This is a genomic window from Brevibacillus sp. DP1.3A, assembly GCF_013284245.2.
Lineage (GTDB): Bacteria > Bacillota > Bacilli > Brevibacillales > Brevibacillaceae > Brevibacillus.
In genome coordinates this window covers 6,547,843-6,601,295 of sequence record NZ_CP085876.1, presented here as the reverse complement: position 1 = coordinate 6,601,295, position 53,453 = coordinate 6,547,843, and the positions used below count along the sequence as shown (strand labels likewise).

Below are 53,453 nucleotides of genomic sequence, written 5' to 3'. Positions count from 1 at the left end.
CCAGAATCCCTCCCTCTGGACCATCCGAAAAATTGATGAAGCACCGATCCATAATGATCGAGAAAAAGTGCAAAAATCTGCTATGTTGTGACCTAATTGTCAACACAGCCGTTTGAAGCGACTGTGGATAAAAAAAGTCGAAATATAGGGATTCCGCTCGTAGAAGTGAAAAAAAGCAGACGGTTATCCTCAATCCTGTGAGTAACGACATACACATAGGAAAGAATCTGTCCACAAACTTATCCACACCCTGTGGAAAAACCGATTTACGTATCGGAGTTATTCACGCTTCAAAACAAAAACATAATAACAGATATAAAGCGTGGTATCAATGGTTTTTTCATACTTATCCACAAACACAACTTCTGGTACTCGCCACATATTCACATCCCTATATTTTGTGTACAAGCTGTAGATAAACTTGTCGAAACCTGTTTTTGTGGATAAAATGATATCCACAGGTCTGGGAAATAGTTTTATGGGGATATTTGCCTTGGTAATGAAATTCCACTGTCACTTGACTTTTTAGCCATATGTTCTTATAATGCAAAAGAATGTCTTTGCAAGACGGAGGTGTATACGTAATGAAACCATCTTTCAATCCTAACAACCGCAAGCGCAAAAAGGATCATGGATTCCGTAAGCGCATGAGCACGAAAAATGGCCGCAAAATTTTGGCTGCTCGTCGTCAAAGAGGTAGAAAAGTTCTTTCCGCTTAGGCCACACTTTCAGTGGCCTTTTTGTTTGTCTATATGTGTCTGAAAATTCTTTGTTCTTATAAAAAGAGGAAGGCTTTCTCCGATGTGGAAACCTTTTGAGGGATAATCGTTACCTAGCTACCGAAAATCCTACTATTTATTGAAGAGACAGGAGGAGGCCGATGGAACAAAGCAAGGACGTAACCGACTTTTTTGTATCGTTGGCACGCGAGTTTCTTGATGAATGGCCTCTAGCCAGCTTGGTATGTGCCTATGCTGGTGGATCTGTCGGGAGGGGAGAAGCGGACGCATATAGCGACCTCGATTTACACATCTTTGTGGAGGAAGAAGGTGATCCTTCCTGTGAAAATCGCCTGTTTAGAGGGCATGTGATACAACTGCAGGTCCAATCTGCTCCTACAGATGAAGAAGTATACGAGAATCCGTGGGTATGGCGTTACTTAAAGGAAGCAAAGGTTGTTCTGGACCCAGAGGATCGTTTCACTTCCTGGATGAATGACATGTGTGCCTATATGGATTCCCCGGCTGGAAAAGCGAAAATGTTTGCACAGGCAAAAGCGGAGGTAGATTCCTTCCACGAGGAGGCGCAGGCTGCCTTAATGGAGGGCTTTCCTTACTCCGCTTATTTGGCTGGATGGGCAGGATGGATCGGGGCGCTGCAAATGAGTGCTGTCTTCCAGGGGCATTCATTGAGTGATGCACAGTTGTATCAGTTGGTTCAAAAAGCAATTCGTTCGGATGGTATGGATGGCTTTTTTCAGGAGACATACCGGAGTAATCAAGATGTACAGGATGCGCTCATGCTATTGACGGACTATCGGGCTCATCTACGGTCAATAAATGAGGGGACCCGGTTTGCGCTGGCGGCTGAAAATGATTGGTTAGTAAAGAGGAAGGTTCAGAGATTGCAGGAGAGAAATCAGCTTGATATGGCCGGGTTTTTATTATTTTCAGAGGCGATCTGGTTATATCATAGCGTCGATTCTGATGAATGGCTGGAGAATCATTGGGCGGATCTGCCTGCCAAGCTGGCTTTGTCCCTTCCAAAATTGGGATTTTTCCAAGCGGATAATCAATTGCTCTCTGACTTGCGCCATGCCAGTGCAGAAATCATCGCAGAAATTGGCTGATAGCCTATATTTTTTCGCTGAATTTTTGATTTTGTTCTAAACCGAGTATACTTAGGGAAAAAAGTGGACGAAACAAGGATATACTGGTAGATGCTGTGTACGTTTTCTACTATAATTGTGATGTTAGGGGTTGTTTACCTTTGCATCGTTCACACCGGCTCAAAAAAAATGAGCAATTCCAAGCTGTGTTTCAACGAGGAAGTTCTGCTGCTAATAAGCAGTTTGTCTTGTATTCAGCAAAGCAAGAGGGACAAGCGGCTTTTCGCGCTGGAATTTCCGTCAGTAAAAAAATTGGCAATGCTGTTGTCCGCAATAGAGTCAAGCGGCTTATACGCGAAGCAGTAGCTCGAATGGAGTCTGATATTCCAGTCGGTCTCGATCTCGTCATCATCGCCCGTCCGGGTGTGGAAGCGATGACGCTTGAAGCCATTGAGCAATCTCTGTTACATGTGATGAAGCGAGCCAAAGTGATCAAACAGGCACCCGTACATAATGGAAAAAGAGATGGAAAAAGAGGGTGAAACGATGATGGTGAAGATCATGGTTTGGTTGATTCGGGGATACCAACTGATGATTTCTCCGTATAAGCCACCTTCATGCAGATTCGCGCCGACCTGTTCTCACTACGCCATCGAGTCGATTCGTCGATTTGGAGCGTGGAGGGGAGGCTGGTTGGCCCTTCGTCGCATCTTGAGATGCCATCCGTTCCACCCGGGCGGGTATGATCCAGTCCCGGATCAGCACAAATAAGATTACCTCAATTGAAGCGGGGAAAAGGAGGATCACCCTTGAGTAGACGTACACTCAGCATTCTTATGCTGACTATGCTGGTTCTAGTTTTGTCGGGCTGTAACCCCCAAGCTGCTGCACCAATTGGCCCTGACGCAACCGGCATTTGGGACAAGTATTTTGTCTATCCACTGTCCTGGCTAATTAAAGAGAGCGCATTGATACTCGGAAACAACTACGGTCTGGGTATCCTGGTTGCAACGATCATCATTCGAATCATTGTGCTTCCATTGATGGTCAAGCAAATCAAGAGCTCCAAGAAAATGCAAGAGATTCAACCGGAGATGCAAAAGATCCGTGAAAAGTACAAAAATGATCCACAAAAAGCGCAAGCGGAAACAATGGCTATGTTCCAGAAGAGCGGTGTCAATCCGTTGGCTGGATGCTTGCCAATGTTGGTACAAATGCCGATTTTGATCGCGTTCTACCATGCGATCATCCGTACGACCGAGATTAACTCGCAAACGTTCATGTGGCTGACATTGGGACAAAAGGACCCGTACTACATCTTGCCAATCATTGCTGCGATTACGACGTACCTGCAGTCCAAAATGATGGGTCAAGCAAATCAAGGAAATCCACAAATGCAAATGATGATCATCATGATGCCGCTGATGATTTTGGCGATTGCCGTCACATTGCCATCAGCGCTGTCTCTGTACTGGGTATACGGTAACCTGTTTACTATTGTACAAACTTACTTCCTGTATCGTGATAAAGGGAATATGCCTACTCCTAAGGGGGGAGCCTCCAAGTGAAAAAGGTGGTAGCTACGGCAAAAACGATCGACGATGCTGTGCAAAAAGCTTTGCTGGAATTGGGAGTGCCGCGTGAGCGGGCAACGATCCAAGTTCTAGAGGAACCAAGCAGAGGATTGTTTGGACTGATTGGGGCAAAGGACGCTAAAGTGCAAGTAGAATTTCACTTTGATCCGGTTGCACAGGGACGTGACTTTCTTCAAGACGTTTTGTCGAACATGAAGGTGAATGCCAAAGTGGAGACGCGTACAAATGAAGAGGGCATGCTGTTTGACATCCAGGGAACCAATCTGGGAATCATTATTGGCCGCAGGGGACAAACTCTTGATTCATTACAGTATCTCGTAAACGTCGTAGCGAACCGCCATGCGGACAAACATGTACGCATCACTCTGGATGCCGAAAATTACAGGCTGCGTCGCAAGGAAACGTTGGAGCAGCTCGCAGATCGTGTGGCGAAAAAAGCGTTATCGACCAAACGGGATGTACGTCTGGAACCAATGTCTGCTGCTGAACGGAAAGTAATCCACGCCTTCTTGCAAAAGAGAGCGGATGTGGTTACCTTCAGTGAAGGAGACGAGCCAAATCGTTATATCGTGATTGCACCGAAAGAAGCCTCTCGCTAGGCTTCTTTTTTTTTTGCCTGAATTCAGGTAAGCAAGCGACGACATTTTGAACAATCTCTTCAAAAAGTTGTCCACTGTGGATAATTGACCAAATGGTTGAGGATTTGCGAAAATGATTATACTGTGGATAACCAAAATGGACAGCAACCTTGGAGAAAGGGTTGCTTTTTCCTATTGGGTGTTTAGCCAGATGAATTGGCTGCACTTTCTTTTGGAATTTTTCTAGACGATCTGTTATGCTAGTAAGTTAGTGGCTGACTTGTAAGAGTGGAAAGCTTGAGGTGAACAGCATGAAATTCGATACAATAGCGGCGGTCGCAACACCGATGGGTGAAGGCGGTATTGCCGTGATCCGAGTAAGCGGTACGGAAGCGATCGAAGTTGTGGATAAGATATATAAAGGAAAGCAACGGTTGTCCACTGTGGACAGCCATACGATCCATTATGGGCACTTGTATGAGCCAAACACAGGTGAACGAGTGGAAGAGGTACTGGTATCCGTAATGAAGGCTCCCCGTACATTTACGAGGGAGGATGTAGTTGAGGTAAACTGTCACGGAGGAATCGTTTCCGTTGAAAAGGTTCTGGAGTTAATCTTGGATAATGGAGCAAGATTGGCGGAGCCGGGAGAGTTCACAAAGCGTGCGTTCTTAAACGGACGTGTCGATTTGTCTCAGGCTGAGGCCGTCATTGATTTGATCCGGGCGAAAACAGACAGAGCGATGAAGGTCGCATTGAATCAAGTAGAAGGGAAGCTGTCCAGGCTCATTCGGCAGCTGCGTCAAAACTTGATTGAAGCGATGGCCCATATAGAAGTAACACTGGACTATCCAGAGCATGACGTTGAGGAGTTTACGCAAAATTTCTTGCGAGGAAAGTGCCTGGAGGTTAAAAGTGAAATACAACGACTGTTGCAGACCGCACAGCAAGGGAAAATTTTGCGTGAAGGCTTGTCGACTGCGATCATTGGACGTCCGAATGTAGGGAAATCCTCTCTATTAAATAGTCTGGTCCAAGAGGAAAAGGCGATTGTGACTGACGTTGCGGGAACGACACGCGATGTCATCGAAGAGTATGTCAATGTGCGCGGGGTTCCTTTGCGACTTATCGATACCGCAGGAATTCGCGATACAGAGGACATCGTGGAGAAAATCGGGGTAGAGAAGTCCAGACAGCTGCTGCAAAAGGCTGATCTCGTGTTGCTCGTGATCAACTACAACGAGCCTCTCTCCGCTGATGATTACGCGATTTTTGAAGCGGCAAAAGGGTTCCATGTGATTGTGATTATTAATAAATTCGATTTGCCGCAAAAAGTGGATTTGGAAGAGATCAAGCGTCATTTCCCTCAGCAGCCGTTGATTATGACGTCTGCGCGTGAGGAGACGGGGATCGATCTTCTGGAGCAGGCTATTGGGGAGATTTTCTTCAGTGGCCGTGTGCAGCAGGATGACTTGACCTACGTGAGTAACGCTAGACATATTCAACTGCTTCGTCAGGCAGAACGAGCCATAGATGAAGCGCTGGGTGGAATCGATGATTTGATGCCAGTAGACATGATTCAGATCGACATTAAAAAGTCGTGGGAGTTGCTTGGGGAAGTCATCGGAGAAAGTGTCGGCGAAGATTTGATTGATCAGATTTTCTCCCAGTTCTGTCTGGGTAAGTGATAGAGGAGGACAAAAAATGAACGTTGTACCTGCATATGAAGCGGGCTCGTTTGACGTCATTGTCATTGGTGCGGGTCATGCCGGTGCGGAAGCGGCTTTGGCGGCTGCACGCATGGGCTGCAGTACATTGCTGTTGACGATCAACCTGGATGCTGTGGCGTACATGCCATGTAATCCTTCCGTAGGTGGTCCGGCAAAAGGCCACGTCGTACGCGAATTGGACGCGCTTGGTGGAGAAATGGGACGCAATACCGACAAAACCCATATCCAAATGCGGATGCTGAATACAGGTAAAGGACCTGCTGTGCATGCCTTGCGCGCGCAAGCAGACAAATTTGCGTATCAGCATGAAATGAAGAAAACGATTGAAAATACTCCGAATTTGATCCTGCGTCAAGCGATGGTGGAAGAGCTGATCGTGAACGATGGAGTCTGTGAAGGGGTTATTACGCAAACTGGAGCGCGATACATGGCCAAATCCGTTGTATTGACAACCGGAACCTATTTGCGCGGAAAGATCATCCTCGGAGATCTCCAATACGAAAGTGGACCGAACAACATGCGTCCGTCCATTCGTTTGGCACATCATTTGAAGGAACTCGGTTTTGAAATGACACGCTTCAAGACGGGGACGCCTCCACGTGTTCATAGCAGCAGCGTGGATTTCTCCAAAATGGAGATTCAGCCTGGTGATCCGGTACCACGTGCTTTTTCTTATGAAACAACGGAATTTATTATGGATCAGCTTCCTTGCTGGCTGACATATACAAATGAAGAAACGCATGGACTCATCAATAGCAATCTGCATCGTGCACCAATGTATTCGGGAATGATCGAAGGAACAGGCCCGCGTTATTGCCCTTCGATTGAAGATAAGGTAGTTCGTTTTAACGATAAACCGCGTCACCAAATTTTCTTGGAGCCAGAAGGACGCAATACCGAAGAAATGTATGTACAAGGCTTGTCGACCAGCTTGCCGGAGGATGTCCAGCTTTCCATGCTGCGCTCTATGTCTGGAATGGAAGAAGTCAAAATGATGCGCCCTGGCTATGCGATTGAGTATGATTCGATCGTGCCGACGCAGCTCTGGCCTTCTTTGGAAACCAAAACCTTGCCTGGCTTGTTCACAGCAGGACAAATCAATGGTACCTCTGGCTATGAAGAAGCAGCGGGTCAAGGTCTCATGGCAGGAATTAACGCAGCACGCCGCGTTCAAGAGAAACCACCAGTTATTTTGGGGCGAGAAGAGGCGTACATCGGTGTCTTGATTGACGACCTTGTTACTAAAGGAACGCATGAGCCTTATCGTTTGCTTACTTCTCGTGCAGAATATCGATTGCTGCTGCGCCATGACAATGCGGACTTGCGTCTGACGGATATCGGCCATGAAATTGGTCTGATTAGCGAAGAACGCTATAATCGATTTAATCAAAAACGCGAGCTGATCGAGCAAGAAAAAGAACGTGTGACAAACACGCGCGTACGTCCTGAAATGGCACATGTCCAAGAGGTTTTGCGCAACGCAGGCTCTCCTGAACTGACAGATGTCATCGAGCTGGCTCAATTGCTGCGTCGTCCGGAAATCAACTACAGCCACATTGCTCAAATGGTCCCTGCACCAGAAGCACTGCCAGAGGATGTGACCGAACAGGTTGAAATTCAGATTAAATACGATGGCTACATCAAAAAGTCATTGCAACAAGTAGAGCGGATGAAAAAAATGGAGGAGCGCCGCATCCCAACGGATATTGACTACCACCAAATCTCCGGTTTGTCCAAGGAATCCCGCGACAATATGACCAAAATTCGTCCGTTGAATATCGGGCAGGCGGCTCGTATCGCAGGAGTTACTCCAGCAGACATTTCCGTGTTGATGGTATATCTGGAGTACAAACGCGTGGGAGTAGCCGAGTAAGGAGAAAAGCTATGACGAAAGAACAGTTTGCCGAGGTACTTGCAGCCCAGGGGATTTCTTTGACGGATCGTCAGAAGGAGCAGTTTGATCATTTTTTCCGCCTGCTGGTTGAATGGAATGAGAAGATGAACCTGACCGGGATTACCGAAGAGGGGCAAGTGTACAACAAGCATTTTTATGATTCGATTACGCCGGCTTTTTACTTCCCATTTGATCAGGTGCAATCAGTTGTTGATATCGGTGGGGGCGCAGGGTTTCCGAGCATTCCTTTGAAAATTTGCTTCCCACATCTGAAAATGACGATCATTGATTCCTTGAACAAGCGTATGAGCTTTTTGCAGCATGTAGCACAGGAGCTGGGTCTGGAGAACGTGAATCCTGTACATGGGCGTGCTGAGGATCGTGGGCAAGAAGCGGTTTATCGGGAGAAATTTGATCTCGTAGTGGCACGTGCTGTTGCGAGACTCAATCTGTTATCGGAGTTCTGCCTTCCTTTTGCCAAAGTCGGAGGAAACTTCGTCGCTCTCAAGGGAGCGGAGATTACTCCAGAGCTTGCTGAAGCGAAAAAGGCAATCAAGACGCTTGGTGGAAAGACGAGAAAGGTCGAGACATTCCAGCTTCTAGAGGAAGCTGGAGAGCGTAACATCGTCATCATGGAAAAAATAGAAGCGACGCCGAAAAGCTATCCGCGCAAGGCAGGAGTTCCTGCGAAAAAGCCGTTAGTGTAGGAGTCAGTCAAAAGAGAGGGTCGTAGCCATGTGCTGCGGCCTTTTTTTCGTATTGAAAGTTTAAGTGAAACTGCGCGTTCCTGATGAAATGGAAAGTATGCCTCAAAAGTAGTCTCTCAGGTTTGCTTCTTGGATCATGGAGTCTACAACTCGGCATATACATAGTACTAGCTCCTTCGAAAGAATGACATCGTATGAGAGGGTGATTAGACTATGCAAGCAGCATTACTTTCCTCCTTTTTCCCGCCAGAACTCCCGACCATATTGCTTCGGCTCTTTCTTGCTTTTCTAGCAGGTGCCATCATGGGATGGGAGCGAGAGAGATTTATAAAGGATGTGAGTAGGCAAAGAGGTGCTGGTTTTCGAACGTATAGTCTTGTTTGCTTTGGTTCATGTCTTTTTGGACTAGCTTCCATTTACGGTTTTTCTTCGAGCGGTGTAAATCATGATCCAGGTAGGGTAGCTGCACAAGTCGTGACGGGCATGGGATTTTTGGGAGCTGGAGCTATTATTAAATTCAATGGTTCGGTGAAAGGCTTGACGACGGCAGCAGGGATGTGGGTTGCTTCAGCCATTGGTCTAATGTTCAGTGCAGGGATGTATGTCGCTGCGATCGTTGCCGCGATTTTTTCGTACCTGACGTTAGACTTTCATAGGCTTTTTCCTCGATTGTTTTCTGTCACCAAGATTTCACATTCTACAGATGAGAGCATTGGAAGTGATGAGAGGCCAAAGCACCGTGACGATCGCGATTTTTATGACGAAGATCACGATTGATGTTTCACGTGAAACGTTTTTCGTTAGCAGGAATTGGACGAATCTTGCAGAATTACATATATATAAATGAACCTGAAGAAAGCGTGTAGGGAAAGAAGATTAGGTCAAAGGCAATTTTACAAACCGACCGGATGGGCAAGAAGAGTCTGTTAAGCAGTATGTACTATAGGGCTTGTGAAGCTTTTTTAAGTAGATGCATGCTGTCTTTAACGATGTAAGAGGAGGACCTATGTAAAAAGAGTAGGACTGGACTCACTTACGACGCCAATATGCCATTTTTCCTTAGCAGCAACAATCAAAGAACATATTCAATCTGTCATATCCGGACAATGGATGGGCGAGGGATACAAAATGTTTCGAGGGAGATTCTGTCGTTGATTGGACAGGACCTTTTTCAGTTTCTAGGACGTATTCAAAAAGTTGTCTTTTCAGCACCAAGAAGGCGGCGAGGAGCTGAAGAAGGAGGTGCTGAATGTAGGGGAGCTACATGAGCACCGGGATTTCGAAGGTGAACGCTTGTTTCGTTGTTGCGCTATTCTTTCAGGATTACTTCGTGATCAAAAATGACTTTTTGAACACCTCTTCAAAGACTTTAAAATAGCACGGATGGAACGGGTAGAAGTGGGGGATTTTTCTATGGCAGTTAAAGATTCATTTTCTCGGATTTTTGGCTTGACGGACAAGACAGATAACGAAGAAATCAAACAAATACCAGTTGAGGACATTGTACCGAATCCATATCAACCTCGTACTGTATTTGATGACGAGAAAATTGATGAGTTGTGTCAAACGATACGAACTCATGGGCTCATTCAACCGATTGTCGTGCGGGTTCGCGATGGTCGTTATGAATTGATTGCTGGAGAACGACGTTTGCGTGCAACTAGAAAATTGGGCATGGAGAGGATTCCTGCGATTGTCAAAGAGTTTAATGACTCGCAAACAGCCTCTATCGCATTGATTGAGAATTTGCAACGAGAAGGTTTGACAGCCATTGAAGAGGCAGTCGCATATCAAAAGCTGATTGATTTGCACAATTTGACGCAAGAGAGTCTTGCTCAACGTTTAGGCAAAGGACAATCGACAATCGCAAACAAATTGCGCTTGCTCCATTTACCGCGAGAAATTCAAGATTCATTGTTGTCCAGACAAGTAACAGAGCGTCATGCAAGGGCTCTGATTCCGTTAAAAGATCCAGAATTACAAAATAAGGTCCTGCTGGAGATTTTGGAGCGGGAATGGAATGTGAAACAGACGGAAGTGCGCGTGAAGCAGCTTCTAGAATTGGCTGAGAACCCTAAATCGGAAAAAGATGCGAAGCCTCGCTGGAAAGCATTTTCAAGAGATACGCGGATTGCAATTAATACAGTTCGACAATCGATCGATATGGTGATTCAGACAGGCCTACCTGTAGAGACAGCGGAAGAAGATCATGATGAATTCTATCAATTCACCATTCGTATTCCGAAAAACAAGGAAACAGGGAAATAAATGTGATGGTAACTAAAATGGCGACAAGGTCGCCTTTCTTTTTGGGCAAATGCTGATTATTTATAGGAAAATGAGACTTTTGGTAGTGTTTAATTTCCAAAAATATGCATTTTTCATAAAAAAGCTAGGAAAATCGGCATTTTCGGGACAAAAATCAGGCTTTTTTGTCTCGCTCTCTAAAAAAAACAGCGTACGACTAAGTTGCAAATCTGATAACATGGAGAGTACCAACCTGTGCATACTTGCAGGTTTACTCGATAATAAATGAGGATAACTTTGCAGAGACTTTATTCGTCTTATCATGTACAGGTCCATGTAAAGGTCACTGTATGGCAACGAGCGAAGGAAATTGTATAAAAGATCATCGTTTTACAAGAATACGAGCAAATCGTAAATAGACTCGAATGACTAACTAGATGAGGATACAGAAGATGACTTTGAAAGACGTACTGGAGAGTGTACTGGTCAAGCCACAAGCTTTCCTACACGACAAAAAAGAGGTGGAGAAGTTGGGAAAAATCATTGCGGTGGCGAACCAGAAAGGCGGCGTCGGGAAAACGACTACGTCCGTCAATCTAAGTGCATGTTTGGCCGCATTGGGGAAAAAGGTTCTGCTGGTTGATATTGATCCGCAAGGAAATGCAACTAGTGGGATCGGGGTAAATAAGGCAGATGTTAAGTACTGCATTTATGATGTCCTGATCAATGATATCAACCCCGTCGATGCGACTTTGCCAACTGAAATTGAAGGATTAATGATCATTCCTGCCACCATTCAATTGGCAGGTGCAGAAATCGAGCTGGTTCCTACGATTTCTCGTGAGGTTCGTCTGAAAAAGGCGCTGGAAGTAGTCAAAGACAAGTACGATTACGTCATCATCGATTGCCCGCCATCCTTAGGGATTTTGACCGTTAATTCTTTAACAGCATCTGATTCCGTCTTAATTCCAATCCAGTGTGAATACTATGCGCTAGAGGGATTAAGCCAACTGTTGAACACCATTCGTTTGGTCCAAAAACATTTGAATTCACAGCTTGCTATCGAAGGTGTCGTGCTGACGATGCTCGATGCACGTACGAATCTCGGTTTACAAGTGATTGAAGAAGTGAAAAAGTATTTTCAGGACAAAGTATACAAGACAATTATTCCTCGAAATGTTCGCTTGAGTGAAGCACCGTCACACGGACAAGCCATCATTACGTACGATCCACGCTCACGAGGAGCGGAAGTCTATACTGATTTGGCGAAGGAAGTGGTCGGGGTATGAGTAGAGGATTGGGAAAAGGGCTGAATGCACTTATTACTTCCAATCTCATCGAAGAAGGGGAACAGGTAAAAGAGGTTTCCATCAATGAGATTCGTCCTAACCCTTATCAGCCCCGGAAAGAATTCGAACAATCAGCTATCGAGGAACTAGCACAGTCAATCAAAGAGCATGGGATCATCCAACCGCTAATTGTTCGGAAAAGCATCAAAGGTTATGAGCTGGTAGCTGGGGAAAGACGATTGCGTGCTGCAAAGGTAGCGGGGTTAAAAGAGGTTCCGGTAGTAGTAAAGGCGTACACAGATCAGCAATTAATGGAGATTGCCCTGATTGAGAACTTGCAGCGGGAAAATCTGAATCCACTCGAAGAGGCTGAGGCTTATGACAAGCTGATTTCTCACCATGATTATACGCAAGAACAGCTTGCACAAAAGATAGGGAAGAGTCGACCGCATGTAGCCAACATGCTGCGTTTGCTGCAACTGCCAGAGAAGATCCGAAAAATGGTCTCGGCAGCCGAACTATCCATGGGACATTCGCGTGCTTTGCTTGGGGTAACGGATAAGAAAGTACAACAACAGCTTGCAAATGACGTGGTGGAAAAGGGATTGAGTGTTCGTCAGCTGGAAGAGCTTGTGAAGCAGCTCAATGTTTCACGTGAAACAAAAAAGAAAAAGCTAGCGAAAAACGAGCCCGTTTTGATTGAGATGGAGGAACGGCTACGCAGTCGTTTTGGCACATCGGTCAAGATTAAAAAAGGATCGAAGCGCGGCAAGATCGAGATTGACTTCTATTCACAGGAAGACTTGGAACGAATCATCGAAATGTTGAATATAGAGAAGTAAGTCCAGGAGGTAGTCATGGCGATCATCTATTTGGATAACGCAGCTTCTACATGGCCGAAGCCACCAGCAGTCAAAGAAATGATGGCAGAGGTCATCGAGGATTTTGCTGCAAATCCTGGCCGAGGTGGACATGCACTGGCGATGAAAGCGAGTAAAGCTGTGTTTCGGACACGGGTGCAAGTGTCACGGTTGTTTGGGATTCAAAACCCGAATAACCTCTTTTTTTATCTCAATGCTACTCAAGCGCTTAATCAGGCCATAAAAGGATTCTTACAAGCAGGCGAGCATGTTATTTCTTCGACTGTTGAGCATAATTCGGTAAGACGTCCCATCGAGTACATGCGCAAAAACAATCAAGTAAAAGCTACTTTTGTCGAGCCGAGAGAAGACCATCAATTCTATGTAGAGGATTTTGCCAAGGCAATTACGCCCGCGACGCGGTTAATCGTTGTGAGTCATGCCTCCAATCTGACAGGTGTCATCCTGCCTGTAGCCGAACTGGGGAAACTGGCAAAAGAGCACGGAATTACGTTTTTGGTGGATGCTTCTCAGTCTGCTGGTGTTTTGCCTATCGATGTAGAGGCAATGAATATTGATATGCTTGCTTTTCCTGGGCACAAAGGGCTGTATGGTCCACAAGGTACAGGTGGTTTGTACGTGAGTAGTGATATTGACCTCGAGCCCTTGATTCATGGGGGGACAGGCAGTCAGTCTGAAGCGATCGATCAACCGACAACTCGTCCAGACCGATACGAAAGCGGGACACTCAATACGGTTGGTTTGGCAGGGCTGCAAGCAGGCGTTGATTTTGTCATGGAAAAAGGTGTGGATAACATTCGTCATCACGAATGGGAATTGGTGAAGCAAACGATCCTTGGATTGCAGCAGATCGAGGGTGTACATGTCTACGGACCAGGGATTGAGACCGAACGTGTAGGCGTGGTTGCTTTTAATATCGGAGAGGTGGATGCAGCAGAGGTATCGTTTATCCTGGATCAACAATACGGGATTGCGACCAGATCGGGTTTTCATTGCACGCCACTGGGTCACCAGACTGCCGGTACCGAACAACGTGGAGCGGTTCGAGCCAGCTTTGGAATTTTCAACTCAGAGAAAGATGTAGAAGCGCTTCATAACGCTGTTAGGGAAATAGCAGCAGCGTTTGTGTAAGGGTAAGGCATCTGTAGGGGGACAGCGCAAGTGATCTTGCTGGGAACATTGGTCAACGCCGGAGCAATCATCTTAGGGGCATTGTTAGGCAGAATGTTGAAGCGAATTCCGGAGTCGATGCGACAAACCGTCATGCAAGGAATTGCTCTGGCCGTATTCGTATTGGGCATTAAAATGTGCCTGGGTTCGGATAATTTTTTACTTGTGATTATCAGTATTGTGCTAGGAACAGTACTAGGTGAATGGATTGGGATTGAAAAAGGCTTAAACAATCTGGGACACTGGCTGGAGAGAAAAGTTGGGGGTAGCCAAGGCAGTATCGCCACTGGTTTTATCACGACGACGCTGGTGTACTGTATTGGAGCTATGGCTGTACTGGGTGCGTTGGACAGTGGTTTGCGTAACAACCATGAAGTACTGTTTATGAAAGCATTGCTAGACGGATTCTCTGCGATCATTTTCACATCGACGCTAGGAATCGGTGTCATCTTTTCGGCAGTGCCTGTGTTATTATATCAAGGCATGATTGCGTTATTATCTACGAGCATTTACAGTGTGGTGAGCGAAACGATGCTGGATGCGATCCTAGTAGAAGTAACGGCGGTAGGTGGCTTGATGATTATTGCTATTGGGTTAAACATTTTGGAAATCAAACAGATAAGGGTAGCCAACATGATGCCAGCATTAGTGATCGCAGCAGTCGGAGTTCCCTTTATAGATTGGATTTCAAAGCTGTTTTCATAGTTGACACAGAGGCTCTTCCTTCGGGAGGAGTCTTTTTTATGAAAAATCAACTATCATCGATAAAAATAGCATGCGATAATATGATACAAAAACTTGATTTGTGAGCAAGTATGGATAAGTGGGACGGGACAGTACAGTACGACAGCATGTTGGGGAGAGAATGATTATGTTGGGTGTAATCGTCAATCCTGTATCGGGCAATGGCACAGGGTTGAAAGTATGGAGGCAAATTGAGCCGACGCTACGACGTCTAGGAGAGCCTTTTTATGTCAGGTTGACATCAGGAGAGGGGGACGCCGAAAAATTATCAAAAGAGCTGATCCAAAAAGAGGGAGTAAATAAAATCATTGCTGTCGGAGGGGATGGAACGGTCCGAGGCGTGATAAACGGGATATACGAATCGAATGAAGAATGTCGATTTGGAATGGTACCGGCTGGTTCCGGGAATGATTTCGCTCGCGGACATGGAATTCCGATGAAACCGTTACAGGCATTAGAGAGAATTCTGTCGGAAAAAGGGGAAAAGCGAATCGATCTGATTTTATTGAATGGAAAGGTAGCTGTGAATTCAATCGGGGCCGGATTCGATGCACAGGTAGCAAAGATAACGGATCAAGCTGTGTACAAAGCTTGGCTGAATCGGTACAAGCTAGGAGCACTCGCCTACATTATATCGGTGATTCGCGTCGTATGTACGTATCAGCCACGTGACATCGTACTGAATGTTGATGGTCATGAGGTTCGTTTAGAGGCTGTCTGGCTAGTTGTCGCTGCCAATATTCCGAATTACGGAGGCGGAATGCTAATCTGTCCCGATGCTATACCGGACGATGGCATTGCGGACATTTGCGTAGTAAGTGGTATGAGTCGACTCGGCTTGTTAGCTGCTTTTCCGAAAATATTCACAGGAGCTCATCGTCATCATCCGGGTGTCCGTTTTTATAGGGGCAAGCAGGTAACGATACAAGCTGCAGGACAGCTGCCTGTCCATGCAGATGGAGAAAGCGTAGAGCCAACGCCGATCAGTGCTCAAGTGATCGAAAAGCGCCTGACGATTTTTGTGTAAAAAAAATAGACCTGTCATCCGTTGAGGGAGAGAACAGATCGAAAAGCAAGTTTTCCAAAGAGGGATGGAACCTTTTGCAGGGAAAAACGGTCAATCATATAGGACACTATCGAATCGACTAGGCGTAGAAGCCAGTGTTACGGCTTTTGCCAGTCCGGAAGCTATGATATCTGCCATGTTCATGACGATGGAGAGGCGGGTATTTTGAAGGACAAAATACTCCATGAATCCTCCTACGTTGACAATCCCGGTAATGTGGAAGGAACCAACAGGAGGCAGCTCTTTTTTTACACCAGCCCCTGGTTTTAGTGGACCATTAATCACATTGATGTTTCCGACGTGACTAAATTGACCTAAACAGGCATCGACTGCAATGAGTGTAGCTGTCGGATGATTCGCGTGGATGAGCTCTAATTTTTCCTTAAGATTCATGGCGTGTACAGGGTCCTCAAGCGTTCCGTACACTTGCAAAAAACGAGGTGACTGTGCGATGAGCTTGGTTCCTACTAATGGGCCTAGAGCATCACCAGTAGAACGGTCTGTCCCAATACATACAATGACAAGGTCGTCATCGAACCGATTTAAGCGAAAGCGCTGTGCAAGGTGACCAGCGAGATGCTCGTCTGCGTTTTCACTGCGGTATTCCACTTTAAAAGGTGGCAAAGAATAATCCTTGCGATTATCGGATGTACTCATGGAAACCCCCACTCTTGCCGACTTGGCTTAAACCAACCTGTAAAAGGTTATATAAAAGTATTCACAGTATCGTACCGATATGACATTTTTATACCTGCTAATGGGAAAGTTACGTAGGTTTTGAAAACTCAGCAAGGCTGGCATGCATGAAAACGAACAGGTAAAATAAGAGGAGCCTATGGTAGTTTGTGTGAAAAAGATGAGGGGGAGTGAAATGGGAGGAGAGACGGTGCTGATCGCGTTTGATTCCACGCAGCAAGCCTTGCGGGCAGAAATGCTGCTGGAGTACGAAGATATTGAGATCGATACAAGACCAACGCCGAAGGAAATAACGGCAGGCTGTGCCCTTTCCATTGAGTTCCCACTGTCGGATTACTCACGAGCAAAAACAATCATGATGGAACAACAAGTGGTAATACGAGGATACTTCCGTCAGTTTTTTGGCCAGTATAGCGAGGTCGACGAAAACGGGGAGCAGAAGGAGCGGGAGGAATGAATCAAGCTGGTTTTTTTGAGAGAATTTATGCCCAAGTATATGCGTATGTGACAGATGCCGATATGTGGGTAAATATAGGGATGGCTGTACTGAAAATCGCAGCGATTATCCTGTTATCGCGAATCGTCGTGTCGGTTGTGCAATCAGGCGTAAATAAAGTGTTCCAGCACCGTCATGGAAGCAAGATTCAAATGGATCAACGTCGAGTAGACACGATGCGGGTTCTTGTCAACAATGTCGTGCAGTACGGCATTTACTTTTTGGCGATTCTCATGATTTTGCAGCTGTTGGGTATTGATTTGCGCCCTGTTTTGGTAAGCGCAGGGGTACTGGGGCTGGCAGTTGGTTTTGGGGCGCAGAGTCTCGTTCGTGATATCATTACGGGATTCTTCATTATTTTTGAGGACCAATTTGCTGTCGGGGACGTAGTAACGATCAACAATTTGACGGGCACGGTGCAGGAGATAGGTCTGCGTATTACAAAGGTGCGAAGCTGGACGGGTGAGGTACACATCTTTCCAAACGGCACGATTAATCAAGTAACGAACTTTTCTTTGCAAAATACGTTAGCTGTTGTCGACGTATCTGTAGCGTATGAAGAAGATCTGAACCAAGTTGAGTCTGTGCTCAAAGAAGTGTTGGCATCGGCTCAAACGGAATTGACGGATATCGTAGCTGAGCCACAGATTTTAGGAGTGCATGCACTGGGACCTTCCGAAGTCATCATCCGGGTTACGGCTGAGTGTAAGCCGAACACGCATCACGGGGTCAATCGAAATTTGCGTGCGAAGATCAGAACGGAATTAACCAACCGAGGCATTCAAATTCCGTATCCAAAAATCGTCGCGGTGTCTGGAAAGGGAACAGTGTAGAGAGGAGAAAGAGAAATGGAACGCAAGCAATTTGGGCTGGGGGATGTCGTACAGATGAAAAAGCCACATCCATGTGGCACGAATGCGTGGAAGGTCATACGCATGGGCATGGATGTGCGAATCAAATGTACGGGTTGCGATCATAGTGTGATGATTGGACGACTAGAATTTGAACGCAAGCTGAAAAAGATACTGATTCGCGCGGAGGAAGAACCGCAAGCATAGACCATATTTCTTTGATCAACCCATCTGTCTTTTTCTACAATGCCTGTAAACGATGAAGAGACGCGCTTATCTGCTTCATTCAGGGAGCGGCTTTGTCGTTTTAGACGGGAGGGGTTCGATGAAAAAGATGAGTGTTCGGTGGTTGCAATGGGTAGTAGTGCTTGCGATTTTCCTACTTCCATCACAGGGAGTGTGGGCAAAGTCGGCAAACGAATGGGGAGTGAGAATATCCCCGGCTGACAAATCGGCGGAAATAGACCCGGATCAAATCATTACACTGACGTTTTCGGGGCCGGTTTCGTTAAAAAATGGGCAAGAGCTCTCTGACAAGTCTGGTCTCTCGATCATTTCGCTCACGGATGCGAAAAAAAAGAAGGTTCGTTTTACGGCAAAATGGAACAAAACAGATCGAAGCATGACGATTGATCCGGTAGGAAATCTGGAAGCAGGAGCGTCCTATCGAGTAAGCTTGCTGGCCAAAAAAGTGAAGGATCAGCGAGGCAATTTAAATCCAGAGCTGACCAGCACCTTTCAAACGAAAAAGCCTGTGGATAATATCGCTCCACAAGCAGTCATATTGCCGGGTCACGGAGCTAAAAATGTAAAGCTCCAGGATAAAGTGACACTCCAGTTTGCAGAAGAGATTGCTTTGGTTGGTGGTGGAGTCCTCTCCAGCAAAACCGCCGGGCCATTAGTTCGTGTGACAGATGAAAAAGGGGCTATCGTTCCGCATACGATTACGTGGAACAAAAGCAAGCGGATGTTGTCTGTGAAGCCAAAAGGAAAATGGCAACCACATACGAGATATCAGGTAAGTCTCATTGCGGGTTTGGTAAAAGACACAGCAGGTAATGTAAATCAAGTGCAGTGGATAACTTTTCAGACCGGGTCGAAATAGTCCAAGCATGTGGGTAAAAAAAAGGATGCAGCCATTAGAGGCGCATCCTTTTTCCTTTTGTACGATCAAATGTATCTCCCGGTGATGGTACTTAGGTTATGACTGATCATTATCCCTAGGCTGCATTGCCTTGGCTATGATCTATGTGGAATTGGAGAAGGTAAGGCTGCTGAGGATGCAAGCTTACCTTCAGATAGGCTAGATGGCAGCGGAGTAGGTTAGTCGCAGTCGCAACCTACGATAACGAGAAGGATGAACAGAACCAAGATCAGCGCAAAATCGTCGAAGCCGTTAAAGATACCCACTTGCTAACACCTCCTACCGTAGTTTCAATACTCATGCTATGTAGGAACCCACTACGAGGTATAGGCGGATGCCCCAGTTCCAAAGAAAATAAGTTATTCACAGCATATCCACAGAAAATGTGGACAACTTTTTGCAGGAAAAAGGAGTGTCTGCAAACGCTGTGGGGAATAAAAAGTTGTTAGCTAATACTTATCCACAGACTTATCCACAAAAGGGGATTTTCTCTGGATAAATTGACGGTTGTTATTGAATATTTGAAAAATTTTTATTAGTAAGAAGGAATTTGGCAGGTGAAAATATAATTACACACTTATAATTTGGCAAAAATAGATAGAAGAAAAGGGGCGATTGAGATTTGAAGAAGCAAGTATTTGCATCAGTTACGGCTTTGGCCATTGCATTGTCGACAGTATCCGTACCATTCATTCCTTACAGCACGCAGGCGGTAGCACTTGCTGCTGAGAAACCTTCTTATCAAACTCGCGCTGAGATCCCAGATGCGTACAAGTGGAAGCTGGATCATATTTATCCGACTGTTAAGGAATGGGAAAAGGATGTTGCTAAGGTTGAATCTTTGGCAAACGCTTTCACAAAGCACCAAGGCAAGCTAGGTACATCTTCTGCTGCGATGCAGGCGGCATTCGATGACTATGTTGAATTGATGCGCTTAAATGACAAAGCATACGTGTACGCAAACATGTCTCTCGATGTAAACTCCGCGAATCCTGATCTGCAAAAGCTGGGAGACCGCGCTGAGAAAATGTACACGCTTGTCACAGAAAAAACCTCGTGGGTACAGCCTGAAATCGTTGCGATTTCCGATGACAAAATAAAGAGCTTGCTGTCTGAAAAGGAGCTTGAGCCTTACAAGTTGTTTATCGAAGACATGCTGAGAACGAAGCCGTACTCACTCTCTGCGGATATGGAGCAGCTCTTGGCAAAATCGTCTCCGTTGGGTGGTGCACCGACTAACATTTACAGCATGCTGTCCAAAGACGTGAGGTTCCCTAAAATCAAAGATGAGACAGGCAAGGAAGTTCAGTTGACGCGTGCGAATTTCATTTCCTATATGGAAAGCAAGGATCAAAATGTGCGCAGAGAAGCGTTCAAGGCATACTATGGCGCTCTGATCGATTTCCAAGACTCGTTTGCATCGACATTGGCTGCCAAAGTAAAGGGCGATAATTTTTACGCGGCTGTACGCAATTACGATTCCGCGTTGGAAGCAAGCCTGACACCGAACAACGTACCGACGAAGGTGTATGATGAGCTGATTGACACGGTGAATGACAATCTGCCATTGCTGCATCGCTACATTTCTTTGAAAAAGAAAATGCTTGGCGTGAAGGAATTACACATGTACGACATTTACGTGCCAATCGTTCCATCTGATGACAAATATATTTCCTTCGACGAAGGAAAGAAAATTGTTGTTGATGGGCTACAGGTAATGGGTGATGACTATGTGAAGGCAATGTCTGACGGCCTAGATGGCGGCTGGGCAGATGTCTATTCCACTGATGACAAGCGCACGGGTGCTTACCAATGGGGTGCCTATGACACACATCCATACGTACTGTTGAATCACCAAGGTACGCTCGATGATGTGTATACCATCGCCCATGAGATGGGACATGCCATGCAGTCGTATTACACGAACAAAAACCAGCCGTACATTTCGTCCAACTACCCAATCTTTACGGCAGAAGTGGCTTCGACCATGAATGAAACCCTGCTGTTCAAGAGCATGTACGCGAAGGCGAAGACGAAGGAAGAGAAGATGTATCTTTTGAATCACTATCTGGAAAACTTCCGTTCCACGCTGTTCCGTCAGACGCAGTTTGCGGAGTTTGAGAGAGCGATTCACGAGAAAGAGCAAGCTGGGGAATCTCTGAATGCGGAAGCGATCAAGAAGATCTACCTCGACATCAATAAAAAGTACTACGGAAAAGACATGGTTTCCGATGAGGAAATCGGTATGGAATGGGCACGTGTGAGCCATTTCTACAACTATAAATACTACGTCTATCAATACTCGACGAGCTTTGCTGCTGCACAAGCATTAGCGAAGCAAATCATGGATGAAGGTCAGCCAGCAGTGGATCGAGTTCGCAAAAACTTCCTCGAAGCGGGTAACTCTGCTCCGCCTATCGAGGTGCTGAAAGCAGCAGGTGTGGACATGTCCACGTCCCAGCCAATCGAGCAAGCAATGGAAATCTTTGAAGAGACATTAAATGAGCTGGAAAAGCTGGTAAACGAGAAATAAAGACACAACAGAAGCAAAACAGGCTCCCTTCCATTACGGATAGGAGCCTGTTTTTTTTCCTGTATGTATCAATAGGCAATGCCGACTCGCGCCCGAATGTATTCGGAACTAGAAAGCTGTTGATACGTAAACTCCGCCGTATCGGGTACGGAAATTTGCATCCCATCTACAGGCAACTGATGAGCCTCGACCCGGTAAGTGCCTGTATACTCGCCATCAGGTAAATACGTCGGACATACAATAGTCCAATCGAGTTCGGACTGTTCCAAGAGCGAGTATGCCTTGTGATGTTCCTCGGCAGCACGCGTCAATTTTTGTCTGGACTCATTGGATTGATAGCGGAGCAGGTCAGGGGAAACTCTGCTTTGCAAGATGCCTGCGGTGCCCACAGTAATAATGCGTGAAACGCCTTCTCGCTTCATTGCTTCAATAATATAAGGAGTTCCCTCGGATAACGTCATTGCCTTGTCTGTCCCGAGTGCGCTAATGACTGCGTCAACTCCACGGATGGCGGATGCAACATCCTTTTGATCGAGAACATTTCCGGTCAGGACACGGACATTTTCAGCAGCCAGATGAAGGAGCTTGTCTGCTGAGCGAACAAGAACGGTTATATCATGACCATCCTTTAATGCATAGTCGAGGATATGGCTTCCTACACGACCAGTGGCACCGAGAAGTAAGAGCTTCATTTTTGTAGTCACCTCGTTACCTTTCCTTTTACCGTAGCAAACAGATTCTTTTTTTCAAGTCTAGCATTTCTTTTTTTGTCCCACCACCTGAAGCTATGATGAGCACAGGTGGAGACAAGTAAAAAAAAGCTTCCACAAGGAGACAATTGTAATCTGAAAACCAAATCTATATACTTAAAAGGATGTCAGGATGATGATAAGGGAGTGTATATAGATGGGTGCATCATGCGGGATTGTAGGTCTTCCTAACGTAGGAAAATCGACGTTGTTTAATGCCATTACACAAGCGGGCGCTGAATCGGCTAACTACCCGTTCTGTACGATTGACCCGAACGTAGGGATCGTAGAGGTACCAGACGAGCGTCTGGAAAAGCTCACACAGATCGTTGTACCAAACAAGGTAGTTCCAACCGCGTTTGAATTCGTAGACATTGCAGGCTTGGTAAAAGGTGCGAGCAGAGGCGAAGGACTTGGCAACCAGTTCCTTGGGCACATCCGTGAAGTGGACGCGATTGCACATGTTGTACGTTGCTTTGAAGATGAGAACATCACGCACGTAGCAGGTCGTGTCGATCCTTTGAGCGATATCGAGACAATCAACCTGGAGCTGATTTTTGCTGACCTGGACTCTGTTGATCGTCGTATTGACCGAATTGCACGCAAAGTGAAATCCGGCGACAAGGAGTCCAAGCAAGAGCTGGACGTGCTGGAGAAATTGAAAGCAGCATTTGAAGAGGGTCAATCTGCTCGCAGTGTTGAACTCGATGACGAAGAGCGCAAATGGATTCGCGATTTGCATCTGCTGACAATCAAGCCAATGCTGTACGTGTGCAACGTAGCGGAAGACGGCATTAACGATGCAGACAACAACCCGCATGTGCAGACAGTTCGTCAGCATGCAGCGGATGAAGGCGCAGAAGTGGTTGTGATCAGCGCGAAAGTAGAAGCAGAAATCGCTGAGCTCGAGGGCGAGGACAAAGAAATGTTCTTGGAAGAGCTGGGACTTACTGAGTCTGGTCTCGATCGCTTGATTCGTGCAGCTTACAAACTGTTGGGATTAGTAACTTATTTCACTGCAGGCGTACAAGAAGTTCGCGCATGGACTATCCGTCAGGGTACAAAGGCTCCAGGTGCGGCAGGCGTGATTCATACCGATTTCGAACGCGGATTCATTCGTGCCGAAGTGATTGCTTATGATCATCTGGTAGATGCTGGTTCCGTAGCAGTAGCCAGAGAACGTGGGAAGTACCGTCTTGAAGGGAAAGAGTACGTAGTGGCAGATGGAGATGTTATGCATTTCCGCTTCAACGTTTAGTACGAAATTCTTGATTCATTATAGGCGTTTTGCTATAATACGATAATGCGAGTATTTATGGAGTGCATGTTTTGTGCGTTTCGTTTTAGCACTCGCTCCTTGCCCGAACAGGGCCGCTAAAGTCCATAAGGAGGTGAAAAGGTATGCGCCAATACGAAGTAATGTATGTATTGCGTCCAGACCTTGAAGAAGAGAAAGTAAAATCCAATGTAGCTCGTTACAGCGATGTTGTAACTAACTATGGTGGCGAAATCTCTAAGCTTCAAGAAATGGGTAAACGTCGTCTTGCGTACGAGATCAACAAGTTCCGTGAAGGTTACTACGTTTTGATGAACTTCAAAGCGAACTCCGATGCTGTTGCGGAAGCTGAGCGTCTGATGAAAATCAATGACGACGTAATCCGCTTTATGTTTGTTCGTGATGAGAAGTAATCATTGTCGCGATCAGAGGGGGAACCAAGATGAATAAAGTCATTCTCATCGGCAACCTGACGAAAGATCCTGAACTTCGCTACACGCCAAATGGCGTTGCCGTTGCTACTTTTACTGTGGCCGTTAATCGTCCCCGCACCAATCAAGCGGGAGAGAAAGAAACGGACTTCATTAACATTGTCGCTTGGCAAAAACTTGCCGACCTGTGCGCAAGCTATTTGCGTAAAGGTAGACAAGCAGCCATCGAGGGACGTATGCAAACACGCTCCTATGATAATAAAGAAGGTAAAAAGGTATACGTGACGGAAGTCGTTGCGGAGAACGTTCAATTTTTGGGCGGTCGAGGCAATGAATCCGGCGGAGACAATTCAGGATACGATCCAGGACCAGGCATGGGTGGCGGTAACAAACCATCCGGTCAACGAAATAATGACTATGATCCGTTTGGTGATCCTTTCGCGAGTGCAGGCAAGCCGATCAACATTTCAGATGATGACTTGCCGTTCTAGTATCGTATAACTTTCACATTCCTAAGAGGGAGGGACTATCATGGCACGCAAAGGACGTCCTAATAAGCGTCGTAAAGTATGCTTCTTTAAAGTGAACAAAATCAAGCACATCGATTATAAAGATATTGATTTGCTGAAAAAGTTCATCAGCGAACGCGGCAAAATCTTGCCACGTCGTGTAACTGGTACTTCTGCGAAGTATCAACGTGCACTGACAATCGCAATCAAGCGATCCCGTCAAGTAGCACTGTTGCCTTACACTGCTGAATAATTTTCAAAAGCTATACAAAGAGGGGCACAATTGCGTGGCCCTCTTTTTTCCATAGTTTTCTATGGGAAGTGTACATGAGACATGAATAATGAGGTGCTGACATGCCGTCCAAAACGAAACACTTGGCTGAAAATGCCCTTATGCTGGGTATCGCACTGGTGCTGCTGTTTCTCAGTACATATACCATACTGGGAGGACTCGTCAGTTTCTTGATACCTCTGCCTTTTATCCTTTTGGCAGTAAATCGAACAGTACCTAACATGGTTTGGATCTCCCTTGCCTTTACGTTTCTGGGCTGGATCGTTACTGGTCCGTTTGCGGCAACACTTGCTTTTTCGAGTGCGGTTTGGGGTTCAGCCATGGGGATTTTTTATGCGAAAAAAGGAGCGGCTCTTCCGGCGATTGTGGCGGGGGCAGGCGTTGCCTTTTTGAGTGTCGTTTCCATGCTGGCATTCGCGGCATTCGGAATGAACGTTGATTTTAATGCCATCGTGCAAGAAGTTGCTAAGATGCGTCCAGCAATGATGCCAAAAGAGCAGTTTGATCAGTTGCTTGAACTGGGTAAAATCGTTTTGCCTACGAGTCTTATCATGTTCAGCTTTTTATCGACCGCCATTATTCATGGATTGGCGAGTCTGATTGGGCGACGTCTGCGCAGACCGATTCCAGCATTGAAGCCAATTCGGGAATGGAACTTCCCGCGATCATTGATTTATTACTACTTCATTGCGATGATCAGTCTTTTGTTGTTTGCTGAAAGCATGCAGGGCACGTTTTGGGAAATCGCCTTGATGAACCTGAAAGTCATGCTGGATGTTATTTTTGTTTTGCAGGGCTTGAGTTTTTGTCTATTTGCTGCCTATTTGTATGGCTGGAAGAGATTGACTCCTGTGCTCATTGTCTGTCTATTTATTTTTCCACCCCTAAGTACTATACTTAGTCTAGTAGGGATATTTGACCTAGGAATTCGTTTGCGTGAAAAACTGGAAACAAGAGTGAAGAGGGGCTGAGGAAATGCCCAAGTTCCTGTTAAAGCGTTGGTACGGGATGCACATGGTCCTGGCACTCAGCTTTAGCTTGCTGTTGTTGGGGATTTTGACCTTGTTCCATTGGATGTACGGGGCGATCGGCATGATTTGCCTGATTGGCTTGGTTCTTTACGCTCTTCAAGCAGAAAAGGGGTTCCAACGAGACTTGCGCCTGTATTTGGCGACGGTCACCCATCGCGTGAAGAAGGCGGGAGAAGGCGTTATCCAGGAACTGCCGATCGGAATTCTTTTATACAACGAGGAAAAGGCAATTGAGTGGGTAAACCCGTATATGACGCATATGTCCGGGGATGAATCCATGATCGGGAAAAGCCTCCAAGAGGTATTCCCCCAACTGGTTTGGAAGCCGGAGCAAAAACGGCTGGAGTTTACTTATAACGAGCGGGTATACGAGGTCATTGTGCGGTCCGATGAGCGCCTTTTGTATTTCAAGGACATTACGGACTTCAAAGAATTGACGACTCGTTACCATCGAGAAAAGGCTGCACTTGCCATCATTCACCTCGACAATTTGGACGAGGTCGGACAAGTCATGGATGATCAGAGCCGTACGCTGCTCTCTACAAGCGTGGCTGGTGTGATTACAGAGTGGGCCAACAAACATGGCATATATCTTCGCCGAATCACGGCCGACAAGTTTTTGGCTCTGATGGAACGGGAAGCACTTGATAAATTGGAAGAATCGCGATTTGACATTCTCGATGTAGTACGGGAGATGACGGCTGACAACAAAATTCCGATTACGCTTAGTATCGGGGTTGGAGCGGCCGCTACCACTTACATTGAGCTGGGACAAATGGCGCAATCAAGCTTGGATATCGCATTGGGGCGCGGTGGCGACCAGTGCGCTGTCAAGATTGGCAACAAGCTCACTTTCTACGGTGGGAAATCGAATGCGGTGGAAAAGCGGACACGTGTCCGGGCTCGTGTTATTGCACATGCTTTGCGTGATCTCATCCATGAGGCGGAGCACGTCATCGTCATGGGGCATAAACAGCCTGACATGGATTCCATCGGGGCATCACTTGGTGTATTGAAGGCTGTGCAGCTGCACAACAAAACGGCTTATATCGTCATGGACGAGGGCAATCATTCTGTCGAGCGTTTGATGAAAGAGATTTATGCCAATGAAGAGCTGGCAGAGACCTTTATCACACCAGAACAGGCGATCCGACTCATCTCCGGTCGCACGTTGCTGGTAGTCGTCGACACACATCGACCATCGCTGGTGATTGAGCCGAAGCTGTTGACGGAAACAAGCCGAATTGTGGTAATCGACCACCATCGACGTTCGGAGGAGTTCATTGAGCCAGTACTCTTGTATCTGGAACCATATGCTTCTTCGACGGCCGAGCTTGTCACGGAGCTCTTGCAATACCAGAGCGAGCGATTGAATATCGACAATCTGATTGCAACGGCACTGTTAGCAGGGATCGTGGTGGATACCAAAAGCTTTGCCTTCCGCACAGGTTCGCGGACCTTTGAAGCGGCGTCTTTCCTTCGTCGTAACGGGGCCGATACCGCGGCTGTCCAGCGCCTGTTGAAGGAAGATCTGGGGCAGTATGTGAAGCGGGCAAAAATCATCATGAATACGGAGACGTACCGTGACAACATGGCGATTGCCATAGGCGATCCGTCTGAGGATTACACGCAGGTACAGGTGGCGCAAGCTGCTGAGCAGCTACTCACTTTGTCAGGTATCCAGGCGTCGTTTGTTGTTGCAGAGCGATCCGACGATACGATCTTGATCAGTGGACGTTCTCTGGGCGACATCAATGTTCAGTCCATCATGGAACTGCTGGGTGGAGGCGGTCACCTCACTGGTGCTGCGACACAAATTCAAGGCATATCAATTAAAGAAGCTACACGTCGTTTGAAAGAAGCGATTGACTCGGTCGTATAGGCCAAAATATAAAGGGGGAAACGATGATGAAAGTCATTTTTCTTCAAGATGTAAAAGGCCAAGGGAAAAAAGGCGAAGTTAAGGATTTGTCAGAGGGCTATGTACGCAACTTCTTGTTGCCAAAGAAGCTGGTAAAAGAAGCGACAGATAGCAACGTGAAAACGCTCGACGCTCAAAAGCGCAGCGAAGATAAGCGCAAGGAGCAAGAAAAGCTGGATGCTCAGGAGCTGGGCAAAAAGCTGGAAGAGCTGACAGTGAAAGTAGCAGGAAAAGCAGGCGAAGGTGGTCGCTTGTTTGGGGCAATTTCCAGCAAACAAGTAGCGCAAGCGCTGGAAGATCAGTATAAAATCAAAGTAGACAAGCGTAAGCTCGAAATGGATGCAATCCGTGCTTTGGGCGTAACGCAAATCAAAGTAAAACTGCACAACGAAGTAACCGTGACTCTGAAAGTACACGTTGTGGAAGAATAATGTCTCAATTGTGGGGGGTGTGACGTGAGCGACCTGTTTTTGGATCGTGTGCCGCCACAGAACAAGGAAGCGGAACAATCGGTACTGGGTGCCGTGTTCTTGTCTAAGGAAGCTTTAATCACGGCCATTGAGATTCTCCGTCCGGAGGATTTTTACAAGACAGCGCATCAGCGCATCTTTCAAACGATGGTGGACCTGTATGAAAAAGGCGAACCTGTCGATCTGGTTACTGTTACAGCGGATCTACAGGACCACAAGCTGCTGGATGAAGTCGGCGGGGTTACGTATCTCACGGAAATCGCCAGCTCAGTTCCAACGGCTGCCAACATCGAATACTACGCAAAAATTGTAGAAGAAAAATCGCTACTTCGGCGATTGATTCATACAGCTACCAAGATTGCCAATGACGGATACTCCCGTGAGGATGATGTCACGCAGATCATCGCGGATGCGGAGAAGTACATCATGGAGATCGGCCAAAATCGCAACAGTGGCGGTTTTACACCGATTCGTGATGCCCTTCTGGAAACGTATGAGCGGATTGAGTTTTTGAGTCAGCGACGCGGTGATATTACGGGGATTTCTACGGGTTATACGGATTTGGATAAGATGACAGCAGGATTGCAGCGCAGTGACCTGATTATCTTGGCAGCCCGTCCTTCCGTAGGGAAGACGGCTTTTGCCTTGAATCTCGCGCAAAACGTAGCAGCCCGTGCAGGTGAGACCGTAGCCATCTTCTCCTTGGAGATGGGTGCTCCTCAGCTGGTACAGCGTATGATTTGTGCGGAGGGCAATCTGGATGCGTCCCGGATGCGTTCAGGGTCACTGGAGGAAGATGATTGGCAAAAGCTGACGATGGCAATTGGTACGCTGGCGAAAGCGCCGATTTACATCGACGATTCACCTGGGGTTACTGTACAGGACATCCGGGCGAAATGCCGTCGCCTTCAAACAGAGAAGGGCTTGGGCTTGATCCTGATCGATTACCTTCAGCTGATTCATGGACGAGGCAAAGGAGATAACCGTCAGCAGGAAGTATCTGAGATCTCTCGTACGCTAAAAGGGATCGCGCGTGAGCTGAACGTGCCGGTTATCGCTCTGTCGCAGTTGAGCCGTGGTGTAGAGCAACGGCAGGACAAGCGACCGATGATGTCCGATATCCGTGAGTCGGGGTCGATTGAGCAGGACGCCGATATCGTTGCCTTCTTGTACCGTGATGACTACTATGACAAGGAATCAGAAAACAAGAATGTCATCGAAGTCATTATCGCCAAACAGCGTAACGGCCCGACCGGAACGGTGGAGTTGGCGTTCTTGAAAGAATTCAACAAATTCGTTAACTTGGATCATCGCTTTCGAAATCAAGCAGGTTAATAGATGGAATGAACGAAAAGCCGGAGAAATTCCGGCTTTTTTTTCTATATTGAATTGCCGAACATATTAAGAACTAACTATATGAATGTTCGTATTTAGCGTTGACATGGGGAGTCTCGTTTAGTAAACTTAGATTGTTTCAGGCCCGAAAAGACATGATAATATCAGGAGGTGTTTTTCGATGTCAACAGTCGTTGTCGTCGGAACCCAGTGGGGCGATGAAGGTAAAGGTAAAATTACAGACTATCTAGCTGAAAGTGCAGAGGTAGTGGCTCGTTATCAAGGCGGTAACAACGCAGGCCATACCATTATTTTTGATGGTAACAAGTATAAGCTGCATTTGATTCCATCCGGAATTTTTTATAGTGATAAGACCTGCGTAATCGGAAACGGTATGGTAATCGATCCGAAAGCATTGGTAAAAGAGCTGGAGTACATTCATAGCTTCGGTTTTTCTACAAGCAATTTGAAAATCAGTGATCGCGCGCATGTGATTCTGCCGTACCACATCAAGCTGGATGGCGTAGAAGAAGATAGCCGCGGTGCTAACAAAATTGGTACGACCCGTAAAGGTATCGGTCCTGCTTACATGGATAAAGCAGCACGTATCGGTATTCGTATCGCTGACTTGTTGGATCGCGAAGAGTTTGCTCGCAAGCTTGAGCGCAACCTGGCAGAGAAAAACATGCTGCTGGAGAAAATGTACAACACAACTGGCTTTGAGCTTCAAGAAATTCTGGATGAATACTTGGCTCTGGCAGAAATCATTCGTCCTTACGTAACTGATACATCTGTTGTCCTCAATGATTCCATTGATAGCGGCAACCGCGTATTGTTTGAAGGCGCACAAGGCGTATTGCTCGATATTGACCAAGGTACGTATCCTTACGTAACGTCCTCCAACCCAATTGCTGGTGGTGTGACTATCGGTTCTGGTGTAGGACCAACTAAGATTCACCAAGTAATCGGGGTTGCAAAAGCTTACACGACGCGTGTAGGTGATGGTCCGTTCCTGACTGAGCTGACTGATGCAACTGGCGACCATATTCGTGAGGTTGGTTTCGAATATGGTACAACAACAGGTCGTCCACGCCGCGTAGGCTGGTTCGACAGTGTAGTCGTTCGTCATGCTCGTCGTGTCAGCGGGATCACCGGTTTGGCGATCACCAAGCTGGATACATTGTCTGGCATTGAGACACTTCGTATTTGCACAGCGTACAAATACAATGGAGAAGTTATCGAAGCGTTCCCAGCGAACCTCAACCTGCTGGCGAAATGTGAGCCAGTTTATGAGGAGTTGCCAGGTTGGACAGAGGATATCACAGGCGTTCGGAATCTGAACGACTTGCCAGAAAACGCTCGTCACTACATTGAGCGCATCACGCAACTGACTGGTATTCCAATGTCGATCTTCTCCGTAGGACCAGATCGTGAACAAACGGTCATTGTTCGTGGCATTTACGGATAAGCTATCGACTATATAATAGAAGAAAGCTGTCGAGCATTCGGCAGCTTTCTTTTTTTTGCAACGGACAGACACGAAACGACACCCTCTGGGCATATGGATAGACATAGGGAGAAATGGAGAGGTGAAAAGTGATGATGGGTTTTGGATTTGACCAAAAGGCCATAAAGCTGCTGGGCAAAAATGTACAGGTAAAGATGATCAATGGCGTCGTCATCAAGGGAACCATGACTCATTTTAACAATGGATACCTATGCTTTATCACCACATACAAACAACCAAATGACGCCGAGAAAACGAAAATACGCAGACTTGCGTTAAAAGACGTTACCTCGATGCAAGAGGTGTGAGTTCACAGATGTCCATAACGAAATAAGCCATCTTTCCTAGTCAGTTAAGGGAAGATGGCTATATTTATTTTAGATCATGCCTCCATACGATCGGATGATCTCAGTCGCAAGATCACCTTGTTCCTCTGGTACCACTGCCGTTAACAAGACACTGCGATTCAAATTGTCATCGCCCCGGTCGGCCATGCCGCTGGCGTCTGGATTTACTGCGGCCATGATGCTTGCATCCCTGCCGCTTGGGAAGTCAGCTGCCAGTGTAAGGTTCCCCAAGCTGGAAAAATCCCCGGATATGGGATTCAAAATATGTTCATTCCCGTCACCAGGGAATTGTCCGATTCTGTCGATCTGAATGATGGAAAAACCAGCTTGTCGAAGTGCTTTTTCTGCCTTTTGGGCACCATCTTCGGTGTGAAATCCTGCAAGAATGTTACGTTCCTTCACGTGTATCAGCCTCCAGATATGATAAATACTACCAATTGTTTGTACATATAGTGACTCTACGTCTATTTTTTTATTCGACAGCAATTTACACTTGATGTTGTCGTTAATCTTATGGTAAAGTCGACATAGTTGGTTTCTTTAGGCAATTTGGCAGATAAATGGAAACTAAATTATGGGATTTACGAACTAGTCGATAAATTAAAAATTTTCAGGAAATGGAACGAGCAAGTTGTATCTGTTTTCAGGAGGGACAAGTTATGCATTGGTCGGAATGGAAGGCCAAGCTGCAGGAACGGTCATCACGAATCGTTCGGGATTGCAGTGATCTGGCGAAACGTACTATGAAACGTACAAGCTCTTACATCCAGTCGCATAAAAAACAATCGCTTTCAATTGCGGCAGGTCTAGTATTGACGATTACTGCTGGAGCATCGGCACAATACTATTACACAAGCAATGTCAATTCTGTCTATCATGTCAGTGTGAACGGCAAAGAGATTGGCGTGGTAAATGATCCAAATGTGATACATAACTGGACAGCATCCAAGCTGGAAGAGGAAAAGGCAAAAACAGGCCTCAACTTGCAATTGGCTGACTATATCACATTCGAAGAAGAGCGTGAATTCAAGGCACCGTTCAATAATGATGCCGCTGTACAAACTCTGGCATCCGTAGCGGATATCAAGGTTCAGGGCGTTAAGCTGACGATTGACGGCAAAGTGGTAGGTTACCTGCCAGACCAGCAATCGGCTGATGAAGTACTGGCTGAAGTGAAACAAAAATATTCCGGAGTTCCTGCAACGACAGGGAAAAAGGCTGTTGTAGCAGCAGCGTCCACAGTCCCAGTCAAACCAAATCCGGTAAAAGAAGTCGCATTTAAAGAAAATGTAGAGATGCAAACCGAAACAATCGATGCATCTCAAATTTTGTCTGCCGATAAACTCGAGGAGTTGCTGGTAAAAGGCACCTTCAAGGATATGAAGCACACGGTCGTAGAAGGCGATTGCATCGGTTGCATCGCGAAGAAATACGGCATTACATCAAAAGATATTTACGCGAACAACCCAGGTGTTACGGAAAATACCGTCCTTAAATTGGGACAAGAAATCAATGTAACCGCAGTGCGTCCACTGGTTACTGTACAAGTCAAAGAAGAAGTAGATCAGCAAGAGGTCATTGCTTTTAATACCCAAATTAAAAATAATGACAAGGTTCCTAAAGGCGAGACTAAGGTCGTACAAGAAGGTAAAAACGGCAGTAAAACAGTTAAGTACGAAGTTGTGAAAGAAAATGGACAAGTAGTTAATCGCAAAGTCATCAAACAAGATGTAACTGTGCAGCCTGTAACCAAAATTATGGAGCGCGGTACAAAAGTAATTCCATCCCGCGGTACAGGTCGTTTGAGCTGGCCTGCTAGCGGGTATATCAGCAGTGGCTTCGGCAAACGTTGGGGCAGCATGCACAAAGGAATTGATATTGCCGGTGCTGGTTCTGTCATGGCGGCAGACAATGGACGTGTCACATTCGCTGGTTGGAATGGTGACTATGGAAAATCGGTTATCATCGACCACGGCAATGGAATGAAGACATTGTACGGTCACATGAGCAGCATTAATGCGAAAGTCGGCGATGTTGTTAGCCAAGGAAAGAAAATCGGCGTAAAGGGTTCTACTGGACAATCGACCGGCGTCCACCTGCATTTTGAGGTTCTACAAAATGGACGAAATCAAAACCCGATTCGTTACTTAAAATAGACAAGTAATTTCTGGATAAGAAAGGGCAACTCTTAGGAGGGGCCCTTTTTTTGTTGGCAGGGATTGAATGCCAAGCCCTTCTTTACACGGCGTACATGGTGTATTGTAGAGGAATAGTGACAGTCGAAGTGGAATCCTTGGAGAGGCAGTTTGCGAGGAAACAGGCGACTGTTGGAACACGTACTTATAGAAAAAGGAGGGCGCAGGATGGCAAAACTCCTCGTAGTTGACGATGAAAAACCGATTGCAGATATTTTGAAATTCACGTTTGAAAAAGAAGGATATCAGGTTGTGTGCGCCTACGATGGTGATGAGGCACTTGTCGTGGTCAAGGATGAGCGACCGGATCTGATTTTACTGGATGTTATGCTTCCAGGCAGAGACGGAATGGACGTATGCCGAACCGTCCGTCAAACGTATGATGTTCCGATCATCATGCTGACTGCCAAAGACTCTGAATTGGATAAAGTACTCGGGCTGGAATTGGGCGCGGATGATTACGTGACGAAGCCATTTAGTACGCGTGAGCTGGTAGCCCGTGTAAAGGCCCATTTGCGCCGTAACCGCTCGAAAGTGGAAGAGAAGGATAGCCAGCATGTACTGCGCGTGCATGAGCTGGAAATCGATTTGAACTCGTATACCGTCGAAAAGGTGGGAGAAGCGTTAGAGCTGACGCACCGTGAGTTTGAGCTGCTGGTGTACCTCGCTCGCCATCAGGGACAAGTATTGACGCGAGAGCATCTCCTGCAATCGGTCTGGGGATTCGACTATTTTGGCGATGTGCGGACGGTAGATGTGACCATCCGTCGTTTGCGGGAAAAAATCGAGGATGATCCGAGCCAGCCGAAGTACATTATCACGCGGCGTGGTTTGGGCTATACATTACGCAATCCCGGCATGGGAGGCCAGCCTGGATGAGGCGGCTGTTCAAAACCGTTCAGTGGAAAATGGTCATCATTTACATGCTGTTGATTTTGCTTGCAATGCAATTCATTAGCGCGTATTTTGCCCGGGAAGTCGAGAGCTACTACATCAACAACTTTTCCGAGGCCTTGAATGGACAAGCTAGTTTGTTAGCGAGTTTGCTGGAAAGCGATTTGCGCCCGCATGACGGGAAGGAATCCAACACCGAACAAAACCGACAGTACATCGACAACCTGATCAACAACCTGGTAAAAATTAATGGAGCGAATGTACAGGTCATTGATCAGACAAGAACGGTGGTTGCGACGACAGAGGACAAAAGTACAATTGGACAGCGGACCTCGCAGCCTGAGGTGACGGTTGCCTTGCTCGGGACGCGCAGTGAATCGATGCGGATCGATCCGAAGACAGGGGCGCGGGTGAAAGTATTGGCACTACCTGTTAAGGGCGATCAAATCGTATACGGAGCGGTCTACATGATCGCTTCGATGGAAGGCACTTATGCGACGATTGGTAAAATGAACGGCATCTTGGGGACAGGTACGATGATCGCCATGGTCATTACGGCGGTGCTCGGGGTCGTGTTGGCCCGCACCATCACCAAGCCTGTGAAGGAGATGACCCGTCAGGCACGATTGGTGGCAGACGGGGATTTTAACAGTAGTGTACGTGTCTATAGCGATGATGAAATTGGCCAGCTCGGTATGGCCTTTAATCATATGACCTTGCGATTGCAGGAAGCGATCTTGCAGCAAGAGGAAGAGCGTGAGAAGCTCGCAGGAATTTTGAGCAACATGACGGACGGTGTTATTGCCGCTAACCGGAATGGACAGATCATCCTGTTTAATCGAGCTGCAGAAGATATGTTACAGGTGACGATGGCTGACGTCCTTCTCAAGAGACGCACCTTGTATGATCTATTGGGTCTGCCGCCAGAAGATGAGATGTCGCTCTATGCGCAGGAAGAGCCCCTTTTCATTGAGATGACGCTGCCGAATAAGGAAGAAGTGATCCTGCGTGTGACGTTTACGCCCTTGCAGCACGATAGCAAAAAAATGGGCGGGATCATCGCTGTCGTAGCTGATGTGACGGAGCAGCAACGACTGGAGCAGCAGCGCCGCGAATTCGTGGCGAATGTGTCACATGAGCTGCGGACACCACTGACGACCATTAAAAGCTATGTGGAAGCGCTGCTGGATGGCGCAGTGGAAGAGCCAGAGCTGTCCCAACGGTTCTTGAAGGTTACGTCGTCGGAGACAGAGCGCATGATTCGCTTGGTAAACGATTTGTTGCAGCTATCGCGTTTTGATTCGCAGGGGGTTCGTTTGCATTGCAAGGAAGCGGACATCAATCGATTGCTTCGCTATGCTGCTGATCGTTTTTCCATGTTCAGTGAGCAACAGGAGGTTCAGCTCAGCCTGGATATGCCGAGTAAGCTTCCGCCGGTTTATATTGATTTGGATGCAATCAATCAAGTATTGGATAATCTTTTGTCCAATGCGATCAAGTATACGCCTCAAGGAGGCACCGTGGTTCTCATGGCAAAAGAGAACCACAAGCAAAAGCGGGTACAAGTCTCCATCACCGACACAGGAATCGGTATTCCCAGCCGCGATTTGAAGCGAATCTTTGAGCGCTTCTACCGCGTAGACAAGGCGCGTTCGCGCGGTCAGGGTGGAACGGGTCTGGGATTGGCGATTGCTCGCGAATTAGTACAGGCACACGGTGCAGATATCGAGATTACGAGCGAATGGAACGTGGGAACGACAGTCACGTTCTGGGTGCCATTTGCCCAAGGGGGAAAAACGGGATGAAGCGGATGCTAGAGCCTGCCAAGACCGTCTTACTCAATCTGCTAGTGCTAGCCAGCTTTGTTTTGACAGCGATGTTGTGGTCGAATCAACCTAACCTCCAATTTATTGAGCCGGCAGAGTACACGCAGTCAAAGCCAGTTCAGGAAAAACAACTCGAACAGCTCGTTACGCCGGAATCCGTTGTTTTTCACTATGGGGAAGATCGCCATACGAAAGCATCCGCAACCGATGCTCCTTACAGTTTGATCGTGCGAGAAATGTCGAAATGGATCTTCCTCGATTTTTCTCCGCTCACCATCTCCAATGAGAAATGGGAAGATATTGCCCGGGAAAAGATGGGTTTGGAAGTGCGCTTTCGGAGCACGGTTCCCTTGTCAATTGTAGGTCGGCTGGTAACCTTTCGGGATGAGTTTGACAACCGAATGAAAGGGATTGACCGATTGTGGTTGTACTACGAGAAGGACGAGGATGTCGTCTACGCGTTATTTTTGTCGACTGAGGAAGGTCGAATGATGCGTTCTCGAACGTCGATCAGTCCTAAGGATTTGCGAGAATCGTATCTGGCTTCTGGTGATTTAATGCCTGAGCAAATCATGAAAATCGTCAAACCAGAGCGAAGCTTCGTAGATTTGGAAGGCACTGCGCTGATGTGGAGCACTTACTATTTGCCCAAGAATCAGATGCGCATGCAGCAATTCCGCTACAGCTACGTACCTGTTACGAATGATAGACTAATCGAGTCCTACTTTATCGATCAGTCGCTCGTCAGACAGATCATGGAGCGGGACAAAACGGTTATTTTTACAGATGGCAGCAGATCGATTCAATTGAGATCGGAGCAGCAGGCGTTCACGTTTACTGATCCGGCGTACCAACAGCGGGATCAGGAGCTGTCTGATGAAGAAAAAGTGCAGAGTGCGGTTACCTTCATGAATAAGCACTTGGGCTGGCTTGATGATTATCATTTTGAACGAATCAAGAAGAGCTACAATGAAAAAGACTTGATCACGTTCCGCCAGTACTTGGGGGCGTATCCCTTGATCAGTGAGGGGGAGGCCAAGCAAATCGATACGATCCAAATTACTTCAGAAGCAGGCCAGGTTGTGACGATGAGCCGATCGCTGCTGGATTTGGACAAGTATATCGATAACAAAGAGTGGACGGTTATGTCTGGTCCAGAGCTGTATCAATATATCCGCGACAAAAAGCTGGCGGACACAGAAAAAATCACCAACGCTTATTTGGCTTACCATACCAAAGTTGGTGAAGGATACGTAGACCTGATGCCAATCTGGGTGGTGGAATTGGCGAATCAGGCGAACCTGTATATTTCTGCGCACACCAAGCAGGGAGGAGGGAAGGCGCATGGATTGGAGTAGGACGAAGACGATTCTGATCTGGGCCTTTCTTCTCCTCGATTTGTTTCTCCTGTATCAGGTGTATGTGACGCGCATTAGTCTGTGGAATGACAAGGAAGTCGCACAGAGCGAGAAATGGAATACAGAGCTATACTTGAATCAGCAAAATATCACATTGGATACAGAAGTGCCGCAGGATACACCGGAAATGTCCAATTTGGATGCCGAGTATATCGGAATTAATCCGATTTCCTTGCATGAGATATCAGGACTTCAGGCGACGGTAGAAAAGATGGCGCTGGCTGCCAAGCTGGACCCACCGATACAGATTCGTGGTCAACTGAATCCTCAGGAGCTCTTGCGTCAAATTGGTCCAAGGCTGATTTATTCCGATCAATACGTAGCCGATCCGTATCAATCGAATCAAGCGCGGCTCTTGTATTGGCAGGTCTATGATAAAATGCCAGTATTCGTCGCGCCGTTGGAAATGTATTTGGACAACGGAACGATACTCGGATACAGGCAGACCTTTTTCCACCTTCGCAAGCAGCAGGGGGAACGACAGGTGATCTCTGGTTATGCGGCACTACGCTCTCTGGTGGACAAGCAAATCATTTCACCAGGGGAACGGATTGAGAATGTGAGCCTGGGTTATTACGGTTCTTACGATGCGGATATTCAGACGCTGGTGCCTGTATGGCGCGTGGTTCACGATGGCAAATGGCATTTTGTCAACGCGATTACAGGAGCTTTGGAGCGTCCGATGGTAACGCAGCGCTGAATAGATAGACAACCTGGGAAAGATACGGGAAGAGGGATGTTCGGTGAGATTTAGTGTGTTGGCAAGCGGGAGTACGGGCAATGCCATTTACGTGGCAACAGACCGTATTTCCGTATTGATCGATGTAGGCATTACAGGAAAGCAGGCAGAAGCGGCACTGGAGACCATTGGCGTCAATCCAGCAGAGCTCAGCGCTATTCTCGTCACCCATGAGCACGTCGACCATATTAAAGGAGTCGGCGTCATGGCGCGGCGATATGGCTTGCCGATTTACGCCAATGATAAGACATGGTCGGAGCTTGATGGGCAAATCGGGACGATCAAGGAAGATCAGCGACGCTTCTTTTCTGTGGGGGAAAAGAAAGAGTTAGAGGATTTGGGCATCGAGTCATTCGGAATCTCGCACGATGCCGCCGAGCCAATGGGCTTCTGTTTTTATCATGGCAAGAAAAAGCTCAGTGTCGCGACTGACCTGGGGTATGTCAGCGATCGGATCAAGGAGACGATTCGTGGAGCAGATGCGTATGTGTTCGAGTCCAATCATGACGTTGAGCTGTTACGCATGTCCCAGTATCCTTGGAGCATCAAGCGACGTATCTTGAGTGATGTCGGGCACTTGTCCAACGAAGCGGCGGGCGATGCTTTGCTCGATTGTCTAACAGGTGGGTCAGAACGTGTATACCTCGCCCACTTGAGTAAGGAAAACAATATGATTGATTTGGCCCGACTGACGGTCAAAAACATCTTGGAGGAGCGGGGGCTGTCTGTTGGTGACGATGTGCATCTACGCGATACGTACCCGGATCGACCTACCAAGCTGGAAGAGCTATAAGATCGGTTTGATCCCCGCTTGACGACTGGTCATACGCTCTGTGAGCTTCGCGTACGTATCGATATGGAAAGTTAATTGTGTATCGAGCTCATTCACTTTGGCAGTCAGCTCGTCATGTGTCAGCAGTCCTTTGGCTACTAGCAGCTCGATAAGGGCATGTAGGACAAGCGTATTGTGGTAGTCTACTTCCTGAAGGTCAGCCAGCTTGGCGATGAGATGGACTTCTTTCAAGTCTATCAATCCTTTCTATTTGGTCTGGTAGGAAAAAGCTTTTAATCTATCATATCCGTGCTCTCGGAGAAATATTCCGGGAGCTTTTTTCTATTCCACAACCTTTCCATAATTCTCACGCCATTTTGCCGAAAGCGGGTCGTATACTAAGGGTGTCAAAAGGAAACAGACATCAACGAAATCAATCATGCAAACTAATTAAGGCGCATGTCATTGTGTATACGAGCTTGAAAAACCTGCAAAACTAGTAATGGTAGAAGATAGAAAGGAGAGTATGAATCATGGGTTTTTATGATGATTTAACTCACGTGGAGCGAAAGAAACAACGCGGTTCTGGCATTGGACGTATGGTCGTGACGTCGGTAACGTCCGCGGTGATTGGGGGGATGGTCGTCCTGCTCACGCTGCCGACTCTCTCCAATGCGGGATATATTAATATGGTTAAGCCTGGTACAGAAAATGCGATAAGCAATAATTCCTCCGCTTCTAGCCTGTTTGCTAAGCCAGTATCTGTAAGTGTGGGATCGGGTACAGTAGATGCGGTGAAAAAAGTGGAAAATGCGATCGTTGGGGTAATCAACATCGGTCAGCGCAGAAACAGTTGGATGCAGAACTCGATGGATGTCGAGCAGGGCCAAGGCTCTGGTGTCATTTTTGAGAAAAAAGGCGGAAAAGCCTACATCGTTACCAACTACCATGTAATCGATAAAGCGCAAAAGCTGGAAATCGCCCTGCCAACGGGTGAAAAAGTATCGGCAAAAGTGGTCGGCGCCGATGGTTACACCGATCTGGCTGTATTGGAAATCGACGGGTCCAAAGTTACGGACGTTGCTGAGTTTGGTGATTCTTCAACCTTACAGGTGGGCGAACCAGCCATTGCCATCGGGAACCCATTGGGAATGCAGTTCTCCCGGACGGTTACACAAGGCATCATCAGTTCCAAGGAACGCTCCATGCCAATGGACTTTAACGAAGATGGCCAGGACGACTGGGAGCTGGACGTTATTCAAACAGATGCAGCGATCAACCCTGGTAACAGTGGTGGCGCCCTCGTGAACATCGAGGGTCAGGTCATCGGGATTAACACCTTGAAAATTTCGAAGGCAGGTGTCGAAGGGTTAGGTTTTGCCCTCCCGATCAATGATGTCAAAGTGATCGTCGACCAGCTGATGGAAAAAGGCACGCTGGCACGTTCTTACCTTGGTGTTCAGCCACTCGACCTAGCCAATGTTCCACGCTACGAATGGCAAGAAACCTTGAATCTGCCTGAAAATGTGAAAGCTGGCGTCGTCGTGCAAACGGAGGTAGGCAAATTCTCTCCTGCGGGTGAAGCAGGCTTGAGACAATTCGATGTCATCGTCAAGCTGGATGACAAGAACATTTCCAACAGTGCTCAGCTGCGCAAGTACTTGACGATGAGCAAAAAGCCGGGCGATACGATGGACGTTACGTACTATCGTGACGGTATTCAGAAGACTGCCAAAGTGAAGCTGACCGCTCCACCACAGCAGTAAGAGGTACTGACCTTTGCGGGCAGGCATGTGAAGGAAACAAACCTTGACGGGCAATTCCGGGATGCATTTTGTCCCGTTTGCATATATGCAGCATCTGAAGTTCCCCCCCTCTATCTATTTTTAAATAGATCCCTTCTTAAGAGCGCCGAGCTGATACGGGGCTCTCTTTTTTTTGTTCGTTGACCGGGCTTTGGTGGAGGAGAGAAAAAAGAAGAAAACGCTCAAGTTCTTGGGCTACCTGCTGGGAGGCGGTTCTGCCCAGCTCCATGTAAAAAAAGAAACCCGCGTCCAAAGTCGCGCAGCTACGCAGTGTCTCAGAGGTGGACGCTAAAGGCAGGTTTCTTTTTTTCCATTGCGCTTCGGATGGTATCCCAAAGACTTTCGCCGTTTTCTTCTTTTTTCTCTCTACTGAGGCTTATCTGTGCAAACTCATCGATGTCTTTTTGGCGGATTCATTTGTTTTGTTGCTGTTCTGGGGTAGAATAGGAAGCGACATTATTGAACGGAAAAGAGGTATTCGATATGGACATGAAGATGAAAAGCTTACAAATAGAAGGCAAAGAAGTTGAGTTGTTGGTGGAATATCCGGTGCGATTTGCTTGCATGGAGCATTTGGAGCAGGAGTTGGATGATTACGTAAATGATTTTGAGGCGGCACCGGATACGTATACGGCACAGGCGATTGAGGGCGATGGAGTAGACAAGCGTTGTCGGGAATGTGGAGAGCCTGCGCAGATTGCGCTTTTGAAAGAGAAGGGAATCTAAGATCATGCAAATTTCAATTATTACGGTAGGGAAGCTGAAGGAGAAATATTTGCGTGAGGGCATTGATGAATACAGCAAGCGTCTGTCTGCTTACTGCAAGCTGCAAGTGATCGAGGTCAATGATGAAAAGGCACCGGAAGAGATGAGTGCGGCGGAGATGGAGCAGGTGAAGCGCAAGGAAGGCGAGCGTATCCTGGCGCAGATCAAGCAGGATCAGTATGTGATTGCATTGGCGATTGATGGGCAAATGTGGTCGTCGGAGAAGCTGTCTGCGGAGATGGACAAGCTGGCTTTGCATGGGCGTAGTCAGGTGGCTTTTGTGATTGGCGGGTCGTTGGGGTTGGCTGATCAGGTGTTGAAGCGGGCCGATGCGCTGTTGTCGTTTTCGAAGATGACGTTTCCGCATCAGTTGGTGCGGTTAATACTACTTGAGCAGGTTTATCGGGCGTTTCGGATTAGTCGGGGGGAGCCTTATCACAAATAGTGGTAAAGCAGCCGATCGAGCTAGAAGTACAGTTGATAAGAAAGTAGTATTTACTTGAGAAAAGAACAAAATGACCGGAGGGGGCAGGGAAGACTCCGTTCGGTCTTGTAAAATAAGAGAGGATACGTTGCAAATCAACGTAATATATAAATGCGCGTAGATCGATTACTATCCATGTTACTGATTATCTCAAAAAGAGGTACGGTTACAGGCAAAGAGCTTGCGGAACATTTTGAGGTGTCCATACGAACAATCTACAGAGATATAGAAAAGTTAGGTGAAGCAGGTATCCCAATCGCATCCATTGGTGGTAAAGGTGGGGGCTATTACATTATGGAAAACTATAATGTGGACAATCTTTTTTTAAACAAAGATGAAGCTTCTACTTTCATGGCGATAATGAATAATCTAAGTTTTCTATTTGGGAGAAACACAACGTTTCATGATACTGTTTTAAAGATCGAGAATACGCTTAAACAAGAAAAGAATACAAGCAAGTTAGACATTAATCTGTCCCATTTCAGTATGGAAAATGAATTAAAGGAATACCTGCTTCTATTAAACAATGCTATTGAAAAAAATAAGCTAGTGGTATTCGAATATATCAACAGAAGTATGGAATATTTCGAAAGAACTGTAGAACCGTTTCAAATTACATTTTCCGCGGGTCAATGGTATTTAGTGGGCTTTTGCAAAGAAAGAAATGACTACAGAAGGTTCAAGCTAGTACGGATCAAGAATTTGAAAATGGGTGAGAACTTCGAAAAAAAGGATATCTCAAATGAAGAAATCCAGGAAATAATTAGGAATAGCTATCTTACGCGAGGCATAACCGTTACCTTAAAGTTTGCTCATAAAATGGGAGAGCAATTAACTGAGTATTTTCAAAAAGAGAAAATAACTAAAACACATAACAATCAATATATCGTTGTGGATCAATTTCCATATGAGGAGGGATTACTGAAATTTATTTTAAGCTTTGGTAAGGAATGCGAGATATTGGAGCCCTGTTATTTGAGAAATGAATTACAAGAATATATAAAAACAATATTGCTACCATACAATGACTGACATACAGGTGTCAGTTATTTTGTTTTATAGTAGGGGTGTAAGTAGTCCGGAAATGGCGTATATTCAAGGGGATGAGATAGTTGAGCAATACAAGGATGAAACTCATGATAGACCTGCAAAGAATTGAGAAGGAACATTACCAGCTTCGTGAATGTGAGCGGACACAGGATTTTTTAACTCTAATGCTGCAATTTATCGGGGATCCTCAACCGGAATTACGGGATGAACTGATCTATCCGACACTGTATAAATGGATTTATGAAGAGAATCGGTTTACGGAAACGGAATTGAGCACTCTTCTGGCAATTCTGACCGATGAGCATCATTTGTTCTATCATATTGGTAGCGAAGGTGATCAGTCTGTATTTACAAGGACGTTCTCTGTTCTGCCAGTAGCTTTAATAGTACGGCTTCACAGCAAGAAGCCTTTTCTGGATTATGCTGAATACCAGAATCTTAAGCATTCACTGCTCCGCTATTATAAGGAGGAAAAGGATCTGCGCGGCTATCTGCCTGAAGGAGGCTGGGCTCATAGTGCGTCACACGGTGCGGATGCTTTGCTGGAGCTGGTCAAGTGCCCGGAGAGCGATACAGCGGTACAGATTGAAGTACTTGCTGCTATTGAGGGGATGCTCCATAACGGGAAACAAATTTTTAGCGATGAGGATGATGAGCGGATCGCCAGTATCGTGGATACCATGATTGAAAAGGGTCTGCTTCCACAGCAGGAGATCGCTGACTGGATAAGCGGTTTGACAAAATGCGTCGACTGGCCGAGAAGCTACGTTCAGACGATCGCCCGTGTGAACAGTAAAAATCTTTTGCGTAGTCTATATTTCAGAAGAGGACAGGGCAGCCGCGGAAATATTCTTGCCGCTGTCATACTTGCTGCAGAGACGAAATTGAACAAGTTTGCGACTGGAAGATATTGAATTCATCCTTTCCGAAAGCTGCTTTTTTGCAAATTTCAATGAAAGTGCCGTCCCACAAAGGATCGCCGTGACCGTTATAGACAACGCGGAGGAACCGTACCATAAGTAACGGCGAAAAATCGTAAAAGGGAGAACGACCTCTATGGCGTTCTCCCTTTTGCTTTGCGGGATGATAATATGTTATTTTCGAGCCCGATTCTACTCATATATAGCCTCTCTTATCTTCTATTTGTGCATAAGCCTCACTCAAGCCAATTGACTTATGATACTCCCTCTCTACTTCTTGCATCCTAAGGATTGAGCTTTAGCCGATCCCAGGGAGAGGTATACAGTTCCAACAAGGTTTCCCATTTTCGTAGTATGATTATGTCGAGAAAAGATGGAACACGCGAAAAGGCGGGAGACAATGAACGAATTGCTGAAAGAAGCGCTGGGAGAGATGAAAACAGCCATTCATAAATGGTTTGACGAACAGGAGAATCGAAAGGACGCAGAGGAAGTGGTCTTACGCACCACGCTGCAAGTAGGCATCTTTAACTTTGTCATGATGGATTATCGGCCGGGCAGGACTAGGGTTGATAGTTCGAAATCTGTGGGGAGTGCCGCAGGCAAAAAGTCGATGAAAGCTTCGCCCTTTACGCGGGAGCAGATTTTGCATGAGGTTCAGCCCCTGCTGGCGGAAATCGTAAGGGAGAGGCTGGACAAGCTGGAAACGTCGCCGTTGATCAACTACCGTTTTACCTTCCAAGGAACCTTCGCAACGATGGACGGGCTTGTGGAATTAACGGTGCTGGAAACTGTATATGAAGAGAAAAAGCGGCAGCTTCTGGAGCGAATTCAGTCCTATATGGAGGAAAAACTGGAGAAGGGCTCTTACCCGACAAACAGGCGGGAAACCTTCTTTTTGGCGCGTCATCTGCTGGATCCGTATTTGTTCCCCGAACCGGAAGCTGCAAAGACGATAGCTTTATTTGACCGGATTCAGGAGTTGAATAAAGAACGGGTTGAGGCTCTCGCGGAGCATCGAAGAGATATCATTAGGGCTTTGACCGGCTGGGCCGAGCATGTATTTTTGCCGCGTTACTATGACGTCACCCGTTCCGAATACAGGACCAATGAGTATGTGATCAAGCCGGATGCTGTTTTTGAGAATAAGGATGAGCCGAATCAGCCTATCGACCTTCTGTTGTACGGAGCGGTGATGATTATTCGTTACGAGCCGGAATTCAGCAAATTCATGGGCCAGACTTTTCTGGAGCTGGCGAAGCAGCTTGGCAGCGGTAAAGCCGCGCGTATGCTGAAGGATGGCAGCGACAGCTTCTCGCAAGAAGACGTCCATTTGCGCCATGAATTGGTCGAATGCAAAGCTAACGATGTTTTTTCTCTCTTCACAATCGTTATTCGCAAGGAAGAAGCCAGGGCGTACGAGCGGGCGATTTCGTTTATTCTCTCCCTGCTCCGAAAGGACTTCCCGAAAAGCTACAAAATCAAGTTAAAATCCAGCGTGAGAGAGTATTTGCCCATCAAGGGGCTAGCCAAATCGGACACGCACCGTTTTTTTGCGAATGCTCTGGCTTATTCCGAGCTGCATCCTTTATTGGAGGAATACGCTCGTGAGGCGATGGAAGAGCATGAATGGTACGAGGATACGGAAAGCGAAAGAAGCGTAATGCCTGGCAGTTATGCTGTGTTCGGGCTGGGGCTTTCGTCCGAGCGGTATTTTCCGCTTGTTGAAGCTTACATGGACCTTGTGGATGATGAGCATCAGCTGGTGCATGACAAGTTCACAGCCGTTTTTGCCGAAACCTATGGCATAACGGAACACTCGACTCCCACCTTGATCGCCTGCCTGCTACGCTCCCACGATTCGCTAAAGCTGAAGATTCAGCCGGAGCTGGAAAGCGAAGACAAGCTGTCGCTATTCGTACAACAAATAGAGACTCTGTCGGATGATGAGGTCGAGCGGGTACTGTACCCGATTTGGGGCAAGGCGGAGAAGCTGGCTGCATTGGCTCGCAAGGCGCGGGGACCGCACAAGGAGCTTATAATTCGTCTGCAAAAGGCGGCGGGTATAGCCTGACGGTGGCTCGGTGAAAGTGGCATTGATAAGTATGCTTTTGAGAGGTTAAGCGTAGTTAAAGCCTATGACCTCTTATATAAGGAAGCTGAAAGAGGGAGAAGAACATGTACATAAGCAAATGGTGGGGAGATTTAATTGGCGGTTCCGATGATTCGCTCGCATTAATAGACTATTTGGAGCAATTGGACTCAACGGATGTGACGCTCAATCAGATTTTAAAGGATTTGGGTCTGGATGTTCTGCTTTCCGAGGGAGACTTGAAAAACGGCGGAAGTATTGGATTTGATATGAAAAATGCTAACGGTACGTTTCGAGCAGAACTTGATATTGCCTGCTCAGCTCTAATCGATCTTTCAGCCATTGTGTTGGAGTCTCAAAAATCAGGCTATGTCGACTTGCATGATTTGGATGAGGATAGGCAGCCGTGCAAACTTTATATAGATGCCTCCGAAGAAAAAAGGAACCTGCTTCGGGATGAATTGTACAAGTTTTCCCGTAATCCACTGGCTTACGAATTAGCCGAGCTTGTTCCGGCCGATGATATGAGGGAGCTTGCGGAAAAGGCAAAAATGATCGCAGATGAGCTGTTTTAAGTTTAGCGATTTCGCGCCGCGCCGGATTTTTCGCCGATAGACACGTTAAGCAGAGCCTTATCATAAGTGATGGCGAAAAATTTGTGACAAGAAGGGTGTAGAGGTGTGTAGGAAGGTGCTATAGAGATATGCTTATGATCGGAACGGGTGTCGTCTGGCGACGAAACCACAACACAGACCAAGGAGGCTCTTCTATAGCAAGTCTACAAGAGTCGCGATTCCGTTGATCCTCACGCCCCCCTATTTTTGAAAACATCCTGACCTGATGCCGCTACCCGGCGGTTTGAACACTAGCCGGGTAGCGGCATTTTTATTATTCATATAGGTTGACAATGATAATTGTTATCAATAACCTGAAAATAGGATGTACAACAATCTATCTCAGGATTACCGGCAAACTACTAGTGAAATGAGGTATGCAATGTGAAAATCGACGTTGATCAGTTAGCAGAGCATTTTGCACACATTCCTTTCCAAGTAGAAGGAATATATCGATATGCTAGAAATCCAGGTGTGCCTTACGCTGACTATACAGATTCCTTTCCTGGATTTGTGTTTCCACTTACAGGGAAGGTACAATTTCAATTTAATGGCACGCCTTATATCCTTTCGCCAGGAAAAGTTGTGCATGGCGGTGCAAAAATGAAACTAGCTCAAAAAATGTTTGGTAACACCGACTGGGAATATATTCTTGTTCTATACCGGATATGTAATTCAGAACTAGAAGGGTCAAGCTTTTCTCATCAGCATTTTGAATTATCAACAGGACAATCCCCTCGTCTGATTGAATTAATCATGCGTCTTTGGCATGTGTATAATCAGCGCGGAGGCCTTTCGATGTTTCAGACCGAAATGCTGTTTCGAGATGTACTGAATGAAGCCTTATTATGTGTTGTTAATAGGCAAAATAGCTGTGAATCACATGCTTTATTCGAACGGGTATCTACTTATATTCATGAATACTATTATCTAAGCCTTACAATAGCATCGCTTGCAGAACAATATAACGTTAATCGAAATCGACTTTCTTACGTATTTAGAAGACATGCAGGGATAGGACCAGCAGAATATTTATTAAAATATCGTATAAAGATGGCGCAAAACATGCTATTTACAAGTGATGTGCCCGTACAGCAAATTGCGCAAACTGTTGGAATTGCTGACCCCTTTTATTTTAGTAGAGTGTTCAAGAAACAATTTGGTATTTCTCCTACTGAATATCGAGAGAAGTTCATCAATAATCCATGCTAATTTCAACAGGCATCCATTTTAAACGAAAAATGACTTTACTATACTGATGGCAAGCCAAAGAAAACATCATGTCGGAGGAATTGCGTATGCACAAGATGAAAGGCTTGCTAATCTCCATGCTATTATTAGCAGGCATACTAGCAGGTTGTAATGAAACACCTGCTGAAAATAAAGGATCAACTACAGAAAGTACATCTACATCAGCAGTTAAGGCAGATGCACCTGATTGGCCAAGAACATTTAAGGATGCGTTAGGTAAGGAAATTGTTATCAAGCAGAAACCAGAAAAATTGGCTGCACTATGGTATTTTTATCCTGAAATATTAGTTGCATTAGGTGAGCCGCCTGCTGCTTCTACTGAAAAAGAGTATCTATCTTCTTTATCTTATTTAAGTGGAAAGCTGGATTCAGCTGAAGAATTAGGAGACAAAGTGTCCCCTAGTATTGAGAAAATTTTATCTATTGAGCCTGATTATATTTTAGCAACAGAACAACATGAAAAAATGTATGATGCACTAGAAAAAGTTGCGCCAGTCATTACGTTAAACTCCAAGGACATCTATGAAAATTGGCAATATGGACTTCGTACAGTAGCCGAGATTATTGGGAAAGAAGACGAAGCGGAAAAGGTCATTGATAAAATGATGAAAGAAATTACAACTGGGCGTGAAGCATTAAAGTCAATTCAAGGAGAGTCAGTAGCTCTTATTTTGTCTTGGGATGGTAAAACTTTCAATGTTCTAGGTGAAGGAAATCCTGTCTATGCACTTGCGATTGATAAAGAAAAGGGACTGGGGCTTACACCAGATGATACATTTAAAGGTACGAATAATAAATTTACTACGTTTGAAGGGATTTCAACTGTTCAAGCAGACCACATCTTCCTTATAGGTGACATTACAAAAAAGGAAATATTAATGAATGACTTAAAGCAAAGTAAGGTATGGAATAATCTGAATGCCGTGAAGAAAGGCAATGTCTATTTAATGGATAGTTCCGCTATTACTGGAGGGCCATTAGCTATCGAATACGCTTTGCAAAATATAACAAATGCCTTGCGTAAGTTCTAAATCATGCAGGTTAAAAAATAAGGAGGGATTACTATGCATTACCAAGCTATCAATCTGAATGAGGAGCTATCTACATTCACCGATCTCTGGTCTCCGAAAGTCATTGCTGAAATGAATGACTATCAATTTAAGCTCGTTAAGATTGCTGGGGATTTTATATGGCACGAGCATCAAGGTACGGATAAGGTGTTTATGGTGCTCGAAGGAGAGATGTTCATTGATTTTCGAGATGGTCGGGTGAAAATTTCCAAGGGTGAGATGTTTATTGTCCCGGGGGGAGCCGAGCAGAAGCCCTTCGCCGAAAAGGAATGCCATATCATGTTGATGGAGCCTAGAAGCGTAGTAAACACTGGCGGTACTGAGTCTGAATAACAGCAGCCAATAATACTTGGATCGATCTAGTGTATGTTATTAGTACGAACTCAATGTTTGAGAAAATGGTTCACGTAAGAAAAGTAAACAGAGGATGACAAGTGGAGTTGAAGCAAATGGAACAAGAGCTCGTTGCCCTTGCATGCGGGGTATGCAAAGGCGTATCAGAGCGCATAAGGATGGAAAGTGAACTGTTTGATATTGCTGGCTTCGAAAATGATATTATGGAATGGTCAGATTATGAAAACGAAGTGCCCTCGTTGGATGAGCGCCATTGGCTGCGTTCTAATCGCCTGCCTGAGAGAGGTCAGGTTAGAACGGTGAAGGTCTCCCATCCCTTCCATATGAGGATTGGAGAACCCTTTTGGATCATGTACACTCCGGTACTCTCCAGTTTTAATGGATGGGATTCGCATCCCGAAGAGATTGAACTATCTGCTTTTGTACAGTGTTCCATTGAACGTGTCATTGAGCGGAATGAGTTTAAAGCATGGTTGTGTGTAAAGATTTTAGATGTATGGATGATTCAGGATTACAACGAGAGATTTCCAGAAAGAGATGGAAGAGAAGGTTATTTAGAAGGTTTTGAGATGTTCGGAGATCCTTACATATTCAATTATCGGAACTGGCTATTTATCAGTGCTGGTGCACAGGGAGATCTCGGCGAATGGGGACTCGTAAAACAATTAAATAGTCAGTACCATCTGCTCGTATATGGAGATTGGGGCCTTCATAAGAATAATGCTTATGGAGGAAACATCCTGCTGCCTAAGGATCGGATCGATGGATGGATCAAGCAAGCGATGGAGAATAATCGTTATGAAACGATAGAGTAGTAAAATGAGAGCGTGAAAGAGACTTCATGGAAAGCATATGAATGTATCATTGCTTGGGGTACCGAAATAATGATTGAATATTAAAGGAAGGAGCTGACCGCCACAGCTTCTTCCTTATTTTTACATTTCATTCGCACATACTGGAATTCGGGAATTTCCCTTGCAGGTAGCATTCCCACAGGCTATTGATAAATTCAATATCGACATCGACCTTGTTTTCAAACGCCTTGGAAATGAGACCAAAGTCGTCTGACGCATACCCTGCCAGCTCTGAATTCTGTGTTATCCGAAAAGTTTGCTTGAACACAAATTCCCTAATTTCTTTGATTACGGTATTTTCAGAGGGATCAATTTCATCAACTTTTTTGTAACTAGAACTCCATGCCGTATCAAATTCAACAGAGTCCCTAGCGTCTAATTTAGCGTCCCAATCAACATCTTTATTGAAGACATTCTCTAAAAAACTGCCATTACTGATTATCGAAAGTATCTCACTCGCTGTTTTCAACGGAACCCTACCCCCTTCCATCATATACTAATGGGGATCAATTTGTAGCACAATGGGATGTGCCTCAGTTTTTTGCAAAAAGGCTGACGTTTCGCAGCGCCTTGGCACCGGAATCGTCAGCCTATCGCGCAGTTTATCCTACACCATCACTTTCCAACAAGGAATAAAAATTATCACGGTCTTCGTTATCAAATTTACCAAGTGTCCGTATCCTAACAAATTCATGTCCGCCATACATGTTTATTTCCTCACCATGCATATTGTAGAGCGCGATCATATTGCCATCCTGATTCAACTCCATGTACCCGAAACATTTTGCTTCAGGCGCTTCACCGTAAAAGAGCGTATATCTGATCTTGACCACTTTGTGCATGCAGATCCTCCTTTACTGTCTTTCGTATTGGCTTTGAATATATACAGTATCCTCCATAAAATGTCAACTGATAAACTTCCCACGTGATAACGGCGGAGCTTTTTTTATGTTCCTTTTATAGAAACGACCAGTTGGAGAAAAGCCTGTTGCCTCCATTCATGTATTTTTTAACGTTAACGGTATAATAGAACGGAAACATAAAACACATTAAAGAGAAACTCTGCGAGAGCTTTACATATGTGGAAAGTAAGTCAGGCTTGGCTCCGAGCCGTACCATGAAATCAAAGGGGAAGATCCATCATGTCGAAAACCATCGTTGAGAAGCTGAACCTGCAAAAATATCAAAAAACGGCTGTCTTACATACACCGGAGGGTGAGGAGAACTTAGCGGTTCTTAAAGAAGCGGACTATGAGTTGAAAGACGTTCAATATGACATGATTTTTGCTTTCGTACTGGATATGAAGTCCTTGCAGGAGCTCATGAAGAAGGTAATCGACCACAGCTATTTATTGGAGGGAGGACTTCTATATGTTGCTTATCCCAAGAAAGGGAATAAAGCCTATCCGACTTATATCCATCGGGATGAATTATTCGATGGATTAGGAGCCGACGAAGATGGCTATATCGGGACAAGCACTATCAAATTTAATCGAATGGTCGGCATGAATGAGGTTTTTACGGTTGTCGGGTTTAAAAATGAGAAAAAGAAGGCGGCAAAAGCTTCATCTAAGCCGAGTCAATGCGTCGATGATTATATTGACTTTGTGCCGAAAATAGAAGAGGATTTGCGCCATGCGCCAAAAGAGCTCGCTTTTTACCAATCTCTTACGCCCGGGTACCAAAAGGATTGGGCGCGGTATGTATATAGTGCCGTACAAGAGGGGACACGGGCAAAGCGCCGAGCTGAAATGACGGCGGTCTTGGCTGAGGGCTTTAAAAGCATCGATCTCTATCGCAGGAGTAAATGAGGCGCTGTTTGAAGTTGTGAGGAGGCCTATATAGATGAAAGACAAGAAGAGCCCGCGTCGAGCGTGGGCTCTTTGTTGCTTGCATGAACCGAGGTTACCTTACTGGCAAAGCAGCCGCCGCAGCGTATCGTCAAGGTGCTTATCTTAGGTGACGGGGTTGTAGTTGGCCCACCGGTCTTGGACGACGTAGCTCTTGCCTTCCCGGCCCTTTTCGACGTCTTCTTCCCGGTCTGCAGGGCGAGGAAAATACGGTCTCCAGCATACTGGGATGTCCTCCAAGCGAATCTCGTGTCACTTAAGAGGAATTAGGAGTCAGCCTTTAAAACGATTGATCAGAGAGCTCTTAAATAAGAATACATCTTCAATGTATATATTAGCCTAAGGGCAAAAACACTATTACAGCATATATTAATATAACGATGATTCTCTTTATTTGGGAGTGAAATACTGTGAAAACTCCATGGATAAATTATACAAAGATGGGGCAGATAAATTTAAAACAAAAGAATAGTAAAAACACTAAGGTACCGACAAAAAAAGAAATCCGTCTCAAAAAAAATAAAAAGAATGATGGCAAACAGCTAAGGGATGTGAAAAATCTCAGAGCTGGTAACTATCATTATTGTCAAATAGATAAGCATTTAGATTATAACCATAACTGTCAAGACGATGAGTTTTCTGTTTCTGATAATGTTATGGAAGTGAAGGATTCCAAAGATATTGAGCAAGTTTCTCAGATTGAGCAAGTCGATGAACCGACTAATGATCGGACTAATGAACCGACTAATGATCCGACTAATGATCCGCAAATCGAATCGCCTAAACGTGGAAGAATCTATTCGCTAACAAATAAAAGCCCATTCTCGACTATTGTAAAAATTAAGGATTTTCTTCATCCCCCCATTTTTGGCGGTATAGATCAAAATACAATTGAATTTATAGACCTAAATAATAAACAACAACCTCAATTAGATACAAAGCTAGTCAATAGCACAGCTCATTATCAGGAGGAGATTTTTGGTCGTTTAATTCATTCTACAATTTCTGGAAGTATATTTTTAACCACTACTGTTCATGCGTGTAATATGAATAAACAAGATAATCTTTATCATACTTTTGCAGCTCCCATTCATGACTCGCCAGATACAATTTCAGCAGAAACAAATCATATGTCCTGTCCTACTCATCATTTCATAAATATCAGGGTCCCAGTTACAGTAGG

57 protein-coding genes (1 of these 57 running past the window's edge) are annotated in these 53,453 nt (G+C 45.9%); 50 read left to right on the top strand and 7 right to left on the bottom strand.

Annotation, left to right across the window (positions count from 1 at the left end; genetic code table 11):
- Positions 1-584: 584 nt before the first annotated feature.
- From rpmH to HP399_RS30430, 16 genes are all read left to right on the top strand, one after another.
- Positions 585-719, top strand: coding sequence for a 50S ribosomal protein L34 (gene rpmH / locus HP399_RS30505; RefSeq protein WP_007720125.1), 135 nt, complete (start codon positions 585-587; stop codon positions 717-719).
- Positions 720-880: 161 nt separating this feature from the next.
- Positions 881-1,849: a nucleotidyltransferase domain-containing protein gene (locus tag HP399_RS30500; RefSeq protein WP_173620352.1), complete on the top strand. Its 969-nt coding sequence runs from the start codon at positions 881-883 to the stop codon at positions 1,847-1,849.
- 140 nt (positions 1,850-1,989) lie between these two features.
- The gene (rnpA, locus tag HP399_RS30495) at positions 1,990-2,370 is read left to right on the top strand and encodes a ribonuclease P protein component (protein WP_015894104.1); all 381 of its coding nucleotides are present in this window, start codon (positions 1,990-1,992) and stop codon (positions 2,368-2,370) included.
- A 4-nt stretch (positions 2,371-2,374) separates the two neighbouring features.
- A complete protein-coding gene (gene yidD / locus HP399_RS30490; RefSeq protein WP_217367847.1) occupies positions 2,375-2,599 on the top strand; it encodes a membrane protein insertion efficiency factor YidD in 225 nt (74 codons plus the stop codon).
- Positions 2,600-2,637: 38 nt separating this feature from the next.
- Entirely contained in the window at positions 2,638-3,396 is a 759-nt protein-coding gene (gene yidC / locus HP399_RS30485) for a membrane protein insertase YidC (RefSeq protein WP_304502535.1), read from the top strand.
- On the top strand, positions 3,393-4,022 hold the full coding sequence (gene jag / locus HP399_RS30480; RefSeq protein WP_007720132.1) for an RNA-binding cell elongation regulator Jag/EloR: 630 nt from the start codon (positions 3,393-3,395) through the stop codon (positions 4,020-4,022). The genes yidC and jag overlap by 4 nt, the downstream gene beginning before the upstream one ends.
- Before the next feature lie 290 nt (positions 4,023-4,312).
- Complete coding sequence (gene mnmE / locus HP399_RS30475; protein ID WP_007720133.1) at positions 4,313-5,689, top strand: tRNA uridine-5-carboxymethylaminomethyl(34) synthesis GTPase MnmE; 1,377 nt, start codon at positions 4,313-4,315, stop codon at positions 5,687-5,689.
- 16 nt (positions 5,690-5,705) lie between these two features.
- Entirely contained in the window at positions 5,706-7,604 is a 1,899-nt protein-coding gene (gene mnmG / locus HP399_RS30470) for a tRNA uridine-5-carboxymethylaminomethyl(34) synthesis enzyme MnmG (protein WP_173620354.1), read from the top strand.
- 11 nt (positions 7,605-7,615) lie between these two features.
- A complete protein-coding gene (gene rsmG, locus HP399_RS30465; RefSeq protein ID WP_173620355.1) occupies positions 7,616-8,332 on the top strand; it encodes a 16S rRNA (guanine(527)-N(7))-methyltransferase RsmG in 717 nt (238 codons plus the stop codon).
- Positions 8,333-8,545: 213 nt separating this feature from the next.
- Positions 8,546-9,109: an MgtC/SapB family protein gene (locus tag HP399_RS30460; RefSeq protein ID WP_173620356.1), complete on the top strand. Its 564-nt coding sequence runs from the start codon at positions 8,546-8,548 to the stop codon at positions 9,107-9,109.
- A gap of 636 nt (positions 9,110-9,745) precedes the next feature.
- On the top strand, positions 9,746-10,600 hold the full coding sequence (gene noc / locus HP399_RS30455; RefSeq protein ID WP_173620357.1) for a nucleoid occlusion protein: 855 nt from the start codon (positions 9,746-9,748) through the stop codon (positions 10,598-10,600).
- A gap of 509 nt (positions 10,601-11,109) precedes the next feature.
- A complete protein-coding gene (locus tag HP399_RS30450) occupies positions 11,110-11,868 on the top strand; it encodes a ParA family protein (RefSeq protein ID WP_015894094.1) in 759 nt (252 codons plus the stop codon).
- Positions 11,865-12,710, top strand: coding sequence for a ParB/RepB/Spo0J family partition protein (locus tag HP399_RS30445; RefSeq protein WP_173620358.1), 846 nt, complete (start codon positions 11,865-11,867; stop codon positions 12,708-12,710). The genes HP399_RS30450 and HP399_RS30445 overlap by 4 nt, the downstream gene beginning before the upstream one ends.
- Positions 12,711-12,725: 15 nt before the next feature.
- Positions 12,726-13,880 (top strand): aminotransferase class V-fold PLP-dependent enzyme, encoded by a 1,155-nt coding sequence (locus tag HP399_RS30440; protein ID WP_173620359.1) that lies wholly within the window; start codon positions 12,726-12,728, stop codon positions 13,878-13,880.
- 30 nt (positions 13,881-13,910) lie between these two features.
- Complete coding sequence (locus HP399_RS30435; RefSeq protein ID WP_173620360.1) at positions 13,911-14,624, top strand: DUF554 domain-containing protein; 714 nt, start codon at positions 13,911-13,913, stop codon at positions 14,622-14,624.
- Positions 14,625-14,790: 166 nt separating this feature from the next.
- Complete coding sequence (locus tag HP399_RS30430) at positions 14,791-15,690, top strand: diacylglycerol/lipid kinase family protein (RefSeq protein WP_173620361.1); 900 nt, start codon at positions 14,791-14,793, stop codon at positions 15,688-15,690.
- Positions 15,691-15,780: 90 nt separating this feature from the next.
- Here HP399_RS30430 and yyaC read toward each other — a convergent pair whose 3' ends face one another.
- A complete protein-coding gene (gene yyaC / locus HP399_RS30425; RefSeq protein WP_007720159.1) occupies positions 15,781-16,386 on the bottom strand; it encodes a spore protease YyaC in 606 nt (201 codons plus the stop codon).
- A gap of 214 nt (positions 16,387-16,600) precedes the next feature.
- Here yyaC and HP399_RS30420 point away from each other — a divergent pair, with 214 nt between their 5' ends.
- The 4 genes from HP399_RS30420 (at position 16,601) to HP399_RS30405 (ending at position 18,877) form a co-directional block, all read left to right on the top strand.
- Positions 16,601-16,882, top strand: a complete 282-nt coding sequence (locus HP399_RS30420) for a putative Se/S carrier protein (protein ID WP_007720168.1) — start codon at positions 16,601-16,603, stop codon at positions 16,880-16,882.
- Positions 16,879-17,754 carry a mechanosensitive ion channel family protein gene (locus HP399_RS30415; protein ID WP_106835585.1) on the top strand — a complete coding sequence of 292 codons (876 nt, stop codon included), beginning with the start codon at positions 16,879-16,881 and terminating at the stop codon, positions 17,752-17,754. Before HP399_RS30420 ends, HP399_RS30415 begins: the two co-directional genes overlap by 4 nt.
- 15 nt (positions 17,755-17,769) lie before the next feature.
- On the top strand, positions 17,770-17,979 hold the full coding sequence (locus HP399_RS30410; protein WP_007720174.1) for a DUF951 domain-containing protein: 210 nt from the start codon (positions 17,770-17,772) through the stop codon (positions 17,977-17,979).
- Between the two features lie 118 nt (positions 17,980-18,097).
- The gene (locus tag HP399_RS30405; protein ID WP_173620362.1) at positions 18,098-18,877 is read left to right on the top strand and encodes an Ig-like domain-containing domain; all 780 of its coding nucleotides are present in this window, start codon (positions 18,098-18,100) and stop codon (positions 18,875-18,877) included.
- Between the two features lie 218 nt (positions 18,878-19,095).
- On the opposite strand, the gene HP399_RS30400 is transcribed toward HP399_RS30405, so the two are convergent.
- On the bottom strand, positions 19,096-19,182 hold the full coding sequence (locus HP399_RS30400) for a YjcZ family sporulation protein (RefSeq protein WP_017246824.1): 87 nt from the start codon (positions 19,180-19,182) through the stop codon (positions 19,096-19,098).
- Between the two features lie 356 nt (positions 19,183-19,538).
- On the opposite strand from HP399_RS30400, the gene pepF reads away from it, so the two are divergent.
- Positions 19,539-21,449, top strand: a complete 1,911-nt coding sequence (pepF, locus tag HP399_RS30395; RefSeq protein WP_173620363.1) for an oligoendopeptidase F — start codon at positions 19,539-19,541, stop codon at positions 21,447-21,449.
- A 68-nt stretch (positions 21,450-21,517) separates the two neighbouring features.
- Here pepF and HP399_RS30390 read toward each other — a convergent pair whose 3' ends face one another.
- On the bottom strand, positions 21,518-22,141 hold the full coding sequence (locus tag HP399_RS30390; RefSeq protein ID WP_173620364.1) for an NAD(P)-dependent oxidoreductase: 624 nt from the start codon (positions 22,139-22,141) through the stop codon (positions 21,518-21,520).
- A gap of 214 nt (positions 22,142-22,355) precedes the next feature.
- Between HP399_RS30390 and ychF the strand changes: the two genes are divergently transcribed.
- The 10 genes from ychF (at position 22,356) to HP399_RS30340 (ending at position 31,278) form a co-directional block, all read left to right on the top strand.
- A complete protein-coding gene (ychF, locus tag HP399_RS30385) occupies positions 22,356-23,456 on the top strand; it encodes a redox-regulated ATPase YchF (protein WP_173620365.1) in 1,101 nt (366 codons plus the stop codon).
- A gap of 143 nt (positions 23,457-23,599) precedes the next feature.
- Positions 23,600-23,887, top strand: coding sequence for a 30S ribosomal protein S6 (rpsF, locus tag HP399_RS30380; protein ID WP_007720183.1), 288 nt, complete (start codon positions 23,600-23,602; stop codon positions 23,885-23,887).
- A 29-nt stretch (positions 23,888-23,916) separates the two neighbouring features.
- Positions 23,917-24,396 (top strand): single-stranded DNA-binding protein, encoded by a 480-nt coding sequence (locus HP399_RS30375; protein ID WP_007720185.1) that lies wholly within the window; start codon positions 23,917-23,919, stop codon positions 24,394-24,396.
- A gap of 40 nt (positions 24,397-24,436) precedes the next feature.
- Complete coding sequence (gene rpsR / locus HP399_RS30370) at positions 24,437-24,667, top strand: 30S ribosomal protein S18 (RefSeq protein ID WP_007720187.1); 231 nt, start codon at positions 24,437-24,439, stop codon at positions 24,665-24,667.
- Between the two features lie 101 nt (positions 24,668-24,768).
- The gene (locus HP399_RS30365; protein WP_173620366.1) at positions 24,769-25,677 is read left to right on the top strand and encodes a DUF2232 domain-containing protein; all 909 of its coding nucleotides are present in this window, start codon (positions 24,769-24,771) and stop codon (positions 25,675-25,677) included.
- Between the two features lie 4 nt (positions 25,678-25,681).
- Entirely contained in the window at positions 25,682-27,619 is a 1,938-nt protein-coding gene (locus tag HP399_RS30360; protein WP_007720189.1) for a DHH family phosphoesterase, read from the top strand.
- A 26-nt stretch (positions 27,620-27,645) separates the two neighbouring features.
- Positions 27,646-28,089: a 50S ribosomal protein L9 gene (gene rplI, locus HP399_RS30355; protein WP_173620476.1), complete on the top strand. Its 444-nt coding sequence runs from the start codon at positions 27,646-27,648 to the stop codon at positions 28,087-28,089.
- Between the two features lie 24 nt (positions 28,090-28,113).
- Positions 28,114-29,463 (top strand): replicative DNA helicase, encoded by a 1,350-nt coding sequence (gene dnaB / locus HP399_RS30350; RefSeq protein ID WP_017246818.1) that lies wholly within the window; start codon positions 28,114-28,116, stop codon positions 29,461-29,463.
- 181 nt (positions 29,464-29,644) lie between these two features.
- Entirely contained in the window at positions 29,645-30,931 is a 1,287-nt protein-coding gene (locus HP399_RS30345) for an adenylosuccinate synthase (protein WP_173620367.1), read from the top strand.
- Positions 30,932-31,062: 131 nt separating this feature from the next.
- Positions 31,063-31,278 (top strand): hypothetical protein, encoded by a 216-nt coding sequence (locus tag HP399_RS30340; RefSeq protein WP_173620477.1) that lies wholly within the window; start codon positions 31,063-31,065, stop codon positions 31,276-31,278.
- A 69-nt stretch (positions 31,279-31,347) separates the two neighbouring features.
- Here HP399_RS30340 and HP399_RS30335 read toward each other — a convergent pair whose 3' ends face one another.
- Positions 31,348-31,803 carry a hypothetical protein gene (locus HP399_RS30335; protein ID WP_173620368.1) on the bottom strand — a complete coding sequence of 152 codons (456 nt, stop codon included), beginning with the start codon at positions 31,801-31,803 and terminating at the stop codon, positions 31,348-31,350.
- A gap of 173 nt (positions 31,804-31,976) precedes the next feature.
- Here HP399_RS30335 and HP399_RS30330 point away from each other — a divergent pair, with 173 nt between their 5' ends.
- The 6 genes from HP399_RS30330 to HP399_RS30305 all read left to right on the top strand — a co-directional run bounded on the left by HP399_RS30330 (position 31,977) and on the right by HP399_RS30305 (position 39,182).
- Positions 31,977-33,473 (top strand): LysM peptidoglycan-binding domain-containing M23 family metallopeptidase, encoded by a 1,497-nt coding sequence (locus HP399_RS30330; RefSeq protein ID WP_173620369.1) that lies wholly within the window; start codon positions 31,977-31,979, stop codon positions 33,471-33,473.
- Between the two features lie 207 nt (positions 33,474-33,680).
- The gene (yycF, locus tag HP399_RS30325) at positions 33,681-34,391 is read left to right on the top strand and encodes a response regulator YycF (RefSeq protein ID WP_007720203.1); all 711 of its coding nucleotides are present in this window, start codon (positions 33,681-33,683) and stop codon (positions 34,389-34,391) included.
- Positions 34,388-36,211 carry a cell wall metabolism sensor histidine kinase WalK gene (gene walK / locus HP399_RS30320; protein ID WP_173620370.1) on the top strand — a complete coding sequence of 608 codons (1,824 nt, stop codon included), beginning with the start codon at positions 34,388-34,390 and terminating at the stop codon, positions 36,209-36,211. The genes yycF and walK overlap by 4 nt, the downstream gene beginning before the upstream one ends.
- The gene (locus tag HP399_RS30315; protein ID WP_173620371.1) at positions 36,208-37,590 is read left to right on the top strand and encodes a YycH family regulatory protein; all 1,383 of its coding nucleotides are present in this window, start codon (positions 36,208-36,210) and stop codon (positions 37,588-37,590) included. Before walK ends, HP399_RS30315 begins: the two co-directional genes overlap by 4 nt.
- Positions 37,577-38,350 carry a two-component system regulatory protein YycI gene (locus HP399_RS30310; protein ID WP_173620372.1) on the top strand — a complete coding sequence of 258 codons (774 nt, stop codon included), beginning with the start codon at positions 37,577-37,579 and terminating at the stop codon, positions 38,348-38,350. The genes HP399_RS30315 and HP399_RS30310 overlap by 14 nt, the downstream gene beginning before the upstream one ends.
- 43 nt (positions 38,351-38,393) lie before the next feature.
- A complete protein-coding gene (locus tag HP399_RS30305; protein ID WP_173620373.1) occupies positions 38,394-39,182 on the top strand; it encodes an MBL fold metallo-hydrolase in 789 nt (262 codons plus the stop codon).
- Here HP399_RS30305 and HP399_RS30300 read toward each other — a convergent pair.
- The gene (locus tag HP399_RS30300; RefSeq protein ID WP_173620374.1) at positions 39,177-39,413 is read right to left on the bottom strand and encodes a hypothetical protein; all 237 of its coding nucleotides are present in this window, start codon (positions 39,411-39,413) and stop codon (positions 39,177-39,179) included. The genes HP399_RS30305 and HP399_RS30300 overlap by 6 nt on opposite strands.
- A 281-nt stretch (positions 39,414-39,694) precedes the next feature.
- Here HP399_RS30300 and HP399_RS30295 point away from each other — a divergent pair, with 281 nt between their 5' ends.
- The 11 genes from HP399_RS30295 to HP399_RS30245 all read left to right on the top strand — a co-directional run bounded on the left by HP399_RS30295 (position 39,695) and on the right by HP399_RS30245 (position 50,381).
- A complete protein-coding gene (locus HP399_RS30295) occupies positions 39,695-40,927 on the top strand; it encodes a S1C family serine protease (protein WP_173620375.1) in 1,233 nt (410 codons plus the stop codon).
- Positions 40,928-41,449: 522 nt separating this feature from the next.
- Positions 41,450-41,692: a CxxH/CxxC protein gene (locus HP399_RS30290; RefSeq protein ID WP_173620478.1), complete on the top strand. Its 243-nt coding sequence runs from the start codon at positions 41,450-41,452 to the stop codon at positions 41,690-41,692.
- 4 nt (positions 41,693-41,696) lie between these two features.
- Positions 41,697-42,176 (top strand): 23S rRNA (pseudouridine(1915)-N(3))-methyltransferase RlmH, encoded by a 480-nt coding sequence (gene rlmH / locus HP399_RS30285; protein WP_048035457.1) that lies wholly within the window; start codon positions 41,697-41,699, stop codon positions 42,174-42,176.
- Between the two features lie 174 nt (positions 42,177-42,350).
- The gene (locus tag HP399_RS30280) at positions 42,351-43,247 is read left to right on the top strand and encodes a helix-turn-helix transcriptional regulator (RefSeq protein ID WP_255653908.1); all 897 of its coding nucleotides are present in this window, start codon (positions 42,351-42,353) and stop codon (positions 43,245-43,247) included.
- A gap of 80 nt (positions 43,248-43,327) precedes the next feature.
- Positions 43,328-44,179 (top strand): DUF2785 domain-containing protein, encoded by an 852-nt coding sequence (locus tag HP399_RS30275; protein ID WP_173620377.1) that lies wholly within the window; start codon positions 43,328-43,330, stop codon positions 44,177-44,179.
- Positions 44,180-44,585: 406 nt separating this feature from the next.
- Complete coding sequence (locus tag HP399_RS30270; RefSeq protein ID WP_173620378.1) at positions 44,586-46,259, top strand: DUF6138 family protein; 1,674 nt, start codon at positions 44,586-44,588, stop codon at positions 46,257-46,259.
- A gap of 104 nt (positions 46,260-46,363) precedes the next feature.
- Positions 46,364-46,852, top strand: coding sequence for an imm68 putative immunity domain-containing protein (locus HP399_RS30265; protein ID WP_173620379.1), 489 nt, complete (start codon positions 46,364-46,366; stop codon positions 46,850-46,852).
- Between the two features lie 423 nt (positions 46,853-47,275).
- On the top strand, positions 47,276-48,103 hold the full coding sequence (locus HP399_RS30260; RefSeq protein ID WP_173620380.1) for a helix-turn-helix transcriptional regulator: 828 nt from the start codon (positions 47,276-47,278) through the stop codon (positions 48,101-48,103).
- Positions 48,104-48,189: 86 nt separating this feature from the next.
- Complete coding sequence (locus tag HP399_RS30255) at positions 48,190-49,173, top strand: ABC transporter substrate-binding protein (protein WP_173620381.1); 984 nt, start codon at positions 48,190-48,192, stop codon at positions 49,171-49,173.
- A gap of 33 nt (positions 49,174-49,206) precedes the next feature.
- Positions 49,207-49,545, top strand: a complete 339-nt coding sequence (locus HP399_RS30250; protein WP_173620382.1) for a cupin domain-containing protein — start codon at positions 49,207-49,209, stop codon at positions 49,543-49,545.
- Positions 49,546-49,661: 116 nt separating this feature from the next.
- Complete coding sequence (locus tag HP399_RS30245; protein ID WP_217367848.1) at positions 49,662-50,381, top strand: hypothetical protein; 720 nt, start codon at positions 49,662-49,664, stop codon at positions 50,379-50,381.
- A gap of 127 nt (positions 50,382-50,508) precedes the next feature.
- Here the strand turns inward: HP399_RS30245 and HP399_RS30240 are convergent, their stop codons facing one another.
- Both HP399_RS30240 and HP399_RS30235 read right to left on the bottom strand, forming a co-directional pair.
- On the bottom strand, positions 50,509-50,889 hold the full coding sequence (locus HP399_RS30240) for a hypothetical protein (RefSeq protein WP_173620384.1): 381 nt from the start codon (positions 50,887-50,889) through the stop codon (positions 50,509-50,511).
- A 133-nt stretch (positions 50,890-51,022) separates the two neighbouring features.
- A complete protein-coding gene (locus HP399_RS30235) occupies positions 51,023-51,262 on the bottom strand; it encodes a hypothetical protein (protein WP_173620385.1) in 240 nt (79 codons plus the stop codon).
- A 300-nt stretch (positions 51,263-51,562) separates the two neighbouring features.
- Between HP399_RS30235 and HP399_RS30230 the strand changes: the two genes are divergently transcribed.
- Together HP399_RS30230 and HP399_RS30225 are read left to right on the top strand one after the other, a co-directional pair.
- Positions 51,563-52,231: a YdeI/OmpD-associated family protein gene (locus HP399_RS30230; protein WP_173620386.1), complete on the top strand. Its 669-nt coding sequence runs from the start codon at positions 51,563-51,565 to the stop codon at positions 52,229-52,231.
- A gap of 449 nt (positions 52,232-52,680) precedes the next feature.
- Positions 52,681-53,453 carry the 5' portion of a BC_2427 family protein gene (locus HP399_RS30225; RefSeq protein WP_173620387.1) on the top strand. Its footprint extends 355 nt past the window's final position, so 773 of the gene's 1,128 nt are visible here — the first part of the coding sequence; its start codon is at positions 52,681-52,683; the stop codon falls past the right edge of the window.

Bases quoted from the DNA above. Each gene is read 5' to 3' on its own strand.
- rpmH (WP_007720125.1), top strand. From the start codon at position 585: ATGAAACCATCTTTCAATCCTAACAACCGCAAGCGCAAAAAGGATCAT.
- HP399_RS30500 (WP_173620352.1), top strand. From the start codon at position 881: ATGGAACAAAGCAAGGACGTAACCGACTTTTTTGTATCGTTGGCACGC.
- yidD (WP_217367847.1), top strand. From the start codon at position 2,375: ATGATGGTGAAGATCATGGTTTGGTTGATTCGGGGATACCAACTGATG.
- mnmE (WP_007720133.1), top strand. From the start codon at position 4,313: ATGAAATTCGATACAATAGCGGCGGTCGCAACACCGATGGGTGAAGGC.
- mnmG (WP_173620354.1), top strand. From the start codon at position 5,706: ATGAACGTTGTACCTGCATATGAAGCGGGCTCGTTTGACGTCATTGTC.
- rsmG (WP_173620355.1), top strand. From the start codon at position 7,616: ATGACGAAAGAACAGTTTGCCGAGGTACTTGCAGCCCAGGGGATTTCT.
- HP399_RS30460 (WP_173620356.1), top strand. From the start codon at position 8,546: ATGCAAGCAGCATTACTTTCCTCCTTTTTCCCGCCAGAACTCCCGACC.
- noc (WP_173620357.1), top strand. From the start codon at position 9,746: ATGGCAGTTAAAGATTCATTTTCTCGGATTTTTGGCTTGACGGACAAG.
- HP399_RS30445 (WP_173620358.1), top strand. From the start codon at position 11,865: ATGAGTAGAGGATTGGGAAAAGGGCTGAATGCACTTATTACTTCCAAT.
- HP399_RS30440 (WP_173620359.1), top strand. From the start codon at position 12,726: ATGGCGATCATCTATTTGGATAACGCAGCTTCTACATGGCCGAAGCCA.
- HP399_RS30430 (WP_173620361.1), top strand. From the start codon at position 14,791: ATGTTGGGTGTAATCGTCAATCCTGTATCGGGCAATGGCACAGGGTTG.
- yyaC (WP_007720159.1), bottom strand. From the start codon at position 16,386: ATGAGTACATCCGATAATCGCAAGGATTATTCTTTGCCACCTTTTAAA.
- HP399_RS30420 (WP_007720168.1), top strand. From the start codon at position 16,601: ATGGGAGGAGAGACGGTGCTGATCGCGTTTGATTCCACGCAGCAAGCC.
- HP399_RS30415 (WP_106835585.1), top strand. From the start codon at position 16,879: ATGAATCAAGCTGGTTTTTTTGAGAGAATTTATGCCCAAGTATATGCG.
- HP399_RS30410 (WP_007720174.1), top strand. From the start codon at position 17,770: ATGGAACGCAAGCAATTTGGGCTGGGGGATGTCGTACAGATGAAAAAG.
- HP399_RS30405 (WP_173620362.1), top strand. From the start codon at position 18,098: ATGAAAAAGATGAGTGTTCGGTGGTTGCAATGGGTAGTAGTGCTTGCG.
- HP399_RS30390 (WP_173620364.1), bottom strand. From the start codon at position 22,141: ATGAAGCTCTTACTTCTCGGTGCCACTGGTCGTGTAGGAAGCCATATC.
- ychF (WP_173620365.1), top strand. From the start codon at position 22,356: ATGGGTGCATCATGCGGGATTGTAGGTCTTCCTAACGTAGGAAAATCG.
- rpsF (WP_007720183.1), top strand. From the start codon at position 23,600: ATGCGCCAATACGAAGTAATGTATGTATTGCGTCCAGACCTTGAAGAA.
- HP399_RS30375 (WP_007720185.1), top strand. From the start codon at position 23,917: ATGAATAAAGTCATTCTCATCGGCAACCTGACGAAAGATCCTGAACTT.
- rpsR (WP_007720187.1), top strand. From the start codon at position 24,437: ATGGCACGCAAAGGACGTCCTAATAAGCGTCGTAAAGTATGCTTCTTT.
- HP399_RS30365 (WP_173620366.1), top strand. From the start codon at position 24,769: ATGCCGTCCAAAACGAAACACTTGGCTGAAAATGCCCTTATGCTGGGT.
- HP399_RS30360 (WP_007720189.1), top strand. From the start codon at position 25,682: ATGCCCAAGTTCCTGTTAAAGCGTTGGTACGGGATGCACATGGTCCTG.
- rplI (WP_173620476.1), top strand. From the start codon at position 27,646: ATGAAAGTCATTTTTCTTCAAGATGTAAAAGGCCAAGGGAAAAAAGGC.
- HP399_RS30345 (WP_173620367.1), top strand. From the start codon at position 29,645: ATGTCAACAGTCGTTGTCGTCGGAACCCAGTGGGGCGATGAAGGTAAA.
- HP399_RS30340 (WP_173620477.1), top strand. From the start codon at position 31,063: ATGATGGGTTTTGGATTTGACCAAAAGGCCATAAAGCTGCTGGGCAAA.
- HP399_RS30330 (WP_173620369.1), top strand. From the start codon at position 31,977: ATGCATTGGTCGGAATGGAAGGCCAAGCTGCAGGAACGGTCATCACGA.
- yycF (WP_007720203.1), top strand. From the start codon at position 33,681: ATGGCAAAACTCCTCGTAGTTGACGATGAAAAACCGATTGCAGATATT.
- walK (WP_173620370.1), top strand. From the start codon at position 34,388: ATGAGGCGGCTGTTCAAAACCGTTCAGTGGAAAATGGTCATCATTTAC.
- HP399_RS30315 (WP_173620371.1), top strand. From the start codon at position 36,208: ATGAAGCGGATGCTAGAGCCTGCCAAGACCGTCTTACTCAATCTGCTA.
- HP399_RS30310 (WP_173620372.1), top strand. From the start codon at position 37,577: ATGGATTGGAGTAGGACGAAGACGATTCTGATCTGGGCCTTTCTTCTC.
- HP399_RS30295 (WP_173620375.1), top strand. From the start codon at position 39,695: ATGGGTTTTTATGATGATTTAACTCACGTGGAGCGAAAGAAACAACGC.
- HP399_RS30290 (WP_173620478.1), top strand. From the start codon at position 41,450: ATGGACATGAAGATGAAAAGCTTACAAATAGAAGGCAAAGAAGTTGAG.
- rlmH (WP_048035457.1), top strand. From the start codon at position 41,697: ATGCAAATTTCAATTATTACGGTAGGGAAGCTGAAGGAGAAATATTTG.
- HP399_RS30280 (WP_255653908.1), top strand. From the start codon at position 42,351: ATGTTACTGATTATCTCAAAAAGAGGTACGGTTACAGGCAAAGAGCTT.
- HP399_RS30270 (WP_173620378.1), top strand. From the start codon at position 44,586: ATGAACGAATTGCTGAAAGAAGCGCTGGGAGAGATGAAAACAGCCATT.
- HP399_RS30265 (WP_173620379.1), top strand. From the start codon at position 46,364: ATGTACATAAGCAAATGGTGGGGAGATTTAATTGGCGGTTCCGATGAT.
- HP399_RS30255 (WP_173620381.1), top strand. From the start codon at position 48,190: ATGCACAAGATGAAAGGCTTGCTAATCTCCATGCTATTATTAGCAGGC.
- HP399_RS30250 (WP_173620382.1), top strand. From the start codon at position 49,207: ATGCATTACCAAGCTATCAATCTGAATGAGGAGCTATCTACATTCACC.
- HP399_RS30245 (WP_217367848.1), top strand. From the start codon at position 49,662: ATGGAACAAGAGCTCGTTGCCCTTGCATGCGGGGTATGCAAAGGCGTA.
- HP399_RS30235 (WP_173620385.1), bottom strand. From the start codon at position 51,262: ATGCACAAAGTGGTCAAGATCAGATATACGCTCTTTTACGGTGAAGCG.
- HP399_RS30230 (WP_173620386.1), top strand. From the start codon at position 51,563: ATGTCGAAAACCATCGTTGAGAAGCTGAACCTGCAAAAATATCAAAAA.